49 protein-coding genes and 1 pseudogene (1 of these 50 cut by a window edge) are annotated in these 55771 nt (G+C 72.3%); 24 read left to right on the top strand and 26 right to left on the bottom strand.

All coding sequences use genetic code 11. The features are described from left to right. The 7 genes and pseudogenes from C4T42_RS08525 to ileS form a co-directional block, all read right to left on the bottom strand. A pseudogene (locus tag C4T42_RS08525) lies at positions 1–78 on the bottom strand (ferredoxin--NADP reductase); the annotation flags it as partial. Between the two features lie 316 nt (positions 79–394). Continuing rightward, complete coding sequence (locus C4T42_RS08530) at positions 395–1345, bottom strand: ring-cleaving dioxygenase (protein ID WP_020093172.1); 951 nt, start codon at positions 1343–1345, stop codon at positions 395–397. Between the two features lie 232 nt (positions 1346–1577). Further along, positions 1578–2873, bottom strand: a complete 1296-nt coding sequence (locus C4T42_RS08535) for a pitrilysin family protein (protein WP_020093173.1) — start codon at positions 2871–2873, stop codon at positions 1578–1580. A 107-nt stretch (positions 2874–2980) separates the two neighbouring features. Next, a complete protein-coding gene (locus tag C4T42_RS08540; RefSeq protein ID WP_020093174.1) occupies positions 2981–4390 on the bottom strand; it encodes a pitrilysin family protein in 1410 nt (469 codons plus the stop codon). Positions 4391–4549: 159 nt separating this feature from the next. Beyond that, positions 4550–5215, bottom strand: a complete 666-nt coding sequence (locus tag C4T42_RS08545) for a hypothetical protein (RefSeq protein ID WP_020093175.1) — start codon at positions 5213–5215, stop codon at positions 4550–4552. Between the two features lie 160 nt (positions 5216–5375). Beyond that, a complete protein-coding gene (gene lspA / locus C4T42_RS08550; RefSeq protein ID WP_020093176.1) occupies positions 5376–5891 on the bottom strand; it encodes a signal peptidase II in 516 nt (171 codons plus the stop codon). Between the two features lie 85 nt (positions 5892–5976). After that, positions 5977–8943 carry an isoleucine--tRNA ligase gene (gene ileS / locus C4T42_RS08555; protein WP_020093177.1) on the bottom strand — a complete coding sequence of 989 codons (2967 nt, stop codon included), beginning with the start codon at positions 8941–8943 and terminating at the stop codon, positions 5977–5979. Between the two features lie 336 nt (positions 8944–9279). Between ileS and C4T42_RS08560 the strand changes: the two genes are divergently transcribed. After that, a complete protein-coding gene (locus C4T42_RS08560) occupies positions 9280–9549 on the top strand; it encodes a hypothetical protein (protein ID WP_012318778.1) in 270 nt (89 codons plus the stop codon). Positions 9550–9581: 32 nt separating this feature from the next. On the opposite strand, the gene C4T42_RS08565 is transcribed toward C4T42_RS08560, so the two are convergent. The 4 genes from C4T42_RS08565 to C4T42_RS08580 form a co-directional block, all read right to left on the bottom strand. Next, complete coding sequence (locus C4T42_RS08565) at positions 9582–10535, bottom strand: DMT family transporter (RefSeq protein ID WP_020093178.1); 954 nt, start codon at positions 10533–10535, stop codon at positions 9582–9584. A 114-nt stretch (positions 10536–10649) separates the two neighbouring features. Then, positions 10650–11030 (bottom strand): hypothetical protein, encoded by a 381-nt coding sequence (locus C4T42_RS08570; RefSeq protein WP_020093179.1) that lies wholly within the window; start codon positions 11028–11030, stop codon positions 10650–10652. A gap of 427 nt (positions 11031–11457) precedes the next feature. Further along, positions 11458–12300, bottom strand: coding sequence for an NAD(P)-dependent oxidoreductase (locus C4T42_RS08575; protein WP_103984990.1), 843 nt, complete (start codon positions 12298–12300; stop codon positions 11458–11460). 26 nt (positions 12301–12326) lie between these two features. Further along, positions 12327–13529: a pyridoxal phosphate-dependent aminotransferase gene (locus C4T42_RS08580; RefSeq protein ID WP_020093181.1), complete on the bottom strand. Its 1203-nt coding sequence runs from the start codon at positions 13527–13529 to the stop codon at positions 12327–12329. A gap of 166 nt (positions 13530–13695) precedes the next feature. Between C4T42_RS08580 and C4T42_RS08585 the strand changes: the two genes are divergently transcribed. The 5 genes from C4T42_RS08585 (at position 13696) to C4T42_RS32860 (ending at position 16514) form a co-directional block, all read left to right on the top strand. After that, positions 13696–13974: a type II toxin-antitoxin system ParD family antitoxin gene (locus C4T42_RS08585; protein ID WP_326491885.1), complete on the top strand. Its 279-nt coding sequence runs from the start codon at positions 13696–13698 to the stop codon at positions 13972–13974. Further along, positions 13967–14308, top strand: coding sequence for a type II toxin-antitoxin system RelE/ParE family toxin (locus C4T42_RS08590; RefSeq protein ID WP_026604932.1), 342 nt, complete (start codon positions 13967–13969; stop codon positions 14306–14308). The genes C4T42_RS08585 and C4T42_RS08590 overlap by 8 nt, the downstream gene beginning before the upstream one ends. A gap of 46 nt (positions 14309–14354) precedes the next feature. Continuing rightward, complete coding sequence (locus tag C4T42_RS08595) at positions 14355–15377, top strand: LLM class flavin-dependent oxidoreductase (RefSeq protein ID WP_020093183.1); 1023 nt, start codon at positions 14355–14357, stop codon at positions 15375–15377. Between the two features lie 106 nt (positions 15378–15483). After that, entirely contained in the window at positions 15484–16224 is a 741-nt protein-coding gene (locus C4T42_RS32855) for a fumarylacetoacetate hydrolase family protein (protein WP_326491886.1), read from the top strand. Further along, the gene (locus C4T42_RS32860) at positions 16221–16514 is read left to right on the top strand and encodes a fumarylacetoacetate hydrolase family protein (protein ID WP_326491887.1); all 294 of its coding nucleotides are present in this window, start codon (positions 16221–16223) and stop codon (positions 16512–16514) included. The genes C4T42_RS32855 and C4T42_RS32860 overlap by 4 nt, the downstream gene beginning before the upstream one ends. Before the next feature lie 168 nt (positions 16515–16682). Here the strand turns inward: C4T42_RS32860 and cysN are convergent, their stop codons facing one another. From cysN to C4T42_RS08615, 3 genes are read right to left on the bottom strand one after another with little or no spacing between them, the layout of a single operon-like run. Further along, complete coding sequence (cysN, locus tag C4T42_RS08605) at positions 16683–18089, bottom strand: sulfate adenylyltransferase subunit CysN (protein ID WP_020093184.1); 1407 nt, start codon at positions 18087–18089, stop codon at positions 16683–16685. Further along, complete coding sequence (gene cysD, locus C4T42_RS08610) at positions 18089–19048, bottom strand: sulfate adenylyltransferase subunit CysD (protein WP_020093185.1); 960 nt, start codon at positions 19046–19048, stop codon at positions 18089–18091. The genes cysN and cysD overlap by 1 nt, the downstream gene beginning before the upstream one ends. Continuing rightward, complete coding sequence (locus C4T42_RS08615; RefSeq protein WP_020093186.1) at positions 19045–19872, bottom strand: phosphoadenylyl-sulfate reductase; 828 nt, start codon at positions 19870–19872, stop codon at positions 19045–19047. Before C4T42_RS08615 ends, cysD begins: the two co-directional genes overlap by 4 nt. Before the next feature lie 265 nt (positions 19873–20137). Here C4T42_RS08615 and C4T42_RS08620 point away from each other — a divergent pair, with 265 nt between their 5' ends. The 6 genes from C4T42_RS08620 (at position 20138) to C4T42_RS08650 (ending at position 28602) form a co-directional block, all read left to right on the top strand. Further along, positions 20138–20653 (top strand): Lrp/AsnC family transcriptional regulator, encoded by a 516-nt coding sequence (locus C4T42_RS08620; RefSeq protein ID WP_010686224.1) that lies wholly within the window; start codon positions 20138–20140, stop codon positions 20651–20653. Positions 20654–20764: 111 nt separating this feature from the next. After that, positions 20765–22534, top strand: coding sequence for a flavodoxin domain-containing protein (locus tag C4T42_RS08625; RefSeq protein ID WP_020093187.1), 1770 nt, complete (start codon positions 20765–20767; stop codon positions 22532–22534). Positions 22535–22796: 262 nt separating this feature from the next. Further along, on the top strand, positions 22797–24647 hold the full coding sequence (locus C4T42_RS08635) for an NADPH-dependent assimilatory sulfite reductase hemoprotein subunit (RefSeq protein WP_020093188.1): 1851 nt from the start codon (positions 22797–22799) through the stop codon (positions 24645–24647). 403 nt (positions 24648–25050) lie between these two features. After that, positions 25051–25350 (top strand): hypothetical protein, encoded by a 300-nt coding sequence (locus tag C4T42_RS08640; RefSeq protein WP_020093189.1) that lies wholly within the window; start codon positions 25051–25053, stop codon positions 25348–25350. Beyond that, positions 25347–25985 (top strand): TetR/AcrR family transcriptional regulator, encoded by a 639-nt coding sequence (locus tag C4T42_RS08645; protein ID WP_020093190.1) that lies wholly within the window; start codon positions 25347–25349, stop codon positions 25983–25985. The genes C4T42_RS08640 and C4T42_RS08645 overlap by 4 nt, the downstream gene beginning before the upstream one ends. Before the next feature lie 436 nt (positions 25986–26421). Beyond that, complete coding sequence (locus tag C4T42_RS08650; protein WP_020093191.1) at positions 26422–28602, top strand: TonB-dependent siderophore receptor; 2181 nt, start codon at positions 26422–26424, stop codon at positions 28600–28602. A 113-nt stretch (positions 28603–28715) separates the two neighbouring features. On the opposite strand, the gene C4T42_RS08655 is transcribed toward C4T42_RS08650, so the two are convergent. The 6 genes from C4T42_RS08655 to C4T42_RS08680 form a co-directional block, all read right to left on the bottom strand. Further along, positions 28716–29912, bottom strand: coding sequence for a PepSY-associated TM helix domain-containing protein (locus C4T42_RS08655; RefSeq protein ID WP_020093192.1), 1197 nt, complete (start codon positions 29910–29912; stop codon positions 28716–28718). A gap of 93 nt (positions 29913–30005) precedes the next feature. Continuing rightward, on the bottom strand, positions 30006–31598 hold the full coding sequence (gene garD / locus C4T42_RS08660; protein WP_020093193.1) for a galactarate dehydratase: 1593 nt from the start codon (positions 31596–31598) through the stop codon (positions 30006–30008). A gap of 44 nt (positions 31599–31642) precedes the next feature. Beyond that, positions 31643–32530, bottom strand: coding sequence for a 2-hydroxy-3-oxopropionate reductase (locus C4T42_RS08665; protein WP_020093194.1), 888 nt, complete (start codon positions 32528–32530; stop codon positions 31643–31645). 22 nt (positions 32531–32552) lie between these two features. Continuing rightward, positions 32553–33317, bottom strand: coding sequence for an HpcH/HpaI aldolase/citrate lyase family protein (locus C4T42_RS08670; RefSeq protein WP_020093195.1), 765 nt, complete (start codon positions 33315–33317; stop codon positions 32553–32555). Positions 33318–33447: 130 nt separating this feature from the next. Beyond that, positions 33448–34338 carry a LysR family transcriptional regulator gene (locus C4T42_RS08675; protein WP_020093196.1) on the bottom strand — a complete coding sequence of 297 codons (891 nt, stop codon included), beginning with the start codon at positions 34336–34338 and terminating at the stop codon, positions 33448–33450. 122 nt (positions 34339–34460) lie between these two features. Continuing rightward, positions 34461–35594 (bottom strand): branched-chain amino acid ABC transporter substrate-binding protein, encoded by a 1134-nt coding sequence (locus tag C4T42_RS08680; RefSeq protein WP_026604934.1) that lies wholly within the window; start codon positions 35592–35594, stop codon positions 34461–34463. 348 nt (positions 35595–35942) lie between these two features. On the opposite strand from C4T42_RS08680, the gene C4T42_RS08685 reads away from it, so the two are divergent. After that, positions 35943–38660 carry a glucosidase gene (locus tag C4T42_RS08685; RefSeq protein WP_234080747.1) on the top strand — a complete coding sequence of 906 codons (2718 nt, stop codon included), beginning with the start codon at positions 35943–35945 and terminating at the stop codon, positions 38658–38660. Positions 38661–38690: 30 nt separating this feature from the next. Here the strand turns inward: C4T42_RS08685 and C4T42_RS08690 are convergent, their stop codons facing one another. Continuing rightward, complete coding sequence (locus C4T42_RS08690; protein ID WP_020093199.1) at positions 38691–39008, bottom strand: hypothetical protein; 318 nt, start codon at positions 39006–39008, stop codon at positions 38691–38693. Positions 39009–39183: 175 nt separating this feature from the next. Next, on the bottom strand, positions 39184–39453 hold the full coding sequence (locus tag C4T42_RS08695) for a hypothetical protein (protein WP_020093200.1): 270 nt from the start codon (positions 39451–39453) through the stop codon (positions 39184–39186). Between the two features lie 559 nt (positions 39454–40012). Here C4T42_RS08695 and C4T42_RS08700 point away from each other — a divergent pair. Continuing rightward, on the top strand, positions 40013–41761 hold the full coding sequence (locus tag C4T42_RS08700) for an outer membrane beta-barrel protein (RefSeq protein WP_234080748.1): 1749 nt from the start codon (positions 40013–40015) through the stop codon (positions 41759–41761). A gap of 339 nt (positions 41762–42100) precedes the next feature. Here the strand turns inward: C4T42_RS08700 and C4T42_RS08705 are convergent, their stop codons facing one another. After that, on the bottom strand, positions 42101–42664 hold the full coding sequence (locus tag C4T42_RS08705; protein WP_020093202.1) for a sugar O-acetyltransferase: 564 nt from the start codon (positions 42662–42664) through the stop codon (positions 42101–42103). A 112-nt stretch (positions 42665–42776) separates the two neighbouring features. On the opposite strand from C4T42_RS08705, the gene C4T42_RS08710 reads away from it, so the two are divergent. From C4T42_RS08710 to C4T42_RS08730, 5 genes are all read left to right on the top strand, one after another. Further along, a complete protein-coding gene (locus C4T42_RS08710; protein ID WP_020093203.1) occupies positions 42777–43322 on the top strand; it encodes a TetR family transcriptional regulator C-terminal domain-containing protein in 546 nt (181 codons plus the stop codon). 212 nt (positions 43323–43534) lie between these two features. Then, on the top strand, positions 43535–46999 hold the full coding sequence (locus C4T42_RS08715) for a PAS domain S-box protein (protein WP_103984991.1): 3465 nt from the start codon (positions 43535–43537) through the stop codon (positions 46997–46999). 412 nt (positions 47000–47411) lie between these two features. Further along, positions 47412–48425, top strand: a complete 1014-nt coding sequence (gene tauA / locus C4T42_RS08720) for a taurine ABC transporter substrate-binding protein (RefSeq protein WP_020093205.1) — start codon at positions 47412–47414, stop codon at positions 48423–48425. Positions 48426–48448: 23 nt separating this feature from the next. After that, positions 48449–49240: an ATP-binding cassette domain-containing protein gene (locus C4T42_RS08725; protein WP_020093206.1), complete on the top strand. Its 792-nt coding sequence runs from the start codon at positions 48449–48451 to the stop codon at positions 49238–49240. Further along, a complete protein-coding gene (locus tag C4T42_RS08730) occupies positions 49237–50142 on the top strand; it encodes an ABC transporter permease subunit (protein WP_103984992.1) in 906 nt (301 codons plus the stop codon). Before C4T42_RS08725 ends, C4T42_RS08730 begins: the two co-directional genes overlap by 4 nt. Here the strand turns inward: C4T42_RS08730 and C4T42_RS08735 are convergent. Continuing rightward, on the bottom strand, positions 50139–50858 hold the full coding sequence (locus C4T42_RS08735) for a hypothetical protein (RefSeq protein ID WP_020093208.1): 720 nt from the start codon (positions 50856–50858) through the stop codon (positions 50139–50141). The genes C4T42_RS08730 and C4T42_RS08735 overlap by 4 nt on opposite strands. A 772-nt stretch (positions 50859–51630) precedes the next feature. Between C4T42_RS08735 and C4T42_RS08740 the strand changes: the two genes are divergently transcribed. The 4 genes from C4T42_RS08740 to C4T42_RS08755 all read left to right on the top strand — a co-directional run bounded on the left by C4T42_RS08740 (position 51631) and on the right by C4T42_RS08755 (position 54092). Further along, a complete protein-coding gene (locus C4T42_RS08740) occupies positions 51631–52230 on the top strand; it encodes a PAS domain-containing protein (protein ID WP_020093209.1) in 600 nt (199 codons plus the stop codon). A 207-nt stretch (positions 52231–52437) separates the two neighbouring features. Beyond that, the gene (locus tag C4T42_RS08745; protein ID WP_020093210.1) at positions 52438–52947 is read left to right on the top strand and encodes a ferritin-like domain-containing protein; all 510 of its coding nucleotides are present in this window, start codon (positions 52438–52440) and stop codon (positions 52945–52947) included. A 98-nt stretch (positions 52948–53045) separates the two neighbouring features. After that, on the top strand, positions 53046–53690 hold the full coding sequence (locus C4T42_RS08750; RefSeq protein WP_081636479.1) for an isochorismatase family cysteine hydrolase: 645 nt from the start codon (positions 53046–53048) through the stop codon (positions 53688–53690). 204 nt (positions 53691–53894) lie between these two features. Continuing rightward, a complete protein-coding gene (locus tag C4T42_RS08755) occupies positions 53895–54092 on the top strand; it encodes a hypothetical protein (RefSeq protein WP_012318739.1) in 198 nt (65 codons plus the stop codon). Between the two features lie 91 nt (positions 54093–54183). On the opposite strand, the gene C4T42_RS08760 is transcribed toward C4T42_RS08755, so the two are convergent. Then, positions 54184–54954: a glucose 1-dehydrogenase gene (locus tag C4T42_RS08760; RefSeq protein ID WP_020093212.1), complete on the bottom strand. Its 771-nt coding sequence runs from the start codon at positions 54952–54954 to the stop codon at positions 54184–54186. A 152-nt stretch (positions 54955–55106) separates the two neighbouring features. Here C4T42_RS08760 and C4T42_RS08765 point away from each other — a divergent pair, with 152 nt between their 5' ends. Further along, entirely contained in the window at positions 55107–55736 is a 630-nt protein-coding gene (locus C4T42_RS08765; RefSeq protein ID WP_020093213.1) for a TetR/AcrR family transcriptional regulator, read from the top strand. A gap of 8 nt (positions 55737–55744) precedes the next feature. Here the strand turns inward: C4T42_RS08765 and C4T42_RS08770 are convergent, their stop codons facing one another. Beyond that, positions 55745–55771, bottom strand: partial view of a DUF1330 domain-containing protein gene (locus C4T42_RS08770; RefSeq protein WP_020093214.1) — the end only. The gene runs 318 nt beyond the window's last position; only the last 27 of its 345 coding nucleotides appear in the window; its start codon lies beyond the right edge, outside the window; it ends in the stop codon at positions 55745–55747.

Genomic DNA, 55771 nt, shown 5'->3' on the forward strand with positions numbered 1-55771 from the left:
CCGCGTCGTGCGGAACGAGAACAGGTTGTCGGTCCAGTGGTGGACCGACAGAACGCGCTCCTCGTAGAACTTGCTCATCGACGGATCAGTCCTCGAATCCTCTGACGCTCGGCACACGGCCCCGACGATTCGGGGCCCGTGGTGCGGGGGATCCCCGCCGCCCCGCTCGGGCGGGGGTGGATCCTCGGCAGGGAACCCGCCCGGATCCGGTTGCAAACACACGCGCGCCGCTTCTTTCGCAGTTGCAGCACGTCCGTCAAGGCGTGCCGGGATCACACTGGCGAAAGAAGTGAACGGCCTGGAATCGTTCGAAGATTTAGCGTCTTCGCGGACGCTCCGCAGCGCCGTTCCGGACATGGGAGGGTTGCCGCAGAGCGGGCCCCGCGCGCCGCCCTCAGAGGGGGGCGGCGGGCCGGAGCGGCGCGAGCCCGGCCTCGATCTCGGCCCGGCGCGGCTCCAGAAACGGCGGCAGGGCCAGGCGCTCGCCCAGGGTCTCCAGGGGCTCGTCCGCGGTGAAACCCGGCCCGTCGGTGGCGATCTCGAACAGGATGCCGTTGGGCTCGCGGAAATAGAGGCTGCGGAAGTAGTAGCGGTCCACCGGCCCGCTGCTCGGCACCCGCGCCGCCCGGAGCCTGTCGGCCCAGGCCTCGTAATCCCCGTCCGGGATGCGGAAGGCGACGTGGTGGACCGCGCCCGCGCCCTGGCGGGCCGGCGCGGACCGGTCGGCCAGGAGCTGGAGCTCGGCGGCCGGGCCGCCGGGTCCCATCGCGTAGACCTCCACCGGGCCGTCGCCCGTCTCGAAGGCGCGGTCCCGGCGCAGGCCGAGCACCTCGGTCAGCACGGCGGCGGTGCGGGCCGGGTCCGGCACCGACAGCCGGATCGGGCCGAGGCCGCGGATCTGGTAGGCGGCCGGCACGGGCGAGCCGTCCCAGGGATGCTCCGGCCCGGTCCCGCCATCGTCCACCAGGGCGAGGCGCTGGCCCTCCGGATCCTCGAAATCGAGGGTGAGGCGCCCGTCGCGCGCGGCGGGCTCGGCCTCGACGATCCCGGCCTCGCGCAGGCGCGCGTGCCACCACGCGACCGCGCCCTCGCCCGGGACGCGCAGGTGCGTGCGGGTGATGCTGCCGGAGCCCCGCCGCTCCCGGGGCGCCGGCCAGTCGAAGAAGGTGATGTCGGTGCCGGGGCTCGCCAGCCCGTCGGCGTAGAACAGGTGGTAGGCCGAGACATCGTCCTGGTTCACCGTCTTCTTCACGAGCCGCAGGCCGAGCGTGCCCGTGTAGAAGGCGACGTTCTCCGCCGCGCGGGCGGTCACCGCGGTGAGGTGGTGGATGCCGGTGAGCTGCATGTCGGTCCTGGGGTTCGCCGCGTCGCGCCTCAGGTGGGGGGCGGCGGCGGCTTCGCGAGCGGCTCGCGGATCGGGCGGCCGGCACCCGTTCCTCCGGGGCCGCGCCGCGGTCGGCCCGCAGCGATCGCCGCCCGAGAGGCGCCGCGCCCCGGACCGGCGGCGCGGCCGCTACGCGGCGATCGGTACCCGGGCGCGGCGGATTTCGCCGAACCGCGGTCCCGAGACCCGCTTCTCAGAGCCCCACGGGCCGGCCGGCGGCGACCACCAGCATCTTGCCGTCCGCGAAGGTGCGGGCGGCGGCCCGGCGGATATCCGCCTGGGTCACGGCCGAGACCATCGCGTTGCGCCGGGCGATGTAGTCCATGCCCAGCTCCTCGAAGGCGATCTGCACCAGCTGGTGGGCGATCTTGGTCGAGGTGTCGAAGCCGAGGGCGTAGGAGCCGGTCAGGTAATCCTTGGCCTTCTGCAGCTCGTCGTCGTCCGGGCCGTCCGTGATCAGCCGGCCGATCTCGTCGCCGATCACCGACAGGGCCTCGCCGACGCGCTCGTTCTTGGTGGCGGTGTAGCCCCAGGTCATCGCGGCCGACCGGTGGCTGACCAGCGAGGTCCCCACCGAGTAGGCCAGCCCGCGCTTCTCGCGCACCTCCTGGAACAGGCGGGACGTGAAGGCGCCGCCGCCGAGGATGTGGTTCAGCACGTAGGCCGGGATGAAGTCCGGGTCGCGCCACGGCACGCCGGCCATGCCGAACCGGATCACCGACTGGGGCACGTCGAGGTCGACGACGATGCGCTTGCCGAGATCGTGCACTTCGGTGCGCGGCACCGCCTTCAGCGCCCCGGCCTCCGGCAGGGTTCCGAAGGCGCGGTTCAGGCCCTCGGCGAGCTGCTCGGCGCCGATGGCGCCGACCGCCGCCACCTTCACCCGGCCGCGGCCGATGATGCGGGCGTGCATCGCCAGCAGGTCGTCCCGGGTGATCGCCGTCACGCTCTCCACGGTGCCGGAGGACGGGCGGGCGTAGGGATGGCCGGCGAACGCCTCCTTGAAGAAGCGGCGGGAGGCCAGCACGCCCGGATCGTTCTGCTGGTAGCGCAGGCCGGCGATGATCTGGGCGCGGACGCGCTCGATCGCGTCGGGGTCGAGGCGGGGCTTGGCCAGCGCCAGGGCGAGGAGCGCGATGCCCTCGTCGGCGTGCTTGACCAGCATCTTCAGCGAGCCGCCGACCGCGTCGGCCCCCGCGTGGAACGACAGCTCGATTGCCCGGGCGGCGAGCCGCTCCTGGAACAGGTCGGAGGTCAGGTCGCCGGCGCCCTCGTCGAGGAGCCGCGCCAGCATCTGCGCGCAGCCGGCCTTGCCGGCCGGGTCCTGGGCGGCGCCGCCCTCGAAGGTGAAGGCCAGGGCGATCATCGGCACCACCGGCGACTCGACGTGCCACGCCTCGATGCCGGCGGCGGTCGTCACCGGCAGCGCCGTGGTGGGCGAGCTGACGGTTTGGGCGGTGGTCTCGACCAGAGTCTCGGCCAAGCTCATGGGAACCTCGTGTCTCTATCTCGGGCGACGGCGGAGCGGGCCAGGGCTCCCGTTCGGCAGAGCGCCCCGCCCGGACCCGTCACGGGCCCGGCGGGACGCACCCGGGGTTACTCGGCGGCCATCGCGACCGGGGCGTCGGGATCCTGCGCCTTGGTCAGGTAGCCGGTGACCGAGCGGGCCGGCGTCAGCCAGCGCTCGGCGGCGCCCTTGAGACGCGCCTGCGTCACCCCCTCGATGTCGGTCGGCCAGCGGCGGACCTCCTCGATGGTCTCGCCGATCGCCAGCGCCGAGCCGTAGATGCGTGCCAGCGACGACTGGCTGTCAGAGGAGTAGACGGTCTCGGCCACGAGGCGGGTCTTGGCGCGCTCGATCGCCTCGGCGTCCAGGGCCTCCGCGGGGGCGCGGCGCAGCACCCTGTCGACGGCCTCCTCCAGCTTCTCCAGGGGCACGCCCTCGGCGGGCACCGCGTAGACGGAGAAGCGGGTGTCGTCGATCGCCGAGCCCATGTACCAGGCGCCGGCATTCACCGCGAGGCCGGTCTCCATGACCAGCTTGCGGTAGAGGTAGGAGGTCGAGCCGCCGCCCAGCACCTCGGCCAGCAGCTCGAGGTCGTGGCAGCCGCCGTCCCGGGCGGTGATGCAGGAGGGGGTCAGGTAGAGGCGCTGCAGGGTCGGCTGCTCGACCTTCGGGTCGGCGACGGCGACGCGGCGCAGGGCCTTCGGCTCCGGCTCCCGCGCCCGCAGGCGCTCGGGCCGGGCGCCCTGGGGCGTCACGCGGCCGTAGGTGGTCTCGGCGAGGCGCCGGACCTCGTCGGGCGTGACGTCGCCGGCCACCACCAGGATGGCGTTCTCGGGGGTGTAGAAGCGCTTGTAGTAGGCCAGCGCGTGCTCGCGGTTCAGGCCCTCGATCTCGTGCATCCAGCCGATGATCGGGATGCCGTAGGGATGGTGCACGAACAGGCCGGCCGCCATCGCCTCGGAGAGCTGGGCGGAGGGGTCGGTCTCGACCCGCATGCGCCGCTCCTCCAGCACGACGTCGCGCTCGGGGGCGACGACGGCGTCGTCGAGGACGAGGCCGCTCATGCGGTCCGCCTCGAATTCCATCATGGTGCCGAGGTGATCCCGGGCGACCCGCTGGAAGTAGGCGGTGTAGTCGTAGCTGGTGAAGGCGTTCTCCTGGCCGCCCAGGCCCGACACCGCCTTGGAGAAGGCCCCGACCGGGTGCTTCTCGGTGCCCTTGAACATCAGGTGCTCGAGGAAGTGGGCGATGCCCGACTGGCCGAGCGGATCATCGGCCGAACCGTTGCGGTACCAGATCATGTGGGTGGCGACGGGGGCCCGGTGGTCGGGGACGACCACCACGTCGAGGCCGTTGTCGAGGGTGAAGGCCGTCACTTCCGGTCCGCCCGCCTCGGAACGCCCGAACGGCGCGGCCTCGCCCCGGCCGGCGCTGCCGCCGTAGGGCGAGCCCGGACGCAGCGGGAAGAGGGTGGGCGTCGCCTTCCTGAACAGGTGCATTCCGCTTTCCTTCTGCCGGCCCCGGATCGAAGCGTCCCGCGTCGGGATGCGCGCGCGGATCGGGGCCGTCCTGGTCACCGGGGCGCAAGAACCGCACCGGGACGATCATCTCATGTTGCCACGCCGCGGCGCCGTTGCAACGGCGACACGGCGCCCCCGTCACTGCTGCGCGCGCTGACGGAGATACGCGCGGGGATCCGACTCCTCGCGCTCGCGGCTGGCGTTGTTGATCGGGTCGCTCGACGGCGGCCGGGCCAGCTGCTTGGGCGACTGCCGGTACCCGGTCGGCGGGTCCGTGAGCGTGTCGCGGCTCGGCTCGATGTCGGAGGGCTCGGCGTTGGCGCTCTTGCCCTTGAGCAGCTCGAAGGGGCTGAGCAGGCTGTCGTCGCGGTTGTTGTCGCCGGGCTTGCGCTCGGCGGTGGTCGTCAGGCCCGCGCCGGCACGGCGGCCGCCGCGCATCTCCTCCACGGAGAGCGTCGCGTTGTTGTCGTCGTAGCGGCCCTGGGCCTGGGAGCCCTTGGGATTGCGCCGCTCCACGGCGGCGCGCTCGCGCTCCACGATCTCGGGATCCTTCGGCCAGGCGGTGCTGGTGGAGCGCGCCCGCGGCTGCGGCAGGGCCTTGCCGTCGATCTTGGGCGGCATCACCAGTGGCGGCCGCTCGTGATAGTCGATCGGATCCTGGCGCTTCTCCAGGAGGCCGATGCCCGACAGGGCGTCACGCATGAACTCGCCGCGCTCCTGCGCGTGCGCGGCACCGACGACGCAGAGCGGAGCCAGGGCCACCGCGGCGGAGAGGAGGGGACGAAGCCTGCGATGCCCGGTCATGCTGCCTCACGGGTTCCGGACGGAGCGTCCGGCTCTGGGAAGGCCGCGGCGCGGCCCGATCCGACAGGTCCCGGCCTGAGACCGGTTTCCGGCGATCGTATGGCGCCTTGACTGCGTCGCGCCAGGAGGGGGACGCGGGAGGACCTGTGTGTTGCAGGGATCACAGGCGCGGCGCCGGGTCGCCCTGCGGGGGGGACGCCCGGCCCCTGCGGCCGTCCGGGGACAGGCTGTCGAGGATCAGGCCGATCACGCCGGCCACGATCGCCGCGTCGGCGACGTTGAACACGTACCAGGACCAGCCGCCGGCATGCAGGTGGACGAAGTCGAAGACGGCGCCGTAGGCGGCCCGGTCGATGGCGTTGCCGAGCGCCCCCCCGACGATCAGCCCGAGGGCGATCCCGAGGAGCCGCGACGTGGCCCGGCGCATCCAGATCCCGAGGCCGAGGGCGGCGGCCAGCGACAGGGCCACGAGGAGCCAGCGGCCGATCCCGCCCTCCTGCTGGAACAGCCCGTAGGAGACGCCCCGGTTCCAGACCACGACGAAGTCGGCGAAGGGCGCCAGCCGCCAGGGCTGCGTCAGCACGAGGTCGGTGCCGAAATAGAGGCCGAGCTTGCTGGCCTGATCGAGGACCAGGGTGAGAACGAGGGCCAGGAGGCCGGCGCGGAACGGCGTCACGGGCGGCGCACTCGGCCCGGGCCGGCGTCCCCCTCTCCCCGCGGGCGGGGAGAGGGAGTGGCGCCGCCGACGACGCGGAACGCCCTCACGCCGCGCTCGCCTCCGGATGCGCCGCGTCCCACTCGCGCAGGGCCTGGGCGTCGCGGGGCGTCACGTCCGGGTAGTCCGGGTCGCTGCCCACCTCCGGGCTGACCCGCCAGGAGCGGGCACATTTGCGACCCGCGGCCGGGCTCGGCACCACCGCCACGCCGCGTACCTCGTCGAGGCGGAAGGCCTCGGCCGGGCCCTCGCCCGCCACAACGGCGATGTCCGAGGTGATGCAGGTATCGGCGAAGTCGCAGCCCTCGAGCGCCGCGAGAAGCTCCGGATCCGCCACGTAGACCGTCGGCGCCGCCTCCAGGCTCGCGCCGATGCGCTTGGCCGCGCGCTCGATCTCCAGGGCGCCGGTGACCACCCGCCGCACCCGCCGGATTTTTTGCCAGCGCTCCGCGAGGGGGGCGTCGAGCCAGTCAGCCGGGGTCTCCGGCAGGGTCTGGAGATGCACCGAGCCGTCCTCGGACGGGTAGCGGTCGAGCCACGCCTCCTCGGCGGTGAAGGCGAGCACCGGGGCGAGCCAGATCGTCACCCGGCGGAAGGCCTCGTCGATCACCTGCAGCGCCGACCGCCGGCGGACCGAGGACACGGGATCGCAGTACAGGGCGTCCTTGCGCACGTCGAAGTAGAAGGACGACAGGTCGCCGGTCATGAAGCCGTTGAGCAGCGCCACCACCCGCTTGGTGTCGAACGCCGCGTAGGCCTCGCGGATCTCGCCGTCGAGCTCGGCGAGCCGGTGCAGGATCAGCCGCTCCAGCTCCGGCATGTCGGCGTAGGCCACGTCGTCGCCCTGGACTCGGTGGGCCAGCGAGCCCAGCATCCAGCGCAGGGAATTCCTGAGCTTCCGGTAGGTCTCCGCGAAAGTCTTGATGATCTCCGGGCCGATGCGCAGGTCATCTGTGTAGTCGGAGGCGGCGACCCACAGGCGCAGGATGTCGGCGCCCGAATCCTTGATGACGCTCTGCGGTGCGACGACGTTGCCCTTCGACTTCGACATCTTCAGGCCCTTGCCGTCGAGCACGAAGCCGTGGGTCAGGACGATGTCGTAGGGCGCCCGGCCGCGGGTGCCGGCGGATTCGAGCAGCGAGGACTGGAACCAGCCGCGGTGCTGGTCGGAGCCCTCCAGGTACATGACCCGGTCCTGCCCGCCGTCGCGGACGCGCTTCACCCCAGAAAGCCCCGGGAAGGCCTCCGGATCGTCGAGCACGAAGGCGTGGGTCGAGCCCGAATCGAACCAGACGTCGAGGACGTCGGTGACCTTCTCGTAGGCGGCCGGGTCGTGGTCGGGCGCCAGGAAGCGCTGCGCGGCGTCGTCCCGGAACCACGCGTCGGCGCCCTCGGCCGCGAAGGCGTCGCGGATGCGGGCGTTGACGGCGTCGTCCTTCAGGATCTCGGCGGTGTCGCGGTGGACGAAGACGGTGATCGGAACGCCCCAGGCGCGCTGGCGCGAGACCACCCAGTCCGGCCGGTTGGCGACCATGCCGGTGATGCGGTTCTTGCCTTGCGTCGGCACCCACTGGGTGTCGTCGATGCCCTGGAGCGCTACCTCGCGCAGCGTCCGGTTGCCCAGCGAATCCACCGGCCGGTCCATGGCGATGAACCATTGCGGCGTGTTGCGGAAGATCACCGGCTTCTTGGACCGCCAGGAATGCGGGTACTGGTGGCGCAGCACCCCGCGGGCGATCAGCGCCCCGGCCTCCGTCAGCGCGGCGATGACCGCCTTGTTGGCGTCGCCCTTCTCGCCCTTGGCGGTGAGCACGCGGGTGCCGGTAAAGCCCGGAGCGGCCTCCGTGAGCACGCTGTCGGCGTCGACCGTGTAGGGGATGGTCGCGTCGATGCCGCGCTCGCGCAGCAGCCGGCCGCTCGCCATCCAGAGCTCGAAATCCTCGCGGCCGTGGCTCGGCGCCGTGTGGACGAAGCCCGTGCCGGACTCGTCGGTGACGTGGTCGCCGTCGAGCATCGGCACGGCGAAGCCGTAGCCGAGCTTCGCCAGCGGGTGGTCCAGGGTCAGGCCGGCGAGCGTCGACGGGCTCACGTCGGCGACGCGCGCGAACGCCTCGACCCGGGCGGCTTTGAACACCGTGGCGGCGAGGCTGTCGGCGAGCAGGTAGGTCTGGCCGGGCACCGCCCAGTTGTCGGCCGGCGCCTCCGTGACCCGGTACAGGCCGTAGGCAATTTTTTTGGAGAACGCGACGGCGCGGTTGCCCGGGATCGTCCACGGAGTGGTCGTCCAGATCACCACCCGCGCCTGCGCGAGATCGCCCTCGGCGCCGGACCGGATCGGAAACGCGCAAAAAATCGTGTCGCTGACGTGCTCCTCGTACTCGACCTCGGCTTCGGCCAGCGCGGTCTTCTCGACCACCGACCACATCACCGGCTTGGAGCCGCGATAGAGCTGGCCGCTCATCGAGAACTTCATCAGCTCGTCGGCGATCACGGCCTCGGCGGGGAACGCCATGGTGGCGTAGGGATGGTCCCAGTCGCCGGTGACGCCGAGCCGCTTGAACTCCTCGCGCTGCACGTCGAGCCACTGGGCCGCGAAGGTCCGGCATTCCTGCCGGAACTCGATCACCGGCACGTCGTCCTTGTTGCGGCCCTTGGCGCGGTACTGCTCCTCGATCTTCCACTCGATCGGCAGGCCGTGGCAGTCCCAGCCCGGGACGTAGTTGGCGTCGAAGCCGAGCGCGGTCTGCGAGCGGACCACCACGTCCTTGAGGATCTTGTTGAGCGCCGTGCCGATGTGGATGTTGCCGTTGGCGTAGGGCGGCCCGTCGTGGAGCACGAATTTCGGCCGGCCCTGGCCGCGGGCGCGCAGCTTGCCGTAGAGGTCCATCCGCTTCCAGCGCTCGATGAACAGCGGCTCGCGCACCGGCAGGCCAGCGCGCATCGGGAACTCGGTCTGCGGCAGGAACAGGGTCTTGGAATAGTCGCGGGCGGGCGCGGTCTCGGGGGCGGTCATCGGATCTCGCATCGGCGGTCGGGCCGGCAGCGTCGGGCCGGCGGAATCGGGTCGGGCGGCAGGAGGATCCCGGACCTCCGCGCGGCCGCGCTGGAGCGGGCCCTCAGGCGGAGGCCGGGCCGGTAATTCGGATCGGGCGGCCGGGGCCGCGCAGGGCGCGCGAAGCGTGCATGACGGGTTCTCTACCAGCCGCCCCGGCCGGAGGCCAGCGGCAGCGCGGATCACGCGCCCGTGACCGCGGATGGGACCAATCGGCGTCTGAACCGTTGACCGACACACCCTCCGCCCGCCGCGGCGGCGCGGAGCCGATTCGGACAGACATCCGGGAGTAGCCCCATGAAGAAGCTTCTGATCGCGACCCTCGCCCTCGCGCCGCTGGCCTACGCGGGCGCCGCGGAGGCCCAGGGCACGGCGCGCGGCGCCCAGCGCGGCGTCGAGGACGGCACGGCCGCGGCCGGCCCCGTGGGCGGGGTCGTCGGCGGCGCGGTCGGCGCGGCGACCGGCACCGTCGGCGGCGTGCTCGGCACCGATCCGGACCCGGCCCGCCGGGCGCGCGAGAACCGCCGCGAGGAGCGGATGGAGCGCCAGGAGCGCCTCGGCCGCTGACAGGGTCCCGTAACAGGGTCCGGCCGGTCGCCTCAGGCGGCCGGCCGCGCCTCCCGGCGGATCGTCTCCTGCGCCAGGAGGTACAGGCCGGAGCCGACGACGATCATGGCGCCCGCCACGGTCCAGCGGCTCGGAACGTCGCCGAACAGCAGGAAGCCGAGCGTCACCGACCACAGCAGCTGCGTGTAGATGAACGGCGCCAGCACGTTGGCCGGGGCCCGGGCATGGGCCATCACCAGCAGCCAGTGGCCCAGCGTTCCGAACAGCGCGACCCCGAACAGCAGCGCCCAGTGGGTCAGGCTCGCCGGGCTCGTCCAGATCCACGGTAGGAGCGGGGCCATCAGCGCGAGTCCCGCGAGGCCCGTGTAGAACATGGTCGTGGCGGTCGAGTCGTAGGCCGCGAGCTTGCGCGTGATGATCGCGTAGAAGGCGTAGACCACCACGTTGGCGACGCAGAGCAGCGCGGCCGGATGCATGCCGCCGGCGCCCGGCCGCACGATCACCAGCACGCCCAGGAAGCCGACGCCGATCGCCGCCAGCCGCGCCCGCGACGACCACTCGCCGAGCAGCGGCCCGGCGAGCAGCGCCACGGTGAGCGGCGCGGCGAACTGGATCGAGATCGTCTCGGCGAGCTGCAGGTAGCGCAGGGCCAGGAAGTTGAGCGCCGTGGAGGCGAAGAGCAGCAGGGAGCGCGCGATCTGCAGCGGCAGGCGCCGGCTCTTCACGACGCCCGGCGTGCGTACCGGGTTGATGAACAGCGAGATCATGGCGACGCTCGCCGCGTAGCGCATGAAGGTGGTGACCAGGGGATCGACGCCGGCCCGGGCCAGGGTCTTGCCGCAGGCGTCGAGGCTCGCGAAGAAGGCGACGGCCCCGCACATCAGGGCGATGCCGACGATCCGCCGGCGGCCGGCGAGGTCGGCCTCCGGAGCGGCGCGCGGCGCGGCGCTGTCGTCGGGGACGGAGGTCGCGACCTGCGTGCTCATGCCTGACCAATCTCGGTAGAGGCCGAAATCCCTGCCACGCCCGGTGCCGTGCGGGTACCGGCCGGCGCGCAGGGGAACCATGCAGCCGGCACGGTCGCCCGCGACGGCGGCGGCTCAGCGCTTCGCCGCGACCTTCTCGGCAACGGGGGCCTTCTCGGCGGAGGCCGTCTTGGTGGCGGCCTTGGCGAGCTTCGGCTTGGGCGGCGTCGCGCCGGCGATCAGGGCGGCGAGGTGCGACTGGTCGAGCCCCGCGGCGGCGCGCGCGGGCGCAGCGGGAACAGGCGCCGCCGCGGCGACCGGCGCGGGCGCCAGCGCGGCGGCCCGTTCGACCCGGCGCGGCTCGATGGAGCCGGTCGCGGCGGGCTCGGCGAGGCTCGCCGTCGCGACCGCGGGGGCGGCGGACTCGCGCTGGACCCGGAGGGTCCAGTGCGCGGCGGTGGAGAGCGCGGCGATGCCGAGAATCGCCTTGATGCCGCTGGTGAGCAGGGCTCGCATGGTCGTCAGGCCCGAGAGAACGCGGTTACGCGGAACCGGATCCCCGGCCCGGACGCATCATCGCGCGGGAGCGTGAACGAAGCCGCAACGGCCCCGTGCGCCCCTGTCCCGGAACGGGTCAGGGACCCGCGCCCGCGACCCGTCTCGCGGGCGGAATCGGGTGGGAAATCATGTGGGCCATGCGCCGGACCCGCGGTTCCTGTTCCCCGCGCTCCCGACACTCCTGCAGCGACTCGGCCCACTGAGCCTCACAGGAACGGCCCAGAGAACTGGTCCGGACCGTCCCGTCACTGCCGACCCCGCCGCCATGCAGGCCCGAGCGGGCTCGCGAAACCTTCAGGCGCATCGGCCGCTGGGGACAGCCCGTGTAGAGGGTGACAGCCGAGCCGGCAACAGAGGCGGGGCCGTTTCCGGGACCCCGCGGCGATCAGTGCTCCGCCGCGGGCGCGACGAAGCGCATCAGCGCGGCGATCTCGTCCGCGCCGTCCTCCGCGGCGAGGCGCCGGTAGAGCGCGGCGTAGCCGGAGAAGACCTGCCGCCCGGCCGCGTCGGGCCCGAGGACCCCGGCGATCTCCTCCATCTCGGGCGCCCAGCGATAGGCCTTCGGCACCATGTCGGGCAGCCCCCTGGCGAACCGGGCCAGCAGCGACGGCTCGTTCTCGGCGAGCTCGGCCAGCAGCGCTTCCCCGGCGCCGGCGCGCTCGGCGGCGCCGATCACGAGCGCGGCGAGCGCCGTCAGGCCCTTGTTGAGGCCGGCATAGCTCATCTTGAGGCTGGAGGCGGCGCCGACCGCGCCGGGGCAGACGCGCAGGTCGAGGCCGAGGTCGCGCAGGACCAGGGCCGGGGCCGTCTCGGGACCCGAGACGTAGACGCGCGGCCCCTTGGCGCCGGGCTTCGGCGGCAGGCCCAGGATCGCGCCGTCGAGGAATGGCGCGCCGGTGGCCGCGACGATCCCGGCGACGCGCCCGACCGTCTCCGGGCTGACGGCGTTGGCGTCGATGTAGACCGGCTTGCGCGGGGCCGCCGCCAGGGCGGGCGCGAGCCGGCGGGCCAGCGCCTCCGCGTCGGCGGGCGGCACGATGGAGAGCAGGAGATCGGCGGCGGCGAGCTCGCCGTCCCCGGCATGCGCCATGCCGGCGGCCGCGGCCCGGGCGCGGCTCGCCGCCCCGCGCCCGTCCAGGGAGGTCAGTACCCGGGCGCCGTGCCCGGCGAGCCGGGCCCCGACGGCGCTGCCCATGGCGCCCGGGGCGATCACCGCGATCGTGGGCACGGGACGCCTCCGGGACCTCGGGGCCGCTACCGCAGCGAGCCGCAGAAGCGCTGGATGCGCCGGCAGGCCTCCTCCAGCACCGCGTTCGACGTCGCGTAGGAGATGCGCAGGTTCGGGCCGAGGCCGAAGGCCGAGCCGTGGACCGCCGCCACGCCCTCGGCCTGGAGCAGCTCCATGACGAAGTCCTCGTCGGTCTCGATGGTCTTGCCGGCCTCGGTCCGCTTGCCGATCAGCGCCGCGCAGGACGGGTAGACGTAGAACGCGCCCTCCGGCGTCGGGCAGGTCAGCCCGTTGGTCTGGTTGAGCATCGACACGACGAGGTCGCGCCGGCCCTGGAAGGCGGCCCGGAACGTGGCGAGGTGGTCCTGCGGCCCGTCGAGGGCGGCCACCGCCGCCCACTGCGCGATCGTGCTGGCGCCGGAGGTCTGCTGGCCCTGGACGAAGTCCATCGCCTTAATGAGCGCTTCCGGCCCGGCCGCGTAGCCGATGCGCCAGCCGGTCATGGCGTAGCCCTTCGAGACGCCGTTCATCGTCAGCGTCCGCTCGATCAGCTGCGGCTCGACCTGGGCCGGCGTGACGAACGCGAAGTCGCCGTAGGTGAGGTGCTCGTAGATGTCGTCGGTGAGGATGTGCACGTCCGGGTAGCGGAGCAGCACGTCGGTGAGCGCCTTCATCTCGGCGCGGGAATAGGCGGCGCCCGACGGGTTCGACGGCGAGTTGAGGACGATCCACTTGGTCTTCGGGGTCAGGACCCGGTCGAGCTCCTCGGCCTGGAGCTTGAAGCCGTTGGCCATGTCGGTGTCGGCGAAGACCGGCGTGCCGCCGCACAGCCCGACCATCTCCGGGTAGGACACCCAGTAGGGGCGGGGGATCACCACCTCGTCACCGGGGTTCAGCGTGGCGAGGAACGCGTTGTACAGCACCTGCTTGCCGCCGGTGCCCACGATGGTCTGCGAGACCTTGTAGTCGAGCCCGTTCTCGCGCTTGAACTTCCGCACGATCGCCTCGCGCAGGGGCACGATGCCGGAGACCGGCGGGTAGCGGGTCTCGTTCCGGTGGATCGCCGCGATGGCGGCCTGCTTGATGTGCTCGGGCGTGTCGAAGTCGGGCTCACCCACCGACAGGCTGATGACGTCGACGCCGGAGGCCTTCAGGTCCCTGGCCTTCTGGGTCATCACGATGGTCGCGGACGGCTTCACCCGCGAGAGGACGTCGGCGAGGAGAGCCATGGCGTGCGGTGCTCCGGATTTTTGCGGTCAGGCGCCGCTTCCCCGCGGCGCGGCGGACCCTAGGCCCGGGACGCTGAGCCGGCAAGCGCGAGACGCCGCGGCGGCGCGCGGGAGCGACGTTTCTGCTATGATCCTCGGAATCGGGACGGAACGAGAGGCCCTGCCGATGGGCGAGACGATCAGCATCACCCTGGCACCGGACACGCTCCGCGCCGTGCGGGAGAGCGTCGAGGCCGGTGAGTACGCTTCGGTGGACGCGCTGCTCGACGAGGCCGTGCACGCCCTGCAACGCCAGCGACGCGAGGATGCCGAGCGTCTCGATGACATCCGCGCCCGCATCCGGCGTTCCCTGGACGATCCGCGGCCGGATCTGAGCATCGAAGAGGTTCAAGAGGATCTCGACAGGATGTTCGCTGAAGCGCGGCACGACACCCGCCGTGCGTAGACTGCCTGTCGCGTTTCGCCCTCAAGCGCAGGCCGATCTGGCCGGCATCTTCCGAACGGTCTTGCAGCGGAGTCAGAACGTCGCGACGGCGCAGCGCTTCACGCAGCGGATCAAGGATCGGTGCGACCGAATCGGCCACGCACCGCATGCGGGCCGACCCCGTGACGATCTCTTGGAAGGCTTGCGAACGGTGGCGTTCGAGAGATCGGCTGTGATCGCCTATCGCGTGGAACGTGGATCCGTGAGGATCCTCAATATCTTCTATGGCGGCCGCGATTTCGAGGCGGTCTATCCAGGCGATACCACGGAAGAAGCTCAGGAGCCCCCGTCCTGACGAACTGCCCTCGCACCGGCCGGCCCAGACCCCCATCTCACCCGGCATGACCCCGCTCTCCGTCCTCGACCTCTCCTTCGTCAGCGCCGACTCGACCCCGGCGCGGGCGCTGCACGACACGCTGGCCCTCGCCCGCCACGTCGATAACCTCGGCTACCGGCGCTACTGGCTCGCCGAGCACCACGCCCTGCCCAACGTGGCGAGCCCGGCGCCCGAGATCATGATCGGCCAGATCGCCGCCGCGACCCGCAACATCCGGGTCGGCTCGGGCGGCATCATGCTGCCGAACCACGCGCCGCTGATGGTGGCCGAGCGCTTCCGGGTGCTGGAGGCCCTGTTCCCGGGCCGGATCGACCTGGGTCTCGGGCGCGCGCCCGGCACCGACGGCCTCACCGCGCGGGCGCTGCGCCGCCGGGAAGCGCCGGGGGAGGGCGGGGACGACTTCCTCGACCGCCTGCAGGAGCTGCTGTTCTGGGACGGCGGCTTTCCGGAGGGGCACCCGTTCGCGCGGATCGAGGCGAGCCCCGCGGGGGTGCCGCTGCCGCCGATCTTCCTGCTCGGCTCCTCCGACTACAGCGCCCGCCTCGCTGGCGAGATCGGCTGCGGCTTCGGCTTCGCGCAGCACTTCTCCGGGATGCCCGCGGAGCCGCCGATGCTGGACTACCGGACCCGGTTCCGGCCGACGCGGCTCGGCGCGAAGCCCCACGCGATCCTGGCGGTGGCGGCGATCTGCGCCGCCACGGACGCGGAGGCCGAGCGCCTCGCCTCCAGCGCGCGGCTCGCGACGCTGCGGCGGGAGCGCGGCGAGTACCGGCCTCTGCCGAGCCTCGCCGAGGCGCTGGACTACCCGTATTCCGACGGCGAGCGGGTGCAGATCGAGCGCGGCCGCGACCGCCTGCACGTGGGCGGCCCCGAGACCCTGCGGGCCCGGCTCGCCGACATGGTCGCGCGCACGCAGGCCGACGAGCTGATGATCGTCTCGGCGATCCCCGACCAGGCGGCGCGCCACGACTCCTACGCGCTGCTGGCGCGGGCCTGGGGACTCGGCGCCGCCTCACAGGCGGCCTGAGCCGTCACTCGCCCCCGCCGCGGGCGCTGGCGGCGGCGAGGCCGGCCGTGCAGGCTCCCCCCGGTTCACGCCCGCGACCAGACGGGCCGACCGGAGGAGAGGCAGCATGGGCAACCGACGCGAATTCCTGACCGCCACGGCCGCGGGCCTCGCCGCCGCCGCCGCGGCGCCGGCCCGGGCCGCCGAGGAGCGCACGGCGGCTCCGAAATCCACGCCGGCGGGGGCGCCGCCCTTCGGCATGCCCCGCGACATGGTCCTCCTCAACATGCGCCGCGGCGACGGCTACGCCCTGGGCGTGAAGACGAAGGACGGCGTTCTCGACGTCGAGGCCGCCGGCCGGGCGCTCGGGATGCCGGTCCCCGCCGACATGGACGACCTTCTCCAGAACGGGCGCGGCCCGGCCCTGCGCGCCCTGATCGACGCGGTCGAGGCCGCGCCCGACGGGCGCTTCGTGCTGGCGGAAGCCGACGTCGCCTACGCGCCGGTGGTCACGCGGCCCGAGAAGATCATCATGATGGGCTTCAACTACCGCCACCACGCGGAGGAGACCGGCACGCCGATCCCCAAGGACCCGCCGCTGTTCAACAAGTACAACAACGCCCTGAACCACCACGGCGGCACGATCGCGCTGCCGACTCAGGCGGCGCGGGAATTCGACTACGAGACCGAGCTGGTGATGGTGTTCGGCCGCGAGTGCCGGAACGTGTCCGAGGCGGACGCCCTCGATTATCTCGCCGGCTACTGCACGGGCAACGATTTCAGCGCCCGGGACCTCCAGACGCTGACCTCGCAGTTCATGATCGCAAGACCTCGGACGGGTTCGCGCCGCTCGGCCCCTACCTGGTGACCGCCGACCGGGTGAAGGACCCGAACAACCTCAAGCTCAAGACGCTGGTCAACGGCCGGGTGCGCCAGGACTGGAGCACCGACGACATGATCTTCAACTGCCGCCAGCTGATCAGCTTCGCGTCGAGGGTGATGACCCTGAAGCCGGGGGACATCTTCTACACCGGGACCCCGCAGGGGGTGATCTTCGGCGAGAAGATCCCGCGCAAGGACCGCGCGTGGCTGAAACCCGGCGACGAGGTCGTGTCCGAGCTGGAAGGGCTCGGTGAGCTGCGCTTCAGGCTGGTCTGATCCGTCGTCCGAGCGGTGCGACCCGCACCGTCATCACGAGCGCAGCGACGTGACCCAGGGCAGCGCGACGGCAGGTGTCGTCGCGCCGGCCGGATCGCTTCGCTCCGCTCGCGAGGACGGCACTGTCGCAGCCATCACCCGTGAACGGCCCGGGTGCTGGGACCGTCCTCAGCGCCCGAACAGGCGACCGAGACGGGCGAGGAAGCCGCCCCCGTCCGCGGGCTTCGCACCGGGCGTCGCCGCCTGCGCGGCCCCCGCCTTCGGCGCCAGGACCAGCCCGAGGGCCGCCGTATCGGTGGTCTCGCGGTCGATCAGGATCAGGCTGCCGGTCTCGCGGTTCTCCGCGTACGGGTCCACCGCCACCGGCCGGTCGAAGCGCAGGCTCACGTCGGCGATGTCGTTCGCCGACAGGCGCTCGGCCGGGCCGGGCCTGCCGGTCTCGGGATCGATCCGCGAGGCGATCCGCTCCACGGTCGCGGTGACCGTGGCGGTGCCGATCTTGGCGAGCAGGCTCGCGCCCGGGCTGAGATCGGTCTCGGCCGCCCAGAACAGGCGCGCGTCGAGGGTCTCGGTGACCCGCATCGGCGCGTCGGTGGCCACGATCACCTGCCCGCGGGAGGCGTCGATCTGGTCGGCCAGCACCAGGGTCACCGACTCGTCCTCGCCGGCCTCGGGCAGGTCGCCGTCGGCGGTGTAGATCCGCGCCACCGTGGAGGTCCGGCCGGAGGGCTGGACCGTCACCGAATCGCCCGGCCGCACCCGGCCGCTGGCGATCCGGCCGCTGTAGCCGCGGAACTCGGAATTGGGCCGGTTGACCCACTGCACCGCCATCCGGAACGGCGCGTTCAGTGCCTCCGCGCGGACCGGCACGGTCTCGAGGTAGTGGAGCAGGGTGCCGCCCGTGTACCAGGGCGCCGCGACGCCCGCGTCCACGACGTTGTCGCCGTTCTTGGCCGAGAGCGGGATCGCCTTGACCTCGGAGAAATTCAGCCCGCGGGCGAAGTCCGAGAACCCCGACACGATGCCGTCGAAGGTGCCCTGCGCCCAGCCGGCGAGGTCCATCTTGTTCACCGCCAGCACGACGCGGCGGATCCCGAGATTCGACACGAGCAGCGCGTGGCGCCGCGTCTGCCGGGTCAGGCCCTGGCGGGCGTCGACCAGGATCACCGCCACGTCCGCCGTCGAGGCGCCGGTGGCCATGTTGCGGGTGTACTGCTCGTGGCCGGGGGTGTCGGCCACGATGAAGGAGCGCTTGTCGGTGGAGAAGAACCGGTAGGCGACGTCGATGGTGATGCCCTGCTCGCGCTCGGCCTGAAGGCCGTCGACGAGCAGCGCGAGGTCCATCTCCTGCCCCTGCGTCCCGTGCTTGCGCGAGTCGCGCTGGAGCGCCGAGATCTGGTCGTCGAAGATCTGCTTGGTGTCGTGCAGGAGCCGCCCGATCAGGGTCGACTTGCCGTCATCCACCGAGCCGCAGGCGATGAAGCGCAGCACCGCCTTGTTGCGGTGGGCCGTCAGGAACGCCGCGTAGCCGGAGGCCCGGTCGGTGAAGGCCGTGGGAGCCTGGTGGAGCGTCATCAGAAATAGCCCTCCTGCTTCTTGCGCTCCATGGCGCCGGCCCCGTCCTTGTCGATCACCCGGCCCTGCCGCTCCGAGGTGCGCGCCGCCAGCGTCTCGCCGATGATCTCGGGCAACGAGGCCGCGTCGCTCTCCACCGCGCCGGTGAGCGGGTAGCAGCCGAGCGTCCGGAAGCGCACGAGGCGCTGCTGCGGGGTCTCGCCCGGCGCGAGCGGCAGGCGCTCGTCGTCGACCATGATGAGCTGGCCCTCGCGCTCGACGACCGGCCGCTCCTTAGCGAAGTAGAGCGGCACGATCGGAATGTTTTCCTGCTCGATGTAGAGCCAGATGTCGAGCTCGGTCCAGTTCGACAGCGGGAAGACGCGCAGGGACTCGCCGCGCTTCTTCTTGAGATTGTAGAGGTGCCAGGGCTCGGCGCGCTGGCGCTTCGGGTCCCAGCGGTGCTGCGCGGTGCGCAGGGAGATGATCCGCTCCTTGGCGCGGCTCGCCTCCTCGTCGCGGCGGGCGCCGCCGAAGGCCGCGTCGAACTTGTGCTTGTCTAGCGCCTGCCGCAGGGCCTGCGTCTTCATCACGTCGGTGTGCACCTCGGAGCCGTGGCTCACCGGCCCGACACCGCGGGCGAGCCCGTCCGGGTTGGTGTGGACCAGGAGGTCGAGGCCGAGCTCCTTCGCGCGGGCGTCGCGGAAGGCGATCATCTCGCGGAACTTCCATGTCGTGTCGACGTGGAGCAGCGGGAACGGCAGCCGCCCGGGCGCGAAGGCCTTGAGGGCGAGGTGCAGCAGCACCGAGGAATCCTTGCCGATCGAGTAGAGCATCACCGGGTTCTCGGTCTCGGCGACCGTCTCCCGGAAGATGTGGATGCTCTCGGCCTCCAGCCGCTTGAGATGGCTGAGGCGGTCGGCGGCGGTCGGTGCGGGCGTGGGGGCGCTCGGCTGCACGGCGGCGAGGGCGGCGCTCATCGGGCGAACTCCGGCTGGCGGGCTGTCTGATTCGGGGTGGTCTCGAAGGCGGCGGGCTCGAGGATCGCGGGCTCTTGGCCCGGCTGCACGGCCGCACCGGGGCGTCCGACGTGCAGGCCGCACTCCTTCTTGTCTTCCTGCTCCCACCACCAGCGGCCGGCCCGCTCGGGCTCGCCGAGCTTCACGGCGCGGGTGCAGGGGGCGCAGCCGATCGACGGGAAGCCGCGATCGTGCAGGACGTTGTAGGGCACGAAATTGTCGCGCACGAAGCGGTCGACCTGCTCCCGCGACCAGTCGGCCAGCGGGTTCAGCTTGATCAGGCCGCGCTCCGCGTCGAAGGCGGCGAGCGGCGTCTCGGCGCGGTTGGCCGACTGGCCGGCCCGCAGCCCGGTGAGCCAGCCGCTCGCGCCGGCGAGCGCGCGGCCGAGCGGCTCGACTTTGCGGAAGCCGCAGCAGGCCTGACGGGCCGCCACCGAGCGCCGGAAGCCGTTGATGCCCTCGCTCCGCACGAAATCCTCGGCGGCCGCGCGTTCGGGGGCGTAGGCGGTGATTCGGATGCCGTAGGCCGACTCGGTCTCGGTCCACGTGTCGTAGGTCTCGGCGAAGAGGCGGCCGGTATCGAGGGTGACGATCTCGACGCGACCCTTCGCGAGGCCCGCCATGGCCAGCGCGTGGGTGAGCGCCTGGTCCTCGACGCCGAGGCTCGTCGTGAAGACGAGGCGGCCGGGGATCTCGGCGGCGATCAGGTGGAGGCGGCCTGGAAGGTCGAGCCCGGACAGCCGCTCCGCGAGGGAGTCGGCCGCCTGTCGGTCCGGACGGGTCATCGCGCCATGTCCCGGGGTTCGCGTGGTGGAAAGGCCACGGCCAGCGCCGTGCCTGTTGTCGAACGGTCGAAATGTTCGCTATACCGAACGAAGTCAAGGCGCCCCGGCGCGCTTGGCGGGGTCGGACCGGCGGTTCGGCGTGCGGTTGCGCACAGCTTCCGGCGCGGGCAGCATGGGCCCGAGGTAAAAGATTCTTCTCACTGGTCCCGGTAGACACGTATATGCGCTCGCGCCCCGCGCGCGGCGGAAGCCCACGGAGACAGCTTTGGACGCGATCGATCTGAAGATTCTCGCCCTGCTGCAGACGGACGCCACGCTCTCCATCGCGGCGATCGGCGAGCGCGTGGGCCTGTCCCAGACGCCGTGCTGGAAGCGCATCCAGAAGCTGGAGGCCGACGGGGTCATCGACCGGCGCGTGGCGGTGCTCGATCCGGTGAAGCTCGGCCTCGGGCTGACCGTGTTCGTCTCCATCGAGACCGCGGACCATTCCCAGGAGTGGCTGCAGCGCTTCGCCGCAACCGTCTCGGCCATGCCGGAGGTGCTCGAGTTCTACCGGATGGCCGGCGACGTGGACTACATGCTGCGGGTCGTCGTCGCCGACATGCAGGCCTATGACAGCTTCTACAAGCACCTCATCGCGGTGCTGCCGCTCAAGAACGTCACCTCCCGCTTCGCGATGGAGAAGGTGAAATCCACCACGGCCCTGCCGCTGCCGGCGCCCCCGAAGAACGGGCGGCACCTGCCGGGGACGGCCCCCGTCCTCGCCGTGGTTGGAGAATGATATTCTCTTTTTTCGCAGTGCAGCGAACGTGATGTCCTATACGCCACCCGTTCTGCAAAACGAACGTTTCTCGATTGACACCGGCCGCGCCGGCCCCGACATGGTCCCGTGATGTCCCGCCAGAATCTCCTCCCGCGCACCGCCCCGTTCGGGGACGGCGAGCGCGCCAGCCTCGACGCGGTGCTCGGCACCGCGAGCCCCACGCAGCGCGCCTGGCTCGCCGGCTTCCTGGCGGGCCTCGACGCCGCGGGCGGCCAGCCGGCCGCGGTACCGGCCGCCCCGCCCAAGGCCGCCGCGCCGCTGACGGTGATCTACGCCAGCGAATCGGGGAACTCCGAGGCGCTCGCCGGCAACGTCGCCAAGCTCGCGCGCAAGCAGGGCTTCAAGCCGAAGGTGGTGGACTTCGCCGACCTCGACGTCGCGACCCTGCCCAAGGCCGGCAAGCTGATCGCCATCGCGGCCACCTGGGGCGAGGGCGAGCCGCCGGCCCGGGCCGTGCGGGCCTACGGCGAGCTGATGGGGGAGGGCGCCCCGCGCCTCGACGGCGTCGAGTTCGCGGTCCTGTCGCTCGGCGACACGTCCTACGCGGAGTTCTGCGCCATCGGGAAGGCGCTCGACGCGCGCTTCGAGGCGCTCGGCGCCAAGCGCGCCGCCGAGCGGGCCGACCTCGACCTCGATTTCGAGAAGCCCGCCGCCGACTGGATCAAGGGCGCGCTGAAGGCGCTCGCCCCGGCCGAGCAGCCCGACAACGTCGTGGCGGTGGACTTCGCCCGCGCCGGCGCCGGCGAGGACGACGACGCCGAGCCGAGCCGCGAGCCCGTCGTGGTCGAGGTCGTCGAGCACGTGAACCTCAACTCGTCGCGCTCCGACAAGGAGACGATCCACCTCGCGCTCGCCTTCGAGGACGGCGCGCCGGCCTACGAGCCCGGCGATTCGCTGGAGATCTATCCCGAGAACGACCCGCAGCTCGTGGACGAGATCCTGAACGCCGCCGGGCTCTCCGGCGACGAGGCCCTGCGCACGGCTCTGCTCGCCGAGCGGGACATCACCACGCTCTCGGCCGCCACGATCGAGCGCTTCGTGAAGGCGACCGGCCACGCGGAGGCGCAGACGCTCATCGACAGCGGCGAGGCCAAGGCCTGGATCGAGGGCCGCCACCTGATCGACCTGCTGGAGACCTACCCGGCGAAGCTCACGGCCGATCACATCGGCACCATCACCCGGCCGTTGCCGCCGCGGGCCTACTCGATCGCCTCCTCGCGCAAGGAGGTGGGCGACGAGGTCCACCTCGCGATCGCGGCGGTGCGCTACGAGACCCACGGCCGCGCCCGCTCGGGCGTCGCCTCGGTCCACGTCGCCGACCGCATCCGCGACGGCGCCAAGCTGCGGGTGCGGCTGAAGCCGAACCGCCACTTCCGCCTGCCGCAGGATCCGGCCACCGACATCATCATGGTCGGGCCGGGCACCGGCGTCGCGCCGTTCCGCGCCTTCGTGCAGGAGCGCCGCGCAGTGGAGGCCCCGGGGCGGTCGTGGCTGTTCTTCGGCGACCGGCACTTCACCCACGACTTCCTGTACCAGCTCGAGTGGCAGGACGCCCTGGAGGACGGGTCGCTCACGAAGATCGACGTGGCCTTCTCGCGGGACCAGCCGGAGAAGGTCTACGTGCAGGACCGGATCACCCAGCACGCGCAGGAGTTGGTCTCCTGGCTGGACGGGGGCGCGCATCTCTACGTCTGCGGCGATGCCAAGGCCATGGCCAAGGACGTGCGCGCCGCCGTGGTGGGCGCGTACCAGAGCGCGAAGGGCCTCAGCGCCGCCGAAGCCGAGGCGCAGGTCGCGGCGCTGGAGCGCAGCCACCGCTACCAGCAGGACGTTTACTGAGGACACACCGCTCCCCGCACCGCGGGGGGCCTTCAACGAGATGCGGCAGAGACAGGCGGGACGCAGGTCCCCGCTCCCGGGCGGGAGAGGGACAGGGTGAGGGATCAGGTCTTTCCGGAGAGGGCGCACCCCTCACGCCGACCCGCTCCCGCACGGGAGAGGGGGCGGGTCGCGGATCCGGTTCCAGTCCTGCACCGGCTTCGCTCCGCTCGCCACCTCCCGATCGGGGAGGAAGACGCGTTCAGACAGACGGATTCACCCCATGGACGACCACAGCCCCCGCGACGCCGCCGAGACCCCGGCCCCCGGCCCGATCACCGCCCCGGCCAAGCGCGTCTACGAGACCCCGCCGACCGCGCGCCCGATCACGGACGCCGAGGCCGCGCGCGCGGAGAAACTCGCCGCGAACGAGCACATCAAGATCGCCAGCGGCTACCTCCGCGGCACCCTGGCGGACGGCCTCCTGAAGCACGCCACCGGGGCGATCTCGGAGGATGACGGGCAGCTCGTGAAGTTCCACGGGATGTACCTGCAGGACGACCGCGACCTGCGCCCCGAGCGGACCAAGAAGAAGCTCGACAAGGCCTACAGCTTCATGATCCGCCTGCGCATCGCCGGCGGCGTCATCACCCCGAAGCAGTGGCTGATCCTCGACGACATCGCCCGGACCTACGCGGGCGGGGCGCTGCGCGCGACCACGCGCCAGACCTTCCAGTACCACGGCGTGATCAAGTCGAACCTGAAGCGCACGATGGCCGCCATCGACGGCGCGCTGCTCGACACGATCGCGGCCTGCGGCGACGTCAACCGCAACGTCATGGCGGCGACGAACCCCGCTCAGACCGGCGCCCACAAGGCCGCCTACCAGCTCGCCAAGGACATCTCCGACTCGCTGCTGCCCAAGACCAGCGCGTGGCGGGAGATCTGGCTCGACGGCGAGCGCGTGGTCGGCGGCGAGGAGGAGGCCGAGGTCGAGCCGGTCTACGGCCGGACCTACCTGCCGCGGAAGTTCAAGACCGTCGTGGCGGTGCCGCCCTCCAACGAGGTCGACATCTTCGCCCACGACCTCGGCTTCATCGCGATCCTCGACAAGAAGAACCAGGTCACCGGCTGGAACGTGACGGTGGGCGGCGGCATGGGCATGACCCACGGCGAGCCCGACACCTTCCCGCGCACCGCCGACGTGATGGGCTTCGTGAAGCCCGAGGACGCCCTGAAGGTCGCCGAGGCGGTGATGACCGTCCAGCGCGACTGGGGCAACCGCAAGAACCGCAAGAACGCCCGGCTCAAGTACACGATCGAGCGCTACGGCCTCGACGCCTTCCGGGCCGAGGTCGAGAAGCGCGCCGGCAAGAAGCTCGGCGCGCCCAAGCCCTTCACCTTCACGGGCAACGGCGACCGCTACGGCTGGGTCGAGGGCGACGACGGCCGCCACCACCTGACCCTCTACGTGCCCTCGGGCCGGATCAAGGACATCGCGGGCGGCGCGCAGTTCCTCTCGGGCCTGCGCCGCATCGCCGAGGTGCATCAGGGCGATTTCCGCCTCACCGGCAACCAGAACGTCATCATCGCCAACGTCCCGGCCGAGAAGCGCGCCGAGATCGACGCGCTGGTCGACGAGTACGGCCTGACCCGGGGCGCGAGCGCGCTGCGGCGCAGCTCGATCGCCTGCGTGGCCCTGCCGACCTGCGGCCTCGCGCTCGCCGAGAGCGAGCGCTACCTGCCGGACCTGATGACCGAGCTGGAGGAGAGCCTCGCGTCCCACGGGCTCGCCGAGGAGGAGATCACGATCCGCTCCACCGGCTGCCCGAACGGCTGCGCCCGGCCGTTCATCTCGGAGATCGGCCTCGTCGGCCGCGGCCCCGAGCGCTACCACCTCTACCTGGGCGCCGCCCACGACGGCTCGCGGCTCAGCAAGCTCTACCGGGAGGACGTGGCGGCCTCCGAGATCCGCGACACCCTCGACCCGCTCTTCGCCGACTACGCGAAGGGCCGGCAGCCGGGCGAGCATTTCGGCGACTACCTGATCCGCGCCGGCCACGTGGCGCGGACCACCAACGGCCCGGACTTCCACGAGCGGACCGGCGCCCTCAAGCCGGCCACGCTCGGCTGATGAAAGGCCGCGCGCGTCCGGGACGGCGCTTCCGGACGCGCCGGGACCGCGAGGCCGCGGCGGCAGGGTCGCGGGCAGGGTTGCGGAATGCGGGTCGCGGCCCGGCCCCGCCCTGACCGGAGCCGCGCGCCGATCCCGGGCGGCCGGGCCGCGGCGCGAGGGATCCGAGCCCCGGAGGAACTCCCCGCCCATGCGTGGATCCGGACGGCCGTTCCGAGATAACCGGAACCGCCGCCGGAGACCCGGCCGCGCTCGCGCCGGCACGCCCGGTAGATCCCCGCCCTCGCATATCCCCGTCCCAGCGGTGCGCTGTCGTCGCAACCCATCGCCCCCGATGAGAATGAACGTTCATTGACATGAGAATGAACGTTCATTATAAGGGTGGGGCAAACAGGAGCGCGCGATGGCTCTCACACTCGAAGGCCGCTGGTCCGATCTCGATGCCGAGCGTTTCGGCGCCCGCGGCCCGGGCGCCCTCGCCCTCGTCCGCGCCGTCTGCACCCCCGCCAACCTGACCTTCGGCGCCGTCCTGGCCCTCGCCTGGCTGGCCCTGATCAACTGGACGGGCGCCGGCCCGGACGGCTGGCAGGCCCGGATCTGCGCGGACCTGCATCAGGGACCGCAATCCTGCGCCGTCGCCAGCCTGGGCAAGGACCAGAGCCGCGTCGCCCCGGTCGCCGTCACGGCGCAGCCGGGATCGTGACCGTCGCGGCGGACAGGGCGGCGGAGGCCCGCGGCAACCCGTCCGCCCGGCGCGAGCACATCCTCGACGCCGCCGAGACCTGCTTCGCGCGCAACGGCTTCCATCGCACCACCATGCAGGACCTCGCCCGCGAGGCCGCGATGAGTCCGGGCAACTTCTACCGCTACTTCGAATCCAAGGAGGCCCTGGTCCTCGGGCTGGTGGAGCGCGAGCGCGAGCGCGGCACGCTCCTGGTCGCCGAGATGGAGGGCAGCGGCGATCCGCGCGGGACGTTGCTGGGCATCATCGCCCGCTACTTCGCGTCGATCACCCGCGAGGCCGCGACCCTGCGGGTGGAGATCTGGTCGGAATCGACCCGCAACCCGGACATCGCCGCCATGACGGCGCGGACCGAGGCGGAGAGCCGCGACTGGTTCGTGGCGACCCTGGCGGCGCTCGCCACCGCGCCGGGATGCGATCCGGCCGGGCTCTACGCCCTGCTCGCGCCGCTGATGAAGGGGATCGTCGTCGGCCGGGCCGCGCTGCCCGACTACGACGTCGCCGCGGCGATCGCCCAGCTCCACGCGCTCCTCGACGCCGGGCTCGACGGTCGCCTGCCGGCCCCGCCGCTCGCAGGCCGACACGCCGGCCGCTGATCCCGGCACCGCCGCCGCCGCGCCCTCGGGACGCACCGGCGGCGCGCCGGTCGAACCGCCATCGACGATCGCGCGTCGGACACGGCGCGCGGTACGCCGGCCGGTCCGCGTTTCCCCCCTCGCGCGGGCCGGCCGGCCGTTCTCCCGGGCGATCCCGCGCGATCACGCCCGGTCCCCTGACAGACGCGACGGCGTGAGTCGGCCCGCGGCCCGGGATTCAGCCGGTTGCGAAGGGCACGCATTACACACTCTGTAGTTGGCATCTTTGAATGATTTCAAAGCATTGCCCCTCAAAGCGTGCCTTCCGCGCCACATCCGGGCAGAGGATGCGCGCGTCACCCGCGGCTTTCCCGATCGGCGTTGAGAAACGACGGCGTTTGCACTCTAGAAACACCGCACCGCGTCGATACGTCGCTCTTGAGAACGATTTTAAATCATGCCCGCCGCCCGGATCGACGTCGTCGATCGCATCAAATACTGCCGGTCGCGCCTGAATATCTGCAGCACCGGACTCGCGACGTCGCTCCTCCTGCTCGCGCCGACAGAGATCCGCGCGCAATCCGACCCGGCCGCCGACGAGGTCGTGCTCTCCGAACTCAGCGTTGCGGGCACGGGCCCGGTCAGCGAGCGGGCCGACGGTCCCGTCACCGGCTATCGGGCGACGCGCTCGGCGACCGCCACGCGCACCGACACGCCGGTGCGCGACTCGCCGCAATCGATCAACGTCGTGTCCCGCTCGGTGATCACCGACCAGCAGGATCTGCGGCTCACCGATGCCGTGACCAACGTCAGCAACGTGGTTCTCGGCAGCACGGTGCAGGGACGGTCGCAGAACTACCTGATCCGCGGCTTCTCCACCCAGGTCTTCGCCGTCGACGGCGTGCTGGTCGACCCGGCCATCAACTTCTACCCGGTCACACGGGACCTCGTGGACGCCGAGCGCGTCGAGGTGATCAAGGGCCCGGCCTCCGTGCTGTTCGGCCGGGGCGATCCCGGCGGCGTCATCAACATCGTGACCCGCCGGCCCACCTTCGAGCCCACGGCCGACGCGAGCGTGCAGGGCGGCAGCTTCGGCTTCCGGCGGTTCCAGGGCTCCGTGTCGAGCGCGCTGCCCGCCGTCGAGGGCCTCGCCGCGCGTCTCAGCTTCGCCGCCCAGGAGGATCCGACCTTCCGCAATTACGGTGGCGACACCAACCGGCGCGTCTTCGTGGCGCCGGCCTTCAGCTGGACGCCGAGCGCCGACACCCGGGTCTACGTGAACTCGGAATTCACCAACCAGCACACCCAGTACGACGAGGGGCTGGTGGCCTTCCGCGGCCGCGTCCCGCTCGACAACATCGGCCGGTTCTACGGTGAGCCGTCCTCGCGCTACTTCGGCGCGTTCAACACGATCACCATGCGCGCCGAGCACGACGTCAACGAGAACCTGACGCTCCGGCAGGTCATCGCCGGGCAATGGGGCACGTTCGACGTGTTCGCCGCCCGTGCCCTATCGGTCAACAATGCCGGCACGCTGCTGAGCCGGCGCGAAGCCACGGTCAATTCGCGCTTCGCCGCGGTCGACAGCCAGACCGAGGCCGTGATGAAGTTCGACACCTTCGGCTTCGCCCATACGGCGCTCCTCGGGTTCGAGTACTCGAACGGCTTCCGCCACGCCTTCTCCCAGCAGGGCAACCTCGCCCCGGTCAGCTTCCTCAACCCGATGTTCGGCGCGGCCTTCCAGCCGCTCCAGTTCCAGGCCGACCTGAAGCAGAAGCTGGAAGTGTTCGGGCTCTACGTCCAGGACCAGATCGTGCTGGCGCCGGGCCTGCAGCTCGTCGTCGGCGCCCGGTTCGATCTCGGCAGCCAGTACTATTTCAACCGCCAGCCGGCCTCGCGGACCCAGCCGCCCGAGCAGACCCTGTTCGGCGCCTCGCCGCGGGTCGGGCTGATCTACCGGCCGTTCGAGCCGCTGACCTTCTACGCGAGCTACGCCACGTCGTTCCTGCCGCAGACCGCCAGCGTGCTGAACGTGGCGAGCCCCCCGCCCAGCACGGGCGAGCAGGTCGAGGCCGGCACCCGGGTCGATCTCACGCCCGGCCTGACCCTGAGCGCGGCCGCCTTCCAGATCGTCCGGGACAACGTCGCGGCCACCGACCCGCGCAATCCGACCTTCTCCGTCATCACCGGCCAGCAGCGGTCGCGGGGTGTCGAGGCCGACCTGGCCGGCGAGATCCTGCCCGGCTGGAGCATCATCGGCAGTGTCGGCCTGATCGACGCGCGGATCACCAAGGACACGACCTTCGCGGTCGGCAACCGGCTCACCGGCGTGCCGGTGTTCAGCGGCAGCCTGTGGACGACCTACGCGTTCCAGGACGGCCCGCTGCGCGGGCTCGGGCTCGGCTTCGGCGTCACCCATGTCGGCCGACGCTACGGCGACCTCGACAACAGCTTCACCGTGGGCGCCTACAACCGGCTCGACGCGCTCGTGTACTACGATTTCGACGCCCACTGGCGCCTGTCGGTGAACATGCGCAACCTGACGAACGCGCGCTACATCGAGGCGCCGACCAACGCGACCAACAACACCCCCGGGGCGCCGTTCACGGTGCTGGCGACGATCACCGCCCGGCTCTGACGGGCGGGCCGCATCGCCCGAGCGGCCGGGCCCGTCGGGGCGCGGATCGCCGCCCCGACGTCCGCGCGACGGGGTGGGTGTCATCGAACGCTGGCGCCGCCGGAGGCCCGCCGTCAGGGGCTCGCCGTGCGGACCGCGCCCGCCGGCGCCCCGGCCGCGACGGTCCTGCGGCGGGCGCCGGCGCGGCGGCGCAGGACGTAGAGCGTCAGGCCGGTCGCCGCGAAGCCCGGCATGGCCAGCGCCGCGAGGCAGAACAGCAGCGCGACGAGGTCGCCGAAGAAGCGGCCGCGATGCACCTCCAGGACGTTGTCCAGGAGGCGCCGGCCCAGCGGCGCGTCGGCGGCCCGCTCGGAGGCCAGCAGCGCGCCCGTGGCGGGATCGTAGCGGATCTCGTTGCGGGCGCTCGGCGCGTCGACGCCCTTCGGCAGCCAGCGGATGCGGATCGCCTTCGTGTCGGCGCCCGGCAAAGTCAGGACCGCCGTCCCGGCCTCCGCGCCGGTCCGCGCGCGGAAATCCGCCCAGGCGCGGTCGACGGCCGCGCCGTCGGCGGCGGGATCGGCCGGTTTTCCGGCGGCCCTGCGGCCGGCCGGCTTCGCGGCGTCGGGGGCGCCCACGAGCAGCCGCGTCGCGCCGTCCTTGAACCACGGGTAGGACCACGTCAGGCCGCTCAGCGCGATGACTAGGTAGACCGGCAGGAGCCAGGTCCCGACCACGGCGTGCAGCGACCACCAGCGCGGCCGGCCGGGCCGCGACAGGGCCGGCTTCAGCCAGATCCGCCAGCGGTGGATCCGGGGCCAGCGCAGGTAGAGGCCGGTCGCCAGGAAGGCCAGCAGCGCCAGGGTGCAGGCGCCCGTCACGGTGCGGCCCCAGCCCTTGGACCCGCCGGGCAGCAGCAGCCAGCGGTGCAGGTCCCGCACCGTCGTGAAGGCGCCCTCCAGCCGCACCGGGCCGAGCAGCGCGCCGTCGTAGGGGTCGGCGTAGGCGGCGGGCGGCCGCGCGCGGGTCTCGGGGTCGCGGGCGAAGCGGACGTGGACGCTCGCGCGCGGGTCGTCCGACAGGGTCAGCACGTTGGCGACGCGGCCGCCCGCCTGCGCGTCGATCCGCGCCGCCAGCGCCGCGGGGGGCAGCGCCGTCCGCCCGGCGGGCGCGACCTCGAGCCGGTCGCGGTTGGCGAAGGCGGTGACCGCCTCCTCGTAGCTCATCAGCGCCCCGGTCAGGCCCATCAGGGCGAGGACGAGGCCGGCGGTGAGGCCGAGCGCCCAGTGCAGGCGGAAGAGCAGGGTCCGGAGGGAGGGAATCGGCAGCGTCATGGCGGTGCCGGCTGCCTAGCAGAGTCCGGCCACGCTGACGACGCGGCGGGACGCATGCCCCGCCCGACCGTCCGGCCGTCCCGCCGGTGAGTCTCAGGTGATCGGCGCGGGGTTGAACAGGGTCAGGTCGTTGAACAGCCCCCACCGGTCCGACCAGGGGCGCTTGCGCCCGCTCGCGACGTCGAGGATCAGGTGGAACAGCTCCCAGCCGACCTCCTCGATCGTCGCCGCGCCTGTGGCGATGCGGCCGGCATCGAGGTCGATCAGGTCGGACCAGCGCTCGGCCAGCTCCGTGCGGGTGGCGACCTTGATCACCGGCGCTTGGGCGAGCCCGTAGGGCGTGCCGCGGCCGGTGGAGAAGACCTGCAGGGTGATGCCCGAGGCGAGCTGCAGCGTGCCGCAGACGAAGTCGCTCGCCGGGGTCGCGGCGAAGATCAGGCCCTTCTCGCGGACGCGCTCGCCCGGCGCCAGGACCCCCGAGATCGCGCTCGTGCCCGATTTGGCGACCGAGCCCAGCGCCTTCTCCACGATGTTGTTGAGGCCGCCCTTCTTGTTGCCCGGCGACGGGTTGGCCCGGCGGTCGGCCTCGCCCTTGGCGAGGTAGGCGTCGTACCACGCCATCTCGCGGACCAGCGCCGCGGCGACCTCCGGGCTCTTCGCCCGGGGGGTGAGGAGGTGGATCGCGTCGCGCACCTCCGTCACCTCGGAGAACATCACGGTGGCGCCGCAGCGGACCAGCAGGTCGGCCGCGAAGCCGAGCGCCGGGTTGGCGGTGACGCCCGAGAACGCGTCGCTGCCGCCGCATTGCAGGCCGACGACCAGCTCGGAGGCCGGGCAGGTCTCGCGGGTCCGGCGGTTCAGCACCTCCAGGCGGGCCTCCGCCATGGTCAGGATGCTGTCGATCATGGCCGAGAAGCCGCGGTGGCGCTCGTCCTGCAGCCGCACCACCCCGTCGCCGGCCGCGCCGCTGTCGGGCAGGAGCCGCTCCGAGACGAGCTTCTCGCAGCCGAGGCCGACGACCATGACCTCGCCGCCGAAATTCGGGTTCTGCGCGAGGCTCTGGAGCGTCCGGATCGGCACCACCGCCTCGGGAGCGTTGATGGCGACGCCGCAGCCGTAGGCGTGGGTCAGGCCGACCACGTCGTCGACGTTGGGGTAGCGCGGCAGCAGCTCCTGCTTGATCCGCCGGATCGCAACGTCGAGGGTGCCGGCGACGCACTGCACGCTGATTGAGATCGCCAGGATATTCTTGGTACCCACCGACCCGTCCGGGTTGCGATAGCCCTCGAAGGTGTAGCCCTCGAGCGGGGGCAGGGGGGCCGGCACGCGGGTGGCCATCTCCAGGGCGTCGAGGGCGGGGGCGACCGGCGTCGCGACGCGGGATTCCTCCACCCAGGCGCCCCGCGGGATCGGTTGCGTGGCGATGCCCACCACCTCGCCGTAGCGGCGGACCTCGCCGCCCTCCGGGATGTCGGTGAGCGCCACCTTGTGGCCCTGCGGCACGAACTCGACGAGTTCCAGCCCGTCCGGGAAGACCGTGCCGGCCGGCAGCCCGAAGGCGTTGACCACGATCGCGACGTTGTCGCTGTCGCTCAGGCGGATCGTGCGCGGCACGTCGCCGGCGGCCCCTGCGGCCCCCGCGCCGGCCGGCTGCGGGCGGGTCGGGGCTTCGATCTCGGCCTGCATCGGATGCTCCTTCCGTCTCGCGCCCGTCCGGGCTCCTGTCGGGATCAGGCGGCGTCGCCGACCGCGTGGTTCGCCAGGGCCTCCAGGGCCTTCACCATGGCGGAGTGGTCCCAGGCCGCGCCGCCCTGGGCCACGCAGGCCGAGAACAGCTGCTGCGCCAGCGCCGTGGCGGGCAGGCTGAGGCCGAGCGTCCGGGCGTTGTCCAGGGCGAGGTTCAGGTCCTTCTGGTGCAGGCCGATGCGGAAGCCGGGATCGAAGGTCCGCTCGATCATCCGCGCGCCGTGCAGCTCCAGGATCCGCGAGGTGGCCAGCCCGCCGGTTATCGCCTGCCGCACCTTGGCGGGATCGGCGCCGGCCTTCGAGGCGAAGAGCAGCCCCTCGGCCACCGCCTCGATGGTCAGGGCGACGATGATCTGGTTGGCGACCTTGGCGACCTGCCCCGAGCCGACCGGGCCGACATGCGTCACCGTCTTGCCCATCGCGGCGAACAGGGGCTCGGCGCGCGCGAAGGTCCCGGCCTCGCCGCCGACCATGATCGAGAGCGCGGCGTTCTTGGCCCCGACCTCGCCGCCCGAGACCGGCGCGTCGAGATAGGCGCCGCCCCGCTCGGCGATCCGGGCGGCGAAATCCTTGGTGGCGAGCGGCGCGATCGAGCTCATGTCGATCACGGTCTTGCCGGGCGACAGCCCCTCGGCGACCCCATCCGTCTCGAACAGGACCTGCTCCACGTCCGGGGTGTCGGGCAGCATCAGGATGATCGTGTCTGCGCGCTCGGCCACCTCGGCGGCGGTGGCGCAGGCGGTGCCGCCCGCCGCGAGCAGGGCCTCGGGCACGCTGCGCCGGGTCTTGAGGAACAGGCTGTGGCCCGCCGCGATCAGGTGTCCGGCCATGGGCGTGCCCATGATGCCGAGGCCGATGAATCCGATGTTCATGGGTACGATCCCGTTGCGGAGCTCAGGCGCGGAAGCGGGCGGCGAGCGCCTCGGAGCTGCGGGCGAGGAGCCCCATGTCGGAGCCCACCGCTGTGAAGCGGGTGCCGGCCGCGATGTAGCGGCGGGCCAGCTCCTCGCTCGGCGTGAGGATGCCGGCCTGCTTGCCGGCCCGGACGACCCGGGCGACCGCCGCCTCGATGGTGGCGACCACCTCCGGGTGGCCCTGCTGGCCGACATAGCCGAGGCTGGTGGAGAGGTCGCCGGGCCCGATGAACACGCCGTCCACGCCCTCCACGGCGGCGATCGCGTCCAGATTGTCGAGGGCGCGGCGGGACTCGACCTGCACCGCCACGAAGATCTCGGCCTCGCAGCGGGTGTGGTAGTCCTTGATCCGGCCGAACCGGGCGGCGCGGGGCGCCTGCGAGAAGCCGCGGATGCCGCGGGGCGCGTAGCGCGTCGCCGCGACCACCCGGGCGGCCTGCGCGGCGTCGTCGATGTTGGGGATCATCAGCGACTGGGCGCCGGCGTCGAGGATCCGCTTGATGGTGATCGGGTCGTCGCTCGGCACCCGCACCATCGGGTGCGTGTCGCCCTCCATCATCGCCTGGAGCTGGGCGTAGATGTCCCGGAGGTCGTTGGCCGAGTGCTCCATGTCGAGGAGCAGCCAGTCGAACCCGGCCCCGGCGACCACCTCGGTGGAGATGGGACTGGCGAGGCTGCACCACAGGCCGATCTGCTGGCGCCCCTCGGCGAGGGCCGCCTTGAAGCGGTTGGTGAGGCTGTCCATCACGATCCTCCCTGGGGGCGTCGCGGCGTCTGCGCGCCGTCCGCCCCATCACGCGCAGCCTTCCGCCGCGAGGTCAAAGCCAAACACTGGATCGATCGATGCGGATCGCGCATCGATCGACCGTGCGGGCTCACGCGGGCGGCATCTCGGCCACGATCGAGACCAGCTGGGCGATGAGGGGGTCGTCCGCGTCGCGCCGCCACGCGAGGAGCAGTTCCACCGGGCGCGGCGCCGGCAGGACGAGGGGGCGGAACACCACGCCCTCGAAGCGCAGGCGCTCGGCGGCGGCCGGCACCAGGGCGATGCCGAGCGCCGCCCGGACGAGGGCCAGGATCGAGTGGATCTGCGTGAGCTGCTGGACCGTCGGGGGCCGGATCTCGGCCTCGGCGAGCAGGCCCAGGACGAGGTCGTGGAAGTAGCGCGCCTCGTTGGGCGCGTAGCCGATGAGCGGCTCGCGCCCGAGATCGGCGGGGGTGAGCCCGTCGCGCAGGGCCAGGGGGTTCCCGGCCGGCAGGGCCACCACCAGGGGCTCGGCCAGCGCCCGGACGGCGATCAGGTCCGGGTGCGTCACGGGCGGGCGCACCAGCGCGGCGTCGATCCGGCCGGCGAGCAGCTCCTCGATCTGGTCCTTGCTGACCATCTCGCGCAGCGCGAGCGTCACGTCCGGCAGCGCCCGCCGGAACGCGGTGACGAGGCGCGGCAGGAAGTCGTAGGCCGAGGCCGCCGTGAAGCCGAACTTGAGGACGCCCGCGCGCCCCGCCGCGACCTGCCGGGTGACGTGCGTCGCGGTCTCGGCGAGCCGCAGGATGCGCTGCGCCTCGGGCAGGAAGCTGCGACCGGCGGCGGTCAGCCGGACCGTGCGGCTGGTGCGCTCCAGGAGCTGCACGTCGAGGACGCGCTCCAGGACCTGGATCTGCCGCGACAGCGGCGGCTGCGTCATGTTCAGCCGGGCGGCCGCACGCCCGAAATGCAACTCCTCCGCCACGGCGGCGAAGCACCGGAGCTGGCTGAAGTCGAACATGAAGGCTCCCTCTCCCGGACCGCGGCGCAGTCGGGCGGGAGCATAAGGCCTTCGCGGCGGCCACGTTGAGATCGCCGCCCTCATCCAATTAGGTAAGGCGGCGGCCTCCGGGCCCGACCGGCCTACGGGGTCACCTCGTGCCCGGCATAGTCGATCCGGCCGTCCGGCCCCTTGGTCCACTCGTAGATGACGTAGTCGGGGCGGGTGAGATCGCCCTTCCCGTCGTAGGCGATCGGGCCGACCACCGTGTCCACCGGCTTGCCCCGGTGCAGCCAGTCGGCGAGCGTCTTCCCGTCGCTGGAGCCGGTCTCGGCCATCGCCTTGGCCAGGACCTGCACGGCCGCGTAGGCGTAGAGCGTGTAGGCCTCGGGATCGATGCCCCGGGCGTTGAACGCCGCCACCACGCCCCTGGCGTTCGGGTTCTTGCGGGCGTCCGGCGCGAAGGTCATCAGGGTCCCGGCCGCGCCCGGGCCGGCGATCTGGACGAATTCCTTGTCGGGGATGGCGTCGCCGCTCATCATGCGGGCGGCGAGGCCCTGATCGCGCATCTGCCGGATGATCAGCCCGGCCTCGGTGTGCACGCCGCCGAAATAGACGACGTCGACGTTGGCGGACTTCATCTTGGAGACGAGCGCCGAGTAGTCCTTCTCGCCCGGGTTGATGCCCTCGAACAGCACCTCCTTGCCGCCCTTGGCCCTGAACGCCTTCAGCGTCTCGTCGGCCAGCCCCTTGCCGTAGGGCGTCTTGTCGTGGACGAAGGCGATCTTCCTGCCCGGGAAGTGCGCGGCCAGGTAGCTGCCCGCCACCGCGCCCTGCTGGTCGTCGCGGCTGCAGGTGCGGAACGTGTTCCACATGCCGCGCTCGGTGAACTTCACGCTCGTGGAGGCCGGCGTGACCTGGATGATGCCGGCGTCGAGATAGACGTCGGAGGCCGGGATCGTGACGCCGGAATTGTAGTCGCCGACGACCATCTTCACGCCGTCGCTGGCGAACTTGTTGGCCACCGAGACGCCCTGCTTCGGGTCGGAGGCGTCGTCGCCGACCGTGACGGTCAGCGTCCTGCCCTTCAGCGTGCCGGCCCTGTTGATGTCCTCGACCGCCTGGCTCACGCCGTTCCGGATCTGGGCGCCGAAAGCCGCGTTCGGCCCGGTCATGGGCGCGGCGACGCCGATCTTCACCGGCGCGCCGCCCTCCTGACCTTGCGCCGCGGTCATGAACAGCAGCCCGGCCAGGCCGGCCATCAATAGTCGCGTCATCTTTCCCCCAAGATGTGGCCGGACAGATCGCCGACGAACGCTGAATTCGGATAGATCAACGCGGATCCCCGCGCGTCGAGTCGCAGATCACCCGGCGCGATCCTGTCGCTCACCTTCACCGGGGTCAAGGTTTGGGGGTGGGCCGAGACGGTCACCGGCGCGGGCGCGCGATCGGCCGGCGGGCGCTCACGGAGCCGTGCGGCGGCCCGAAGGCCCGACGGGTCGGGATGGCGCCGATGATGCATCGGGCCGGCGCATCCGCAGCGAACCGCCGTGACCGATGACCGCCTCCCGTCCCCGCCGCACCCCCAGCCCCGGCCGACCGGGCCCGCGTCCGGGACGCGGCTGATGGGGCCGCGCGCGGACGAGGATCGGGACGGGGATCGGGACAGGGATCGGGGCGAGGGTCGAGACGCGTCGGTGGACTGGGCCGAGCGCCGCCGGATCGCCGAGCAGGGACGGGGCGACCGGGCGTGGTCGCTCTGGGGCCCCTACCTCAGCGAGCGGCAATGGGGGACCGTGCGGGAGGATTACAGCCCCTGCGGCAACGCCTGGGCCGCCCTGACGCACGAGGACGCCCGCTCGCGCGCCTATCGCTGGGGCGAGGACGGGCTGGCCGGGATCTGCGACGAGCGCGGCAACCTGTGCCTGGCCCTCGCCCTCTGGAACGGGCGCGACCGCATCCTCAAGGAGCGGCTGTTCGGCCTGACCAACCAGGAGGGCAACCACGGCGAGGACGTGAAGGAGGTCTACCACTACCTCGACGCGGTCCCGAGCCACGCCTACCTGAAGATGCTGTACCGCTACCCGCAGGCGGCCTTCCCCTACGCGGAGCTCGTCGACGAGAACGGTCGGCGCGGGCGGGAGCAGCCCGAGTACGAGATCGAGGAGACGGGCGTCTTCGACGGGGACCGGTTCTTCGACGTCACCGTGGAGTACGCCAAGGCCGACGCCGACGACGTCCACGCGGTGATCACCGCGCTGAACCGGGGGCCCGAGCCCGCCGACCTCCACCTCGTCCCGCAGCTCTGGTTCCGCAACACGTGGTCGTGGGAGGCCGGGCAGGCGCGCCCGCGGATCGCCCGCGCGCCCGACGGGGGCGCCGTCTGCACCCACGAGCGGCTCGGGCCGTACCGGCTCGCCTTCGACGGTACGCCGGACCTGCTGTTCTGCGAGAACGACACCAACCTGCGGCTGCACGGCGGGCAGCCGGACGCCGCGGGGCCGTTCAAGGACGGTCTCCACGCGGCGATCGTCGACGGCGATCCCGCTTCGGTGCGCCGGGACGCGGGCACCAAGCTCGGCCTGCACTACGCGCTGCGGCTGGCGCCCGGGGAGACCGCCCGGATCCGCCTGCGGCTTTCGGCGGGCCCGCGCGCCCGGGCCGTCGACGACGGGTCCCTGGTCCGCCGCCGGGTGGCCGAGGCGGACGCGTTCTACGAGGAATTGCAGGACGGCATCGCGAGCGCGGATTCCCGCGCGATCTTCCGCCAGGCCGCCGCCGGCCTGATCTGGTCGAAGCAGCTCTACAGCTACGACGTGCGGCGCTGGCTGGAGGGCGACCCGCTCCAGCCGCCGCCGCCCCGGGGGCGCGCGGGCGGCCGCAACGGCCAGTGGCGCCACTTCGCGGCGGCCGACGTGCTGTCGATGCCCGACACCTGGGAATATCCCTGGTTCGCCGCCTGGGACCTCGCCTTCCACTGCCTGCCGCTCGCCCTGCTGGACCCGGACTTCGCCAAGAAGCAGCTCCTGCTGCTCACCCGCGAATGGTACATGCACCCGAACGGCCAGCTCCCGGCCTACGAGTGGGAGTTCGGCGACGCCAACCCGCCGGTCCACGCCTGGGCAGCCTACCGGGTGTTCGAGATCGACCGGGACCGGCGGGGCGGGCGCGGCGACCTCGCCTTCCTGGAAGGCGTGTTCCACAAGCTCCTGATCAACTTCTCTTGGTGGGTGAACCGCAAGGACGCGCAGGGCCGCAACGTGTTCCAGGGGGGCTTCCTGGGGCTCGACAATGTCGGCGTGTTCGACCGCTCGCGCCCGCCCCCGGGCTTCGGGGTGGTGCACCAGGCCGACGGCACCGCCTGGATGGCGATGTACGCGCTGACCATGATGCGCATCGCCCTGGAGCTCGCCCTCCACAACGACGTCTACGAGAGCACCGCCTCCAAGTTCTTCGAGCACTTCCTGCTGATCGCCGAGGCCATGACCGACATGGGCGGGTCGGGCGGAGACGGGCAGGGCTACGGCCTGTGGGACGAAATCGACGAATTCTACTACGACGAGGTCGACATCCCCGGCGGCGGGATGCTCCCCTTGCGGGTCCGCTCCATGGTCGGGCTGGTCCCGCTCTTCGCCGTCGAGGTGATCGAGCCCTCCGTGCTCCACCGGCTGCCGGATTTCGCCCGGCGCCTGAACTGGGTGCTGGAGAACCGGCCCCACCTCGCCCGCCTGGTCTCCCGCTGGACCGAGGGGGGCGTGAAGGACCGCAAGCTGCTGTCGCTGCTGCGCGGCCACCGGATGAAGGCGCTGCTGCGCCGCATGCTCGACGAGGCCGAGTTCCTCTCGCCCTACGGCGTGCGCTCCCTGTCGAAGGTGCACCGCGACGCGCCCTACGTGCTCAACGAGCTCGGCGCCTCCTTCACGGTCCGCTACGACCCGGCCGATTCCACCTCGAACATGTTCGGCGGCAACTCGAACTGGCGCGGCCCGGTCTGGATGCCGATGAACTTCCTCATCGTCGAGGCGCTGCGGCGCTTCCACACCTATTACGGCGACGACTTCCTAGTGGAGTACCCGACGGGCTCGGGCGCGATGCTGACGCTCAGCGCCGTCGCGGACGCCCTCGAGGACCGCCTGATCGCACTGTTCGCCAAGGACGGGACCGGGCGCCGGCCTGCCTTCGGGACCCGGCCGCCGATCGCCCCGGCGCCGGGTGCCGAGGAGCCGCTGCTGTTCCACGAGTTCTTCGACGGGGATACGGGGCGGGGCCTCGGCGCCGCGCACCAGACCGGCTGGACGGCCCTCATCATCAACCTGCTGCGCGACCGGGCACGCCCGCGATAGGCGCGCCCGGCCGGAAGCCGGCCGATCGGGTCAGCAGCTCAGCCGCCGGCCTTCGCGACGCCCGAACACTTTGTAGTGGGCGGCACCCGATTCCATCTGGCCGTTGGCCACGGCGCGGCGGACATCCGGGTTGCAGCGCAGGTACTCGCGCTCGTCGAACCCGTAATTGGCGCGGCCGCGGTAATCGTCCCGGTCGCGGTAGCCGCGGTCCCGGTAATCGTAGTCGCCGCGGTCGCGGTAGCCCCGGCCGCCGTAATCGTCGTAGTCGGGGCGCGGCTGCGCGGAGACCGGGCCGACCACGCCCAGAATGCCGAGGCTCACCGCGGCCGCTGCCAGAATCGCCTTCATCGTACCAATCCTCCCTTGTCGGTGGCCAGAAACGCGTCGGGGCGCGGATGGTTCGATCGCCTCGGACGTGGCACCCCCGGCCAGCCCGAGCCCAGCCTCCGCGACGCGGGAAGCCCGCCTCGCGGCTCTGCCCCGGCCCGCGCCGGGGCGGACGCAGCCCCGGCGCGGATGCGCGTCACATGCGGCGCATCATCTCGCGACGCATCTCGCGGTGGCGCATCTCGCGGCGCATCTCCCGATGCATCATGTGGCGCTCCATCCGGTGGCGCATCATCCGGCGCTCCATGCGACGGCGCATCATGTGGCGCTCGACGGGATCCATCTGGACCGTCGAGACCATGCCGGCGGGCGCCGACACGCCCGTGCCGGGGCCGATCGGCGCGGCGGAGGCCGGGATCGCGACGGCGGAACCGAGAGCCGCCAGCAGGGCAGCGGCAATGATCATTGAACGCACGTGAGGTTTCCTCTCTCGCCGCCCGGGAAGACGGGCGGGCGTTTCCAGGGGACTCGCGGCCGGATCCGCCCGCAATCCCGCCCAGGAAGGCTCGGGCCGCCCGGATGGTTCCCCGGACCGGGCCGCCCCGCCAGGAACGCGCCGGAGCGGTATCGCGACGGGCATCGCGTCGGGCCGGCGGCCGGGCCCCGTGGCCGCCCTGGGTTGGACCGGGCAGGGCACAGGTGATGCACGAACGCATCACCCGGCCGCAAAAGCGAACGGAACCAAGCCGCGGCACGACCGAAGATCAGAGCAACATCTCCGCTGACAATGACTCGAATACACTATCAAGATACTAAGTCTGTAAAATACACGAAGTCAATAAAATATCATTCTCGCATCAACGATTGCATAGTCAGTCAAATTTGAGGAAGTATCTCGAAAATCCACGCTTCAGAATCGAGACATCATGACCTAATCATAAGAACGCATCATGCGAACCGCGCGAGATCAGCAGAAGCTCCGCTTCGGCATCCGAAGCCTTACCGGCGAAGAGACCTTGACGCTCATGCCTTCGACGACGCGCGGCGGGGGACACTACATGTACCGCATCTCGAGTTCTGGACTTCTCCTGTTCCTGCTGTCGCAGACCGCGATGGCGGCGGACCTCCCGCGGCGGGCCCTTCCGCCGGCGGCGACGGCCGTGCCGATCTTCTCCTGGACCGGAGCGCATGCCGGCCTGTTCGCCGGTTACGGGACCCTCGATCGGGCCACGCAGTTCGTCTGCACAGGTCCGGACGGGCAGCCCGGAGCCCGGAACTGCCCGGTCATTCCATCGAAGCGGGCCTCGGACGGGAGCTTCGTCGGCGGCGCCGAGGTCGGCTACGATTGGCAGGTGAATTCCGGCTTCGTCGCCGGCGCCGCCGCGGATTACCAATTCACCCGGCTGTGGGGCTACGATCGCCGCGAGGGCGCCTTTCCGGCCGCGGGCGGCGGCTTCTATCGCCGCAGCGTCGCCCATTCCGGCCAGAGGCTGGACGAACTCGCCACCCTGCGCGGCAGGATCGGCTTCGCCGTCGATCGCACCCTCGTCTACGCCACGGGCGGCCTCGCCGCGGGCACGGTCCGGACCGACAACAACCTGTCGTTGGCCGGCTTCCCGCTGTTCGACGGGCGCCAGGGCGCGGTGCGCATGGGCTACGTGGCCGGCGCCGGCATCGAGCACGCCTTCAGCGAGCACCTCTCCGCCAAGGTCGAGGGTCTCTACTACGATCTCGGCTCCCGGGCGATCCTCCCGGCTCCGTCGTACCCCGTGCTGACCGGCTACCACGCCGGCACGCGGGTCGCGACGGACGGCTTCCTGGCCCGCGTCGGCCTCAACTACCGGTTCGGAGCCGGGCTTCCCACCCTGGCCCCGATCGCGTCGGCAGGCCCGGCCACCTGGGATTTCGAGGGCGGCCTGCGCTACGTCTTCAGCTCCGGGACACCGCGCGAGAAGCTCGGCGACCCCGACGCGCCCGGCCAGCTCAATTCGCGCCTGACCTACAACAACACCCAGGCGCATGCCGGCGAGAGCTTCGCACGGCTCGAGCACAACCCCACCGGCCTGTTCGCCAAGGGCTTCCTCGGCTCGGGCGGCGTCACCGGCGGCCGCCTCGCCGACGAGGACTTCCCGCCCGCCCTGCGCCGCTATTCGAAGACGCTGTCGCCGATCAAGGACGGCGACATCGGCTACGGCGTGATCGATCTCGGCTACGACGTGCTGCGCCGGGACGGGTACAAGCTCGGCGGCTTCCTCGGCTACCAGTTCGCGTCCGAACTGTATAACGGCTACGGCTGCCGTCAGGTGGCAGGCGGGACTCCCTGCGCCAGACCCTACCCGACCAGCATGAAGACGCTGGGCGAGAGCATGCAGTGGAACGCGCTGCGCGTCGGGGTGATCGGCGAAGCGCGGTTCGACCGGGTCCGGCTGAGCCTGGAAGGCGCCTACTTGCCGGTCGTGAGCCTGAGCGGCGTCGACCGGCACTGGCTGCGGCCCGACATCAATCCGGGGCCGGAAGGCGGCCGCGGCGACGGCTACTTCCTGGAGGGGATCATCTCGTACGACCTGACGCCGTCCGTCAGCGTCGGCGTCGGCGGCCGCTACTGGCAGCTCCAGGCCGACAAGGCGCACACGACGGCCTTCCTGTTCTCGCCGCCCAGCCCGATGAAGTTCGAGACCGGTCGCTACGGCGGCTTCGCGCAGCTCTCCTACCGGCTGGCCGATTTCGGCTTCGGCGAGACAGGCGCTCCGGCGGCCCCGATCCGCAAGGACTGATCCAGCCGCCACGTCGCGCCCGAACGCGGGCGCGGCAGGCCAGGGGACGGGCCGCGCCGGCCGTTCGATTCCGGTGCCTCGATATCCCGGTGCCTCGATCCCGGCATCGGCCCCACCCGGCCCGCGGCAGCGACGCCGCGGGGCCGCTCAGCTTGGCCGCGCGGCCGCGTGAATCGGCCGCGACCGGTCGTCGGCGTCCCCGGCAGGTCCGGCCCGGACAGGAGTTCCGGCCCGGACGGGAGTTCCGGCCCGGACGGGAACTCCGGCACGCTCGACGGAGGGCCCACGCGGCCGGACCGCTTCCGCACGGAGCGCGTGCCCCGCGAGCCCTCACCCCCCTCACGGCCGCGGCCGGGCCGGGTTCCCCACCACGGTGGCGCCGGCCGGAACGTCGCGCGTCACCACGCTGCCCGCCCCGACGATCGCGTCGTCGCCGATCGTGACCCCGGGGAGGATGATCGCGCCGCTGCCGATCCAGACATTGGCGCCGATCACCACCGGGCGGGCGAATTCCAGCATCTGCCGGCGCTGGGCCGGGTCGCGCGGATGATCGGGGGTCAGGATCTGCACGGCCGTGCCGATCTGCGTCAGGTCGCCGATCGTGACCGACATCACGTCGAGGATGCTGCACCCGAAGTTCAGGAACACGCCGCGGCCCAGGCTGATGTTGTAGCCGTAGTCGCAGTGGAACGGCGGCCGGATGTTGCAGCCCGGGCCGACCCGCGCGAAGGCCTCCTCCAGGAGCGCCTGCCGCTCGGGCTGGCTCCGCGACTGCGCGGCGTTATACCGGTCCATCCATTCCGAGATGCGCCGGTTGTCGGCGGCCAGTTCCGGGTCGTCGGCACAGTACAGCTCGCCCGCCAGCATCCTCTGCTTCTGGGTCTTCACGATCTCTGTGTTCATGGTGGGGACCTCCCTCCGGCCGCGTCGGACCCTAGCTATGCGTACAGATGTACATATCAAGGCCGCGCGCGTCACGGCCCGGCTGCCCTGAACCGGATCCGAGGAGGTCCCCTTGCCCGCCGCCCAGCGCCGTTTCGACCCGGATCGCCGGGCGCGCATCATCCGGGCGACCCTCGACGTCGTCGCCGAGCACGGCGTCGCCGGCACGACCCACCGCCGGGTCGCGGCGGCGGCCGACGTGCCGCTGGGCTCCATGACCTACCATTTCGACAGCCTCGACGCGCTGCTGACGGAGGCGTTCACCGGGCTCGCCGACACGGTCTCGGCGCGGTTCGCCGACCGGCTCGCTGCGGCCGCGACCGTCGACGAGGCCTGCGAGGCCGTGGTCGACCTGATCGTGAGCGACCTCTGGGCGAGCCCGCGCACGATGCTGCTGAGCTACGAACTCTACGCCTTCGCGGCCCGGAACCCGCCGCTGCGCCGGGTCATGCAGGACTGGATGGCCAAGAGCCGGGCCGCCCTGGAACGGCACTTCGCGCCGGAGACCGCCAAGGCCCTCGACGCCATGATCGAGGGCCTGACGATCCACCGCTCGGTCGACCCGCAGCCGGCGGATCGGGCGCAGGTGCGGGCGATCGTGGAGCGGCTGGTGCGGTAGGGCCGCACCCGTCCCCGCACCCGTCCCCGCACCCGGCCGGGGACGCCGCGCGCCGGCCCCTCAAGCGATCGTGATCGCCGGCCGGACAGGTGCCGAATGCCGCACGGTGCCGGCAAGGAATCAGCAACCGTCGCGCGAGCAGGTTCGCCCCGATGCGTGCCGAGGGCGCGCCCGGGCGCGGTCCGCGCCGGTGGTGGGGAACCCTGGGGCCGATGCAGATTGACGCGACCCGCCCGGCCGCGCCGCCGGATCCCGCTCCGCACCGGGCCGCGGGCGAGCCTGCACCCTGGGACGGGGGCCCCGGCTTCGGGCAGTGGCGTCTCGATCCGCGGACCCGCCGGGTGACCCGATCGGCGAGTCTCGCGCGGCTGCTCGGGACGCCCGGCGCGTGCGACCTGCCGCTCGCCGAGCACGTCGCGTGCTATCATCCGGACGACCGCGCCGCCCTGGTCGCGCGGCTCGAGGGGATCCTGGGAGGAAGCCGGCCGGCAATCCCCTACCAGGCGCGGGCCCGCATCGTCCGCCCGGACGGGACCGTGCTGGACGCGATCATCCAGGGGCTGCCCGAGTTCGGGCCCGAGGGCGCGCTCGTCGCCCTGCACGGCCTCATCCTCGACGTGACCGACCTCGTCCGGTCGGAGCGGCGGGCGCGCGAGACCGACATGATCCTGCGCGGCACGCTGGACAGCTTGGACCAGGGCCTCGTCGTCCTCGACGCCGACCAGCGGGTGCGCGCGTTCAACCGGAGCGCCGCGGACCTGCTCGACCTGCCGGACGACGTCCTGCGGGCGGGCGTCGCCCTCCCGGACATCCGCGCCTACCAGCGGGCCCGCGGCGACTGCGCGGCGGCCGGGTCCGATCCGGGTCTCGGAACGGGCGCGCGCGCCGGGCTGCCGCCGCTGTTCGACTGGCGCCTGCCCGGCGGCCCGATCCTGGAGGTCCGGTGCGCGGCCCTGCCGGACGGCGGCACGGTCCTGACCTTCGGCGACGTGACCCAGAACCGGATCGCCGAGCGGGACCTGGAGGAGAGCGAGCGCCGCTACCGGCTGCTGGCCGAGAACGCCACCGACATCATCATCTGGTCCGACCTGACCGCCCGCCGCCGCTACGTCTCGCCGGCGGTGCGCGCCGTCCTGGGCTACGACCCGCAGGAGCTGATCGGCACCCATCCCCTCGACTTCGTCCATCCCGACGAGGTCGGCGCGTACCGCCGCGTCCTCGACGACCTCACCGGCGGCCGCGCGTCCCGCGCCCTGACCTCCCAGCGCTACCGGCACCGGGACGGGCACTGGGTCTGGGTGGAGATCTCGTTCAGCCTGACTCACGATCGGGCGACCGGCGCCCCGGACGGCTACGTGGCGACCCTGCGCGACGTGAGCGCCCGCAAGGCCGCGGAGGACGCCCTGCGGTTGAGCGAGGCCCGCTACCGCGCCCTGGCCGACGCGCTGCCGCAGCTCGTCTGGATCGCCAGCACGGAGACCGGCGACGCCTCCTACGTCAACCGGCGCTTCGAGGATTACTACGGCCCGATCGGCCCGACGCGCGCCGCCCGGATCGCCCGGACGCATCCCGACGACACGGAGCGGATGGAGCGGCTGTGGTCGGAGGCGCCCGCCCGCCGCGCGCCCTACGAGGTCGAGGGCCGCCTGCAGCGGCACGACGGCGCCTACCGCTGGCACAAGATCGTGCTCCTGCCGATCTGGCAGGGCGAGAGCATGGTGGGCATGCTCGGCACCGCCCTCGACATCGACGAGATCGTCACCGCCCGGCGCGCCGTGGAGGATGCCAGCAGCCTGCTGCACCTCGCCCAGCAGGCCGCCCATGCCGGGACGTGGCACCTCGACCTCGACAGCGGCCGGATCGAGTGGTCCCCCGAGAGCGCGCGGCTCCACGGCATCGAGACCGACCGGAACCACGCCCTCGACACCCGGGACTGGCTCGCCCTGATCGACCGCACCGACGGCGAGCGGGCGCTGCGGATCGCGGCCGCGGCCGCGGCCGCGGCCGCCGGGCAGACCTTCTCGATCGAGTTCCGGGTCCCCACCGCGGACGGCGGGGTGCGCTGGATCAACGGCGTCGGGCGCGGCGCGCCCGGGCAGGCGCGGCGGATGATCGGCCTCAACATCGACGTCACCGCCCGCAAGGCCGCCGAGGCGGCGCTCCTCGCCGCCAAGGCGGCGGCCGACGCCGCGCGCCTGGAGGCGGAGCGGGCGAGCGCGGCCAAGAGCGAGTTCCTCGCCGCCATGAGCCACGAGATCCGCACGCCGCTCAACGGGGTGATCGGCTACGCCGACCTGCTCCTCGACGGGACGGATCTCGGACCGTCGGCGCGCCGGAACGCCGACCGCATCCGCACCGCCGGGGCCGCGCTCCTGACCGTGGTCAACGACGTCCTCGACTTCTCGAAGGTCGAGGCCGGGCAGATCGAGATCGTGCCCCGGCCCTTCGCCCTGGAGGCGCTGATCGACAACGCGGTGTCGATCGTGCGCCCCTCCGCGGAGCGCAAGGGGCTCGCCCTCACGCTCGCCCAAGGCCCGGGCCTGCCCGACTGGGTCGAGGGCGACGAGGACCGCCTCCGGCAGATCCTGCTCAACCTGCTCAACAACGCCGTGAAGTTCACCGCGTCGGGCGGCATCGACCTGTCGGTCCGGGTCAGCCCGGACGCGATCGGCGGGACGCGGCTGCGCTTCGCGGTCCGCGACACCGGCATCGGGATCCCGACCGACAAGTGCGACCGCCTGTTCCGGCGCTTCTCGCAGGTCGACGGCTCGATCAGCCGCGAGTACGGCGGCACCGGGCTGGGGCTCGCCATCTCGAAATCCCTCGTCACGCTGATGGGCGGGACGATCGGCGTCGCGAGCACGGTCGGGCACGGCTCGACCTTCTGGTTCGAGGCCGACCTGCCCGCCGCCGTCCCGCCGGCCCGCGCGACCGCGCCGGCCTCGGCGATCGCCCGCGCGACCGGCCGCCGCCTGCTCCTGGCCGAGGACGTGCCGCTCAACCAGGACCTCGCCCGGATGATCCTGGAGCGCGCCGGGCACGCGGTGGACGTGGTGGCCGACGGGGTCGCCGCGGTGGCGGCCGTCCAGGCGCGGTCCTACGACGTCGTCCTGATGGACGTGCAGATGCCCGTGATGGACGGCATCGCGGCGACCCGGCGGATCCGCGCCCTGGGCGGCGCCGCCGGCCGCCTGCCGATCCTCGCGATGACGGCGAACGTCCTGCCGCAGCAGGTGGCCGAGCTGCGCGCCGCCGGGCTCGACGACCATATCGGCAAGCCGTTCCGCGCGGACGCGCTGCTCGCCGCGATCGACCGGTGGGCGGCCCCTCGCGCCGAGCCGCCGCGCCGCGCGGGGACGATCGACCGGGCCACCCTGGACGAGATGACCGCGATGGTCGGCCAGGCGCGCATGGGCGACCTCCTGGCGATGCTGGCGAAGGAGCTCGCCGAGCGGTTCGGGCCGGCGGCGACCGACGGCGACCGGACGCGGCTGATGGGGGACGCGCACGCCATGGTGTCGGCGGCCAGCATGATCGGCTTCCTGGATCTGGCCGCGACCTGCCGGGCCTTCGAGACGGCCTGCCGCGCGGGCGAGGACGTCACCGCGCTGCTGGCCGCGCTCCGGGCCCAGGCGGCCGCCACGATCGACGAGATCGCCGCGCTGCGCGCGGCCTGAGCGGGGGCGCCGCCGGAGCCGGCCCGCGGGTTTTGCACGCCCAAATTCTCGTCTCCCAGGCACGCGGCGGCGAGGAACGATCTTCCAGCCGGCGGTCCCGCGGCGGCGGGCGCCCGCCGGGCCGCGACTCCGGGACGACGATGGCGGGCGCCTCCGGCGAGGGCGGTTCGGAGAACGGCACCGGGTATCGCGCGCGTCCGGGGAGATGGATATTCCGGCGCGCGCGGTCCGCGCACCGCCGCGGGCGGCTGCCCGGGACCCGCGCACCGCCGCGGGGGCCGCGGCGCGAGGCGGATCCCGGGCGCGACCCGGGCAGGGCGCGGGCCCTTGCCTTCGTGGCCGAGCTCGGTCGACCCTGCGCCCGGCCGCCCGAGTCGCCCCCGCACCGGGCCGGCCGAATGGGGGACATCTCATGACATCTGCCGGTCCGCACCGCCGCGCCGTCGCGCTGGCCGCCCTGGCCGCCCTGGTTCTCGGCGCGCCGTTCCCCGGCACCGCCCGCGCGGCCGACCGGGAGGTCACCTTCGCCCACCAGGACATGGTGGTGCCGTTCCGCGCCCTGATGGCCTCCGGGGCGATCGAGAAGGCGACCGGCTACACGATCCACTGGCGCAAGTTCGGCGGCGGCGGCGACGTGATCCGCGCCATGGCCTCGGGCAGCGTCCAGATCGGCGAGGCGGGGTCGAGCCCGATCGCGGCGGCCGCCTCGCAGGGGCTCGACATCCAGCTGTTCTGGATCCTCGACGAGATCGCCGACGCCGAGCAGCTCGTGGCCCGCGCCGGCAGCGGCGTGACGGGCGTGGCCGACCTGCGCGGCAAGACGGTCGCGGTGCCGTTCGTGTCGACCGCGCATTACCAGCTGATCGCCGCCCTGGCGGAGGCCGGGCTCACGCAGGCCGATGTCCGGATCCTCAACATGCGGCCGCCCGAGATCGCCGCCGCCTGGGAGCGGGGCGACATCGACGCGACCTTCATCTGGGACCCGGTGCTCGCCCGGGTGAAGAAGTCCGGCACCGTGGTGGTCTCGGCCGGCGACCTCGCCCGCCGGGGCAAGGCGACCTTCGACGGCCTCGTGGTCGACCGGGCCTGGGCGGCGCGGAACCGGGACTTCCTGGTGACGCTCATCCGGCTGATCGCCGCCCAGGACGCGGCCTACGCCGCCAGGCCCTGGGGCGCCGACGCGCCGGAGGTGGCGGCGGTGGCCCGGATCAGCGGCTCGGCGCCCGCCGAGGTGCCCGCGAGCCTCGCGGCCTACCGGTTCCCGACCCTGGAGGCGCAGGCCTCCCCGGCCTGGCTCGGCGGCGGCGCCGCCAAGGCCCTCACCGAGACCGCCGCCTTCCTGAAGGCGCAGGGGCGCGTGCAGGCGCTGGCGCCCGACTACGCCCGGTTCGTCACGACGGAGGTCGTGGACGCGGCCCGGAAATAGCCTGTCCCCGGACCGGAGGGCCCATGATCGAGATCCGCAACCTGAGCGTCCGCTACGGGCAGGGCGCCGACGCGGTCGCCGCGCTGTCGGGGATCGACCTGACCATCGGTCCCGGGGAGTTCGTGGTGGCGCTCGGCGCCTCGGGCTGCGGCAAGACCACCCTGCTCTCGGCGATCGCGGGATTCCTGGCGCCCACCGAGGGCCGCATCCTCCTCGACGGCGCGCCGGTCCGGGGTCCGGGAGCCGAGCGGGGCGTGGTGTTCCAGCGCCACGCCCTGATGCCCTGGCTGGACGTCGCCGAGAACGTGGCCTTCGGACCGAAGATGCGGGGCGTGCCCCGGGCGGAGCGGCGGCGGATCGCCCTGGCGACGCTCGACCTCGTCGGCCTGCCCGACTGCGCCGACCGGAAGGTCTACGCGCTCTCGGGCGGTATGCAGCAGCGGGTCGGCCTCGCCCGGGCGCTCGCCGGAGACCCGCGCGCCCTGCTGATGGACGAGCCGCTCGGCGCGCTGGACGCCTTCACCCGCGAGCAGATCCAGGAGCTGATCCTCCGGATCTGGCACCGGACCGGCAAGATGGCCTTCTTCATCACCCACGACGTCGAGGAAGCGGTGTTCCTCGCCACCCGGCTGGTGATCATGAGCCCGCGGCCCGGCCGCATCGTCGAGACGCTGGACCTGCCCTTCTCCCGGGCGTTCGTCGAGGGCCGCGACGCCCGGGCCGTGAAGTCGGACCCCGCCTTCATCGCCGTGCGCGAGCGCGTGCTCGCGCGCATCCGGAGCGGCGCCGCCGCGGCACCGGAGGCCGTCCGATGAGCGGTCTGCCCCGCGCCGCGCCGGACGCGGTCCCGGACGCGGTCCCGGACGCGGTCCCGGACGTGATCCCGGACACGGCCCCGGCCCCGGCTCCGGCGGCGGCCCCGCTGGCGCGCACCGGAATCCGCCGCCGCGGTGGGATCCTGGTGCCGACGGTCAGCGCCGCCACGGTGCTGGCAGCCCTCGGCCTCTGGCTGGTCGCCACCCGTGCCGGCTGGGTGAAGCCGCTGTTCCTGCCGCCGCCGGAGGCGGTCCTGGCGGCCTTCGGTCAGGCCTGGCGCGGGGAGATCGACGGCGCCCCGCTCGGGCTCCACATCGGCGACAGTCTCCTGCGCGTCCTCGGCGCCTTCGCGCTCGCCGCCCTGGTGGGCATCCCGGCCGGGCTCGCCATGGGCACGAGCCGGATCGCCCGGGGCATCCTCGACCCGCCGATCGAGTTCTACCGGCCGCTGCCGCCGCTCGCCTACCTGCCCCTGATGATCATCTGGTTCGGGATCGGCGAGCTGTCGAAGGTGCTGCTGATCTTCCTCGCCTGCCTCGCCCCGGTGGCGCTCGCCGCGCGGGCGGGGGTGCGCTCCGCCTCGGTCGACCAGATCAACGCCGCGCGCGCCCTCGGGGCGAGCCGCTGGCAGGTCCTGCGCCACGTGGTCTTCCCGGCGGCGCTGCCGGAGATCCTGATCGGCCTGCGGATCGGCATGGGCGTGGGCTGGACCACCCTGGTGGCCGCCGAGATGGTGGCGGCCCAGGCCGGGCTCGGCCAGCTCGTCCTCAACGCCTCCAATTTCCTGCGCACCGACGTGGTGGTGATGGGCATCCTGCTGATCGGCCTGTTCGCGGGCCTGTTCGAGCTCGGGATGCGGGGCCTGGAGCGCGTGCTGGTGCCCTGGAAGGGCCGACACTAGCGCCGCCGCAGCACCCGCTTGAGCCGGCTGCCCGCGTGCGGATCGACGTAGTGCAGCAGGGCCGTGGCCCGGATCGCGTCGGACGCGCAGGGCTCGTTCGTGTGCAGCGAGCGGTAGCCCCAGAAGAAGTAAAGGCTTCCCGGCTTCAGCGACAGGCGGATCACGCGGTCGCTGCCGCGGTCGTAGGCGCGGGTCAGGAGCTTCTGCGCGAGCGGATTGTCGACCAGCGCCTTGTCGACGAGGTTGCGGAGGTAGCTCCGACGCAGTGCGCGGGTGTTCGGGTGGATGATCAGGCGCCCCGGAGTACCGTGGTCCGGCATCGTGACGGGGACGAGGGCCGTGAGCACGTACGAGTCGAAGTGGAAGCGCATCGAGTGCGTCCTGGCGCCATGTCCCGCCAGACAGCGCAGGATCTGGTAGTAGCCGACATCCGGCGCGGGCCGTCCCACGGCGCTCTCGTAGATGCCGCGGCACAGGGCGTTGAAGGTCGGGTCGTCCGGCAGGGCGGCCAGGAACGTGCCGCCGAGATCCTTCGTCCCGGTGAAACCCGCGTACTCACCGCCCTTCGCGGCGACCGCCCGCGCGACGAAAGCCTGCGCCACGCGCAGGTCCTCCGGGCTCACGTAGTCCTCGAGAACCGCGTAGCCCTGTGACGTGATCTGCTGCGCGATCGCCCCCGCCACGGCGCCGGAGGGGACCTTGAACATGTAGCTCATGGGACCGAACCTTGCCGACCCGAGCCAGACGACACCTGAGAGCCGGTTCGAACGCCATCAGGCGCATTATCTGAGCCGATAGAGTCGGATTCGTCAATCATTCATCTGGATAAATAGCTGCACAAGATGGCGCAAGTTGCGCCATTACTGCACAGGCCGCCGGGACGAAGGGGGCTATGGGTTCACGGCGCGGCGGCGGATGGGTCCGCGCGGAGACCCTGCGGATCGGAGGAACGGGCCGGCCCGCGCGCGGCTCTGCATCCACGTCCGCGTCCCGACAAGATGTGGGGCCCACCAGGCAGCGGACGTGGAGGTCGGCAGAACCAACCCGTCCTTGATCGCGTCGGCCCGCTCGCCGGTCGCCCTCATTTGATGCGCTCGCTGCGCTGACGAACCGCGTCCAGCGCTCACGCGGACGCGCAGGGCGCGCAAGCTCCGGCCCGGACCGGGACGTCCCGGGCCCCTCGGCCAGGACGCGGGGCCTGCATGCGGGGCTTGGACGCGGGGCGTCGCGCCGTCCCCGCCGGCGGAGTCAGGTGTCGGCCAGTGGAGGGACGGCACGTCGCGGCGGCCAGCAGAAGAAAATTCCCTTCGAGTCCGCCGCTCAACTCTGATGGAAGCCTAGGTCGGGCGAACCGGGCACGGCGAGACAACACATATATTTGAATACAAGATCTTTACGGGAATTTGTATTAGGCTATAACGGATTTTGCAGGATCACAATCGTCGCGCAGCGTCGCCTCTGGTTGCGGTGAGATCGGGGAGGTCTCGGATGGACCACGCGGACGACGTCGTATCCGAGGCGGCGCTCGTCGCGGCGCTCGAAGCCTCGGGCGGCGTCGGCTTCTGGATGTGGGACATCCTCCGGGACGAGGCGCGGGCCGATCCGGTGAGCGCCCTGCTGTTCAACATCAGCCCGGCCCGGTCGCGGGTCGGGGTCAGCCTCGCGGAGCTCTTGAAGGCCGTCCATCCGGACGATCAGCCCCACATCTCGCAGGTCATTCTGGACTGCGTCCGGACCGGCGGCTCCTACACGGCGGAGTACCGCGTCTGCTCGCCGGAAGGGCGGCTGCGGTGGCTGTTCACCCGCGGGCACTTCTACCTGGACCAGGACGGGCGACCGACCACCGGACGGGGCGTGATCGTCGAGATCTCGGACAGCAAGGCGGCCGGCGCGGCTTTCGCGGAGCGCGACGGGGACACGATCGACGACGCCCTCAGCCGCACCGCCGACCTCTGCCTGTCGCTGCACAACACGGTCTCGGTGGTCGGCGACACCGCCCTCGTGGCGCTGACCGAGACGCTGCTCCTCGAGATCGGCAAGCGCCTCGCGGAGCGCCAGCGCGCCGAGCGCAGCGGCGGCCTGCACTGAGCGGGGCAGCTGCCGGAGGTCGCGGATCGTCCGCTCGATGCGCGCCGCCCCGGCCTCGTCGACCGGCGCCGGCCGGCCGGTCTCGTGCGGCCCGTCCGGGAGCGGCGGCCCCCCGCCTGCGACCTTCCGACCGGAACTTGGCCGTGCGGCACCCGTGTTTGCCGGTTGAATGAGCCCCGCGCTCGCAACTGCTGAGAGGTGAACGCCATGACCATGGACGCCCGCGAGATCTACGTCACGGCCCTGAAGAACACCCATGCTGTGGAGATGCAGGCGCTGCAGATCATGGAGCGGCAGGTCGAGCGCCTGGAGCGCTATCCTGAGATGGAGCAGGCCCTGCGCCGCCACATCGAGGAGACGCACGGGCAGCGCCACCGGCTGGAGGAGGCGCTCCAGAGCCTGGGCGACAGCCCCTCGACCCTCAAGGAGGGCTTCCTGGGCTTCGTCGGCAACATGATGGCCCTGGGTCACACGCCGGCCCAGGACGAGATCCTGAAGAACACCTACGCCAACCACGCCTTCGAGAATTTCGAGATCGCCGCCTACGAGTCGCTGCTCACCATCGGCGACGCCGCCGGCAAGCAGGGCCACCGGACGGCGTTCGAGCAGTCCCTCAAGGAGGAGCAGGCCATGGCGGAGGCGGTGCGCAAGCTGATCCGCCCGACCACCGAGCGCTATCTCTCCCTGACGGTATCCGGCGCCAAGGCCGACCGCTGAGGTCCCGCCGTCCCCGCCCCGAGACCGGGCGGGGACGGCCTCCCGTACCACTTTCGCCCGCTACCCGAGCCACGCTGACCCAGTCTGATCGCGCGCCCATGGACATCGGAAGCCGCCCATCGACGGACAGTCCCCGGCCGGAGCCGGAAACCGCCGGCGGGGCCCTGGGGAGGGGATGCGTCCACCTCTGCGTGGACATGCAGCGCATGTTCGCCGAGCCCACCGACTGGCAGACCCCGTGGATGAATCGCGTCCTGCCCCATGTCTGCCGCCTCGCGGCGGCGCATCCGGAGCGGACCCTCTTCACCCGCTTCATCCCGGCCGCCCGGCCGGGCGAGGGCCGCGGGACCTGGGCGACCTACTCGCGGCGCTGGGCCGGCATGACCCGGGAGCGCCTCGACCCGGGCCTGATCGACCTCGTCCCGGACCTCGCCCGACTGGCTCCGCCCGCCGAGATCGTCGACAAGACCGTCTACTCGCCCTGGCTCGAGACGGGTCTCGACGCGCGCCTGCGCGCGCGGGGGGTCGACACGCTGATCGTCACAGGCGCCGAGACTGACGTCTGCGTGCTGGCCGCCGTGCTCGGCGGGGTCGATCTCGGCTACCGGATCGTGCTGGCCACCGACGGCCTGTGCAGTTCCTGCGACGAGGCGCACGACGCCCTCCTGCTGATGTACCGGATGCGGTACGGCCACCAGGTCGAGACGATGACGACCGCCGAGATCCTCGACCGCTGGCACTGAGCCGGCCACGCGCCCTCCCGCCGCGCCCGAGCATCCGATCTGTAATGGCCAAGCTCAAGGCGAGTTCTCGGCCCGGCTCCGCCGGCCACCCCGGCTCACGAACACTCGATCCGTGCGGCCGCGCACGCGAAAAACAGTCGCGGCGCATGAACCGGTGGCCGGTGAGACCGTTATGTTCCTGAACAGGGTTCCGGAGGAAAGGTTATGGCCAAGCACGAGATCCTCGGCTACTTCGAGCACCGCCGCGACGGGGCCTGGGTCTGCGTCCGTCCCTTCACCTTGACCACGCGGGACGCGAGCGTCGACATCCGCCAGGGCATGCGCTTCGACTACGGCAAGCGCGTCGGGGGCGTCGATCTGGCCGAGTACCTCGAGCGCCTGGGTTCGCAGTTCGGTTCCTGAGGCGCGGTCACGCGCGAGCCGCAGATCGCAGACCCTTCGACGCGGCGCCGGGGGTGACCCCTGCGCCGCGCTTCGTCGTTTTGAGCGCCGCTCAGGCGCCGCCCCACTGCATCGTCAGGCCGCCATCGACCACCAGGGTGTGGCCGGTGACGTAGGCGGCGTCCTCCGAGGCGAGGTAGAGGATCGCCCGGGCGATCTCCTCGGGCTGGCCGGCCCGGTGCCACGGGATCCGCTCCAGGGACTCGTCGAGAACCTCCGGCTTCTCGAACCGGTCGGCGGTCATCGGCGTCTCGATCAGGCCCGGGGCGACGCTGTTGACGTTGATCCGGTCCTCCGCGAGTTCGCGCGACAGGGACCGGCAGAGGGAGCCGAGCCCGGCCTTCGACATGCCGTAGGGGGCGCTCTCCGGCGTGGGCAGGTGCTGGGCCACGGAGGAGACGAACACGATCTTTCCGTTGCCGCCCTGGGCCCGGCGCATCCGGATGAAGGGGCGGGCGCAGAACAGCGGCCCCATGAGGTTCACCCGCAGGATCCGCTCCAGCACCGCGTCGTCCATCTCGGCGACCGGCATCCCGCTCATGGCCTGCCCGGCATTGGCCACGAGGATGTCGAGGGTGCCGAACTCGCTGCCGATGCGGTCGAAGGCCGCCGTGACCGCCGCCGGGTCGCCGACGTCGAGCTGGAGCACCAGCGCCCGCCGGCCCGCGGCCTCCACCCGCGCGGCGGTCTCGCGGATGCCCTCCGCGTCGCTGTGATAGGTGATGGCCACGTCGGCGCCCGCGCGGGCGAGCAGTTCCGCGGTCGCCTGCCCGATGCCGGAATCGGCCCCGGTGACCAGGGCGCGGGTGTCGGTGAAGCGCATCGCGGATCTCTCGCTGACGCCGCCGTCGCGGCGGGGTGCCTGGGCAATGGGCGCCGCCCGGGCCGGTTCCGGGCGCGCGCAGCCGCCGCAGGGGAACCCGATCCGGGTTCGCGTCTTTGACGCCCCGCCGCCGCATGGCCTAGTGAGGTCGCATGTCCCTCGAAGATACGACCCGCTCGCTCGCGGAGGAGTGCGCGCCCGACACGCGGAGCCGCATCCTCGCGACGGCGGGCACGTATTTCCGCGAGATCGGCTACCAGAAGACGACCGTGGCCGACATCGCCCGGACGCTGAAGATGAGCCCGGCCAACGTCTACCGCTTCTTCGAGTCGAAGAAGGCGATCAACGAGGCGGTGCTGGAGCGGCTGATCGGCGAGAGCGAGGCGGTGATCCTCGGCATCGCCGACCGGCCGGGCCTCGACGCCACCGCGCGCCTCGCGGCGGCGATCGAGGCCCTGCATCGCGACTCCACCCGGCGCTGCGAGACGTTTCCCCGCCTGCACGAGATGATCGAGGCGGCGATGGCGGAGAGCTGGGACGTCTGCCGCCACCACGTCGCCCGGATCACCGCCGGGTTCGAGCGGATCATCCGCGACGGGGTGGCGCGGGGCGAGTTCGAGGCGGCCGATCCCGCCGAGGCGGCCGCCTGCGTCCACGTCGCCATCGCCCGCTACACCCACCCGCTGCTGGTGGGCTGCTCCACCCTCCAGCCGGTGCCGCCCATGGCGGCGATGACGGCGTTCCTGCTGCGGAGCCTCGCGCCGCGCGGGTCGCTCCCGTAGCGCGCCGCCTACTCGGAGGCCGGTCCCGCCTCCGG

This window comes from Methylobacterium sp. 190mf (assembly GCF_900107945.1).
Lineage (GTDB): Bacteria > Pseudomonadota > Alphaproteobacteria > Rhizobiales > Beijerinckiaceae > Methylobacterium.

Excerpts from the sequence above, each read along its gene's own strand:
- C4T42_RS08715 (WP_103984991.1), top strand. The coding sequence starts at position 43,535 with ATGCAGATTGACGCGACCCGCCCGGCCGCGCCGCCGGATCCCGCTCCG.
- C4T42_RS08760 (WP_020093212.1), bottom strand. The coding sequence starts at position 54,954 with ATGCGCTTCACCGACACCCGCGCCCTGGTCACCGGGGCCGATTCCGGC.
- C4T42_RS08705 (WP_020093202.1), bottom strand. The coding sequence starts at position 42,664 with ATGAACACAGAGATCGTGAAGACCCAGAAGCAGAGGATGCTGGCGGGC.
- C4T42_RS08530 (WP_020093172.1), bottom strand. The coding sequence starts at position 1,345 with ATGCAGCTCACCGGCATCCACCACCTCACCGCGGTGACCGCCCGCGCG.
- C4T42_RS08545 (WP_020093175.1), bottom strand. The coding sequence starts at position 5,215 with ATGACCGGGCATCGCAGGCTTCGTCCCCTCCTCTCCGCCGCGGTGGCC.
- C4T42_RS08650 (WP_020093191.1), top strand. The coding sequence starts at position 26,422 with ATGCCCGCCGCCCGGATCGACGTCGTCGATCGCATCAAATACTGCCGG.
- C4T42_RS08725 (WP_020093206.1), top strand. The coding sequence starts at position 48,449 with ATGATCGAGATCCGCAACCTGAGCGTCCGCTACGGGCAGGGCGCCGAC.
- cysN (WP_020093184.1), bottom strand. The coding sequence starts at position 18,089 with ATGACGCTCCACCAGGCTCCCACGGCCTTCACCGACCGGGCCTCCGGC.
- C4T42_RS08580 (WP_020093181.1), bottom strand. The coding sequence starts at position 13,529 with ATGGCTCTCCTCGCCGACGTCCTCTCGCGGGTGAAGCCGTCCGCGACC.
- C4T42_RS08675 (WP_020093196.1), bottom strand. The coding sequence starts at position 34,338 with ATGTTCGACTTCAGCCAGCTCCGGTGCTTCGCCGCCGTGGCGGAGGAG.
- tauA (WP_020093205.1), top strand. The coding sequence starts at position 47,412 with ATGACATCTGCCGGTCCGCACCGCCGCGCCGTCGCGCTGGCCGCCCTG.
- C4T42_RS08640 (WP_020093189.1), top strand. The coding sequence starts at position 25,051 with ATGGCTCTCACACTCGAAGGCCGCTGGTCCGATCTCGATGCCGAGCGT.
- C4T42_RS08665 (WP_020093194.1), bottom strand. The coding sequence starts at position 32,530 with ATGAACATCGGATTCATCGGCCTCGGCATCATGGGCACGCCCATGGCC.
- C4T42_RS08695 (WP_020093200.1), bottom strand. The coding sequence starts at position 39,453 with ATGATCATTGCCGCTGCCCTGCTGGCGGCTCTCGGTTCCGCCGTCGCG.
- C4T42_RS08730 (WP_103984992.1), top strand. The coding sequence starts at position 49,237 with ATGAGCGGTCTGCCCCGCGCCGCGCCGGACGCGGTCCCGGACGCGGTC.
- C4T42_RS08685 (WP_234080747.1), top strand. The coding sequence starts at position 35,943 with ATGGGGCCGCGCGCGGACGAGGATCGGGACGGGGATCGGGACAGGGAT.
- C4T42_RS08690 (WP_020093199.1), bottom strand. The coding sequence starts at position 39,008 with ATGAAGGCGATTCTGGCAGCGGCCGCGGTGAGCCTCGGCATTCTGGGC.
- C4T42_RS08570 (WP_020093179.1), bottom strand. The coding sequence starts at position 11,030 with ATGCGAGCCCTGCTCACCAGCGGCATCAAGGCGATTCTCGGCATCGCC.
- C4T42_RS08535 (WP_020093173.1), bottom strand. The coding sequence starts at position 2,873 with ATGAGCTTGGCCGAGACTCTGGTCGAGACCACCGCCCAAACCGTCAGC.
- C4T42_RS32855 (WP_326491886.1), top strand. The coding sequence starts at position 15,484 with ATGGGCAACCGACGCGAATTCCTGACCGCCACGGCCGCGGGCCTCGCC.
- C4T42_RS08745 (WP_020093210.1), top strand. The coding sequence starts at position 52,438 with ATGACCATGGACGCCCGCGAGATCTACGTCACGGCCCTGAAGAACACC.
- C4T42_RS08750 (WP_081636479.1), top strand. The coding sequence starts at position 53,046 with ATGGACATCGGAAGCCGCCCATCGACGGACAGTCCCCGGCCGGAGCCG.
- C4T42_RS08565 (WP_020093178.1), bottom strand. The coding sequence starts at position 10,535 with ATGAGCACGCAGGTCGCGACCTCCGTCCCCGACGACAGCGCCGCGCCG.
- C4T42_RS08595 (WP_020093183.1), top strand. The coding sequence starts at position 14,355 with ATGACCCCGCTCTCCGTCCTCGACCTCTCCTTCGTCAGCGCCGACTCG.
- C4T42_RS08585 (WP_326491885.1), top strand. The coding sequence starts at position 13,696 with ATGGGCGAGACGATCAGCATCACCCTGGCACCGGACACGCTCCGCGCC.
- C4T42_RS08680 (WP_026604934.1), bottom strand. The coding sequence starts at position 35,594 with ATGACGCGACTATTGATGGCCGGCCTGGCCGGGCTGCTGTTCATGACC.
- C4T42_RS08635 (WP_020093188.1), top strand. The coding sequence starts at position 22,797 with ATGGACGACCACAGCCCCCGCGACGCCGCCGAGACCCCGGCCCCCGGC.
- C4T42_RS08670 (WP_020093195.1), bottom strand. The coding sequence starts at position 33,317 with ATGGACAGCCTCACCAACCGCTTCAAGGCGGCCCTCGCCGAGGGGCGC.
- C4T42_RS08655 (WP_020093192.1), bottom strand. The coding sequence starts at position 29,912 with ATGACGCTGCCGATTCCCTCCCTCCGGACCCTGCTCTTCCGCCTGCAC.
- ileS (WP_020093177.1), bottom strand. The coding sequence starts at position 8,943 with ATGACCGCCCCCGAGACCGCGCCCGCCCGCGACTATTCCAAGACCCTG.
- C4T42_RS08615 (WP_020093186.1), bottom strand. The coding sequence starts at position 19,872 with ATGACCCGTCCGGACCGACAGGCGGCCGACTCCCTCGCGGAGCGGCTG.
- C4T42_RS08740 (WP_020093209.1), top strand. The coding sequence starts at position 51,631 with ATGGACCACGCGGACGACGTCGTATCCGAGGCGGCGCTCGTCGCGGCG.
- cysD (WP_020093185.1), bottom strand. The coding sequence starts at position 19,048 with ATGAGCGCCGCCCTCGCCGCCGTGCAGCCGAGCGCCCCCACGCCCGCA.
- C4T42_RS08735 (WP_020093208.1), bottom strand. The coding sequence starts at position 50,858 with ATGAGCTACATGTTCAAGGTCCCCTCCGGCGCCGTGGCGGGGGCGATC.
- C4T42_RS08625 (WP_020093187.1), top strand. The coding sequence starts at position 20,765 with ATGTCCCGCCAGAATCTCCTCCCGCGCACCGCCCCGTTCGGGGACGGC.
- C4T42_RS08540 (WP_020093174.1), bottom strand. The coding sequence starts at position 4,390 with ATGCACCTGTTCAGGAAGGCGACGCCCACCCTCTTCCCGCTGCGTCCG.
- C4T42_RS08560 (WP_012318778.1), top strand. The coding sequence starts at position 9,280 with ATGAAGAAGCTTCTGATCGCGACCCTCGCCCTCGCGCCGCTGGCCTAC.
- C4T42_RS08765 (WP_020093213.1), top strand. The coding sequence starts at position 55,107 with ATGTCCCTCGAAGATACGACCCGCTCGCTCGCGGAGGAGTGCGCGCCC.
- C4T42_RS08700 (WP_234080748.1), top strand. The coding sequence starts at position 40,013 with ATGCCTTCGACGACGCGCGGCGGGGGACACTACATGTACCGCATCTCG.
- C4T42_RS08755 (WP_012318739.1), top strand. The coding sequence starts at position 53,895 with ATGGCCAAGCACGAGATCCTCGGCTACTTCGAGCACCGCCGCGACGGG.
- garD (WP_020093193.1), bottom strand. The coding sequence starts at position 31,598 with ATGCAGGCCGAGATCGAAGCCCCGACCCGCCCGCAGCCGGCCGGCGCG.